Annotated in this window: 53 protein-coding genes and 1 pseudogene; 24 read left to right on the top strand and 30 right to left on the bottom strand. The window is 64.7% G+C overall.

The window, feature by feature from the left end:
- Positions 1-436 precede the first annotated feature (436 nt).
- On the top strand, positions 437-682 hold the full coding sequence (locus tag WN73_RS44720) for a DUF7662 domain-containing protein (RefSeq protein WP_442870117.1): 246 nt from the start codon (positions 437-439) through the stop codon (positions 680-682).
- A gap of 14 nt (positions 683-696) precedes the next feature.
- Here WN73_RS44720 and WN73_RS20080 read toward each other — a convergent pair whose 3' ends face one another.
- Entirely contained in the window at positions 697-876 is a 180-nt protein-coding gene (locus WN73_RS20080) for a hypothetical protein (RefSeq protein ID WP_143279317.1), read from the bottom strand.
- Between the two features lie 177 nt (positions 877-1,053).
- On the bottom strand, positions 1,054-1,266 hold the full coding sequence (locus WN73_RS44715) for a helix-turn-helix domain-containing protein (protein ID WP_371740485.1): 213 nt from the start codon (positions 1,264-1,266) through the stop codon (positions 1,054-1,056).
- Between the two features lie 552 nt (positions 1,267-1,818).
- Between WN73_RS44715 and WN73_RS20075 the strand changes: the two genes are divergently transcribed.
- From WN73_RS20075 to WN73_RS20065, 3 genes are all read left to right on the top strand, one after another.
- A complete protein-coding gene (locus tag WN73_RS20075; protein WP_271554525.1) occupies positions 1,819-1,959 on the top strand; it encodes a hypothetical protein in 141 nt (46 codons plus the stop codon).
- 255 nt (positions 1,960-2,214) lie between these two features.
- Positions 2,215-2,436: a hypothetical protein gene (locus WN73_RS20070; protein ID WP_097668980.1), complete on the top strand. Its 222-nt coding sequence runs from the start codon at positions 2,215-2,217 to the stop codon at positions 2,434-2,436.
- A gap of 219 nt (positions 2,437-2,655) precedes the next feature.
- The gene (locus tag WN73_RS20065; protein WP_097668979.1) at positions 2,656-2,901 is read left to right on the top strand and encodes a hypothetical protein; all 246 of its coding nucleotides are present in this window, start codon (positions 2,656-2,658) and stop codon (positions 2,899-2,901) included.
- Between the two features lie 1,058 nt (positions 2,902-3,959).
- Here the strand turns inward: WN73_RS20065 and WN73_RS20060 are convergent.
- Entirely contained in the window at positions 3,960-4,424 is a 465-nt protein-coding gene (locus WN73_RS20060; RefSeq protein WP_271554524.1) for a hypothetical protein, read from the bottom strand.
- A gap of 211 nt (positions 4,425-4,635) precedes the next feature.
- On the opposite strand from WN73_RS20060, the gene WN73_RS20055 reads away from it, so the two are divergent.
- From WN73_RS20055 to WN73_RS20035, 5 genes are all read left to right on the top strand, one after another.
- Positions 4,636-4,938 carry a hypothetical protein gene (locus WN73_RS20055; RefSeq protein ID WP_271554523.1) on the top strand — a complete coding sequence of 101 codons (303 nt, stop codon included), beginning with the start codon at positions 4,636-4,638 and terminating at the stop codon, positions 4,936-4,938.
- Positions 4,939-5,096: 158 nt separating this feature from the next.
- Positions 5,097-5,330: a hypothetical protein gene (locus tag WN73_RS20050; RefSeq protein ID WP_161533203.1), complete on the top strand. Its 234-nt coding sequence runs from the start codon at positions 5,097-5,099 to the stop codon at positions 5,328-5,330.
- Positions 5,331-5,656: 326 nt separating this feature from the next.
- A complete protein-coding gene (locus tag WN73_RS20045; protein WP_039186634.1) occupies positions 5,657-8,383 on the top strand; it encodes a DUF2235 domain-containing protein in 2,727 nt (908 codons plus the stop codon).
- A 112-nt stretch (positions 8,384-8,495) separates the two neighbouring features.
- Entirely contained in the window at positions 8,496-9,167 is a 672-nt protein-coding gene (locus WN73_RS20040) for a response regulator (RefSeq protein ID WP_028173578.1), read from the top strand.
- Positions 9,164-11,089, top strand: coding sequence for a sensor histidine kinase (locus WN73_RS20035; RefSeq protein WP_271554519.1), 1,926 nt, complete (start codon positions 9,164-9,166; stop codon positions 11,087-11,089). Before WN73_RS20040 ends, WN73_RS20035 begins: the two co-directional genes overlap by 4 nt.
- 140 nt (positions 11,090-11,229) lie before the next feature.
- Here the strand turns inward: WN73_RS20035 and WN73_RS20030 are convergent, their stop codons facing one another.
- Positions 11,230-11,520 carry a hypothetical protein gene (locus WN73_RS20030; protein ID WP_028173580.1) on the bottom strand — a complete coding sequence of 97 codons (291 nt, stop codon included), beginning with the start codon at positions 11,518-11,520 and terminating at the stop codon, positions 11,230-11,232.
- A gap of 233 nt (positions 11,521-11,753) precedes the next feature.
- Here WN73_RS20030 and WN73_RS20025 point away from each other — a divergent pair, with 233 nt between their 5' ends.
- Positions 11,754-11,978, top strand: coding sequence for a cysteine rich repeat-containing protein (locus WN73_RS20025; RefSeq protein ID WP_028173581.1), 225 nt, complete (start codon positions 11,754-11,756; stop codon positions 11,976-11,978).
- A gap of 112 nt (positions 11,979-12,090) precedes the next feature.
- Positions 12,091-12,273 (top strand): annotated as a pseudogene (locus tag WN73_RS20020) (GMC oxidoreductase); the annotation flags it as partial.
- Between the two features lie 3 nt (positions 12,274-12,276).
- Here the strand turns inward: WN73_RS20020 and WN73_RS20015 are convergent.
- From WN73_RS20015 to WN73_RS20000, 4 genes are all read right to left on the bottom strand, one after another.
- Positions 12,277-12,966 (bottom strand): hypothetical protein, encoded by a 690-nt coding sequence (locus WN73_RS20015; RefSeq protein ID WP_028173582.1) that lies wholly within the window; start codon positions 12,964-12,966, stop codon positions 12,277-12,279.
- Positions 12,967-13,104: 138 nt separating this feature from the next.
- A complete protein-coding gene (locus WN73_RS20010) occupies positions 13,105-13,824 on the bottom strand; it encodes a hypothetical protein (protein ID WP_038965342.1) in 720 nt (239 codons plus the stop codon).
- 137 nt (positions 13,825-13,961) lie between these two features.
- Entirely contained in the window at positions 13,962-14,210 is a 249-nt protein-coding gene (locus tag WN73_RS20005) for a hypothetical protein (RefSeq protein ID WP_028173584.1), read from the bottom strand.
- A gap of 168 nt (positions 14,211-14,378) precedes the next feature.
- Entirely contained in the window at positions 14,379-15,344 is a 966-nt protein-coding gene (locus WN73_RS20000; RefSeq protein WP_271554517.1) for an NAD(P)H-dependent flavin oxidoreductase, read from the bottom strand.
- Between the two features lie 108 nt (positions 15,345-15,452).
- Here WN73_RS20000 and WN73_RS19995 point away from each other — a divergent pair, with 108 nt between their 5' ends.
- Complete coding sequence (locus WN73_RS19995) at positions 15,453-17,015, top strand: AMP-binding protein (protein WP_271554515.1); 1,563 nt, start codon at positions 15,453-15,455, stop codon at positions 17,013-17,015.
- Positions 17,016-17,438: 423 nt separating this feature from the next.
- Here WN73_RS19995 and WN73_RS19990 read toward each other — a convergent pair whose 3' ends face one another.
- From WN73_RS19990 to WN73_RS19960, 7 genes are all read right to left on the bottom strand, one after another.
- Positions 17,439-18,212, bottom strand: coding sequence for a thioesterase family protein (locus WN73_RS19990; RefSeq protein ID WP_271554514.1), 774 nt, complete (start codon positions 18,210-18,212; stop codon positions 17,439-17,441).
- Between the two features lie 230 nt (positions 18,213-18,442).
- Positions 18,443-19,411, bottom strand: coding sequence for an NAD(P)H-dependent flavin oxidoreductase (locus WN73_RS19985; RefSeq protein ID WP_011084145.1), 969 nt, complete (start codon positions 19,409-19,411; stop codon positions 18,443-18,445).
- Positions 19,412-19,661: 250 nt separating this feature from the next.
- Positions 19,662-21,062: an aspartate ammonia-lyase gene (locus WN73_RS19980; protein WP_271554512.1), complete on the bottom strand. Its 1,401-nt coding sequence runs from the start codon at positions 21,060-21,062 to the stop codon at positions 19,662-19,664.
- A gap of 36 nt (positions 21,063-21,098) precedes the next feature.
- On the bottom strand, positions 21,099-21,629 hold the full coding sequence (locus tag WN73_RS19975; protein ID WP_028173589.1) for a hypothetical protein: 531 nt from the start codon (positions 21,627-21,629) through the stop codon (positions 21,099-21,101).
- Positions 21,630-21,757: 128 nt separating this feature from the next.
- Positions 21,758-22,360, bottom strand: coding sequence for a YqaA family protein (locus tag WN73_RS19970; protein WP_161533195.1), 603 nt, complete (start codon positions 22,358-22,360; stop codon positions 21,758-21,760).
- 45 nt (positions 22,361-22,405) lie between these two features.
- Positions 22,406-22,810, bottom strand: coding sequence for a phosphoribosyl-ATP diphosphatase (gene hisE, locus WN73_RS19965; RefSeq protein ID WP_011084141.1), 405 nt, complete (start codon positions 22,808-22,810; stop codon positions 22,406-22,408).
- 158 nt (positions 22,811-22,968) lie between these two features.
- Complete coding sequence (locus WN73_RS19960) at positions 22,969-23,337, bottom strand: hypothetical protein (protein ID WP_271554510.1); 369 nt, start codon at positions 23,335-23,337, stop codon at positions 22,969-22,971.
- 229 nt (positions 23,338-23,566) lie between these two features.
- Between WN73_RS19960 and WN73_RS19955 the strand changes: the two genes are divergently transcribed.
- The 6 genes from WN73_RS19955 (at position 23,567) to WN73_RS19930 (ending at position 31,207) form a co-directional block, all read left to right on the top strand.
- Positions 23,567-24,616, top strand: coding sequence for an ABC transporter substrate-binding protein (locus WN73_RS19955; protein WP_271554509.1), 1,050 nt, complete (start codon positions 23,567-23,569; stop codon positions 24,614-24,616).
- Between the two features lie 85 nt (positions 24,617-24,701).
- A complete protein-coding gene (locus WN73_RS19950; protein WP_028173592.1) occupies positions 24,702-26,510 on the top strand; it encodes a glucan ABC transporter ATP-binding protein/ permease in 1,809 nt (602 codons plus the stop codon).
- 190 nt (positions 26,511-26,700) lie between these two features.
- Positions 26,701-28,164, top strand: a complete 1,464-nt coding sequence (locus WN73_RS19945; RefSeq protein ID WP_028173593.1) for a D-alanyl-D-alanine carboxypeptidase family protein — start codon at positions 26,701-26,703, stop codon at positions 28,162-28,164.
- A 193-nt stretch (positions 28,165-28,357) separates the two neighbouring features.
- A complete protein-coding gene (locus tag WN73_RS19940) occupies positions 28,358-30,043 on the top strand; it encodes a long-chain fatty acid--CoA ligase (protein ID WP_011084137.1) in 1,686 nt (561 codons plus the stop codon).
- A gap of 15 nt (positions 30,044-30,058) precedes the next feature.
- Positions 30,059-30,613: a DUF924 family protein gene (locus WN73_RS19935; RefSeq protein ID WP_011084136.1), complete on the top strand. Its 555-nt coding sequence runs from the start codon at positions 30,059-30,061 to the stop codon at positions 30,611-30,613.
- Positions 30,614-30,721: 108 nt separating this feature from the next.
- Positions 30,722-31,207 carry a peroxiredoxin gene (locus WN73_RS19930; RefSeq protein ID WP_011084135.1) on the top strand — a complete coding sequence of 162 codons (486 nt, stop codon included), beginning with the start codon at positions 30,722-30,724 and terminating at the stop codon, positions 31,205-31,207.
- A 119-nt stretch (positions 31,208-31,326) separates the two neighbouring features.
- Here WN73_RS19930 and rnhA read toward each other — a convergent pair whose 3' ends face one another.
- Genes rnhA through ispH form a run of 3 tightly spaced genes read right to left on the bottom strand, consistent with a single transcriptional unit; the run spans position 31,327 to position 33,746 of the window.
- Positions 31,327-31,791: a ribonuclease HI gene (rnhA, locus tag WN73_RS19925; protein ID WP_028173594.1), complete on the bottom strand. Its 465-nt coding sequence runs from the start codon at positions 31,789-31,791 to the stop codon at positions 31,327-31,329.
- On the bottom strand, positions 31,788-32,771 hold the full coding sequence (locus WN73_RS19920; RefSeq protein ID WP_011084133.1) for a homoserine kinase: 984 nt from the start codon (positions 32,769-32,771) through the stop codon (positions 31,788-31,790). Before WN73_RS19920 ends, rnhA begins: the two co-directional genes overlap by 4 nt.
- 6 nt (positions 32,772-32,777) lie before the next feature.
- Positions 32,778-33,746 (bottom strand): 4-hydroxy-3-methylbut-2-enyl diphosphate reductase, encoded by a 969-nt coding sequence (gene ispH / locus WN73_RS19915; RefSeq protein WP_011084132.1) that lies wholly within the window; start codon positions 33,744-33,746, stop codon positions 32,778-32,780.
- 255 nt (positions 33,747-34,001) lie between these two features.
- Between ispH and WN73_RS19910 the strand changes: the two genes are divergently transcribed.
- Positions 34,002-34,694: a DUF1013 domain-containing protein gene (locus WN73_RS19910; RefSeq protein WP_028173595.1), complete on the top strand. Its 693-nt coding sequence runs from the start codon at positions 34,002-34,004 to the stop codon at positions 34,692-34,694.
- A gap of 219 nt (positions 34,695-34,913) precedes the next feature.
- Positions 34,914-35,099, top strand: a complete 186-nt coding sequence (locus WN73_RS19905) for a hypothetical protein (RefSeq protein ID WP_027546983.1) — start codon at positions 34,914-34,916, stop codon at positions 35,097-35,099.
- Between the two features lie 69 nt (positions 35,100-35,168).
- On the opposite strand, the gene WN73_RS19900 is transcribed toward WN73_RS19905, so the two are convergent.
- The 5 genes from WN73_RS19900 to WN73_RS19880 all read right to left on the bottom strand — a co-directional run bounded on the left by WN73_RS19900 (position 35,169) and on the right by WN73_RS19880 (position 41,139).
- The gene (locus tag WN73_RS19900; RefSeq protein WP_028173596.1) at positions 35,169-35,915 is read right to left on the bottom strand and encodes an OmpW/AlkL family protein; all 747 of its coding nucleotides are present in this window, start codon (positions 35,913-35,915) and stop codon (positions 35,169-35,171) included.
- A 192-nt stretch (positions 35,916-36,107) separates the two neighbouring features.
- On the bottom strand, positions 36,108-36,377 hold the full coding sequence (locus WN73_RS19895; protein ID WP_028173597.1) for a hypothetical protein: 270 nt from the start codon (positions 36,375-36,377) through the stop codon (positions 36,108-36,110).
- A gap of 176 nt (positions 36,378-36,553) precedes the next feature.
- Complete coding sequence (locus WN73_RS19890; RefSeq protein WP_271554501.1) at positions 36,554-38,464, bottom strand: propionyl-CoA synthetase; 1,911 nt, start codon at positions 38,462-38,464, stop codon at positions 36,554-36,556.
- Between the two features lie 303 nt (positions 38,465-38,767).
- Positions 38,768-40,144, bottom strand: a complete 1,377-nt coding sequence (locus WN73_RS19885) for a tetratricopeptide repeat protein (protein ID WP_028173599.1) — start codon at positions 40,142-40,144, stop codon at positions 38,768-38,770.
- A gap of 230 nt (positions 40,145-40,374) precedes the next feature.
- Positions 40,375-41,139, bottom strand: coding sequence for a tetratricopeptide repeat protein (locus WN73_RS19880; RefSeq protein ID WP_028173600.1), 765 nt, complete (start codon positions 41,137-41,139; stop codon positions 40,375-40,377).
- Positions 41,140-41,209: 70 nt separating this feature from the next.
- Between WN73_RS19880 and WN73_RS19875 the strand changes: the two genes are divergently transcribed.
- Both WN73_RS19875 and WN73_RS19870 read left to right on the top strand, forming a co-directional pair.
- Positions 41,210-42,787, top strand: coding sequence for a cation:proton antiporter (locus tag WN73_RS19875; protein WP_011084124.1), 1,578 nt, complete (start codon positions 41,210-41,212; stop codon positions 42,785-42,787).
- Positions 42,788-42,927: 140 nt separating this feature from the next.
- Positions 42,928-43,698, top strand: a complete 771-nt coding sequence (locus tag WN73_RS19870; protein ID WP_060909281.1) for a hypothetical protein — start codon at positions 42,928-42,930, stop codon at positions 43,696-43,698.
- A 169-nt stretch (positions 43,699-43,867) separates the two neighbouring features.
- Here the strand turns inward: WN73_RS19870 and WN73_RS19865 are convergent, their stop codons facing one another.
- The 5 genes from WN73_RS19865 to WN73_RS19845 all read right to left on the bottom strand — a co-directional run bounded on the left by WN73_RS19865 (position 43,868) and on the right by WN73_RS19845 (position 49,051).
- Positions 43,868-44,674 (bottom strand): SDR family NAD(P)-dependent oxidoreductase, encoded by an 807-nt coding sequence (locus tag WN73_RS19865; RefSeq protein ID WP_028173603.1) that lies wholly within the window; start codon positions 44,672-44,674, stop codon positions 43,868-43,870.
- A gap of 57 nt (positions 44,675-44,731) precedes the next feature.
- Positions 44,732-45,109, bottom strand: a complete 378-nt coding sequence (locus tag WN73_RS19860; RefSeq protein ID WP_028173604.1) for a DUF1850 domain-containing protein — start codon at positions 45,107-45,109, stop codon at positions 44,732-44,734.
- On the bottom strand, positions 45,106-47,214 hold the full coding sequence (locus WN73_RS19855) for a TRAP transporter permease (protein WP_028173605.1): 2,109 nt from the start codon (positions 47,212-47,214) through the stop codon (positions 45,106-45,108). Before WN73_RS19855 ends, WN73_RS19860 begins: the two co-directional genes overlap by 4 nt.
- Before the next feature lie 216 nt (positions 47,215-47,430).
- Positions 47,431-48,378, bottom strand: a complete 948-nt coding sequence (locus WN73_RS19850) for a TAXI family TRAP transporter solute-binding subunit (protein WP_028173606.1) — start codon at positions 48,376-48,378, stop codon at positions 47,431-47,433.
- Between the two features lie 193 nt (positions 48,379-48,571).
- Entirely contained in the window at positions 48,572-49,051 is a 480-nt protein-coding gene (locus WN73_RS19845) for a hypothetical protein (protein WP_028173607.1), read from the bottom strand.
- 195 nt (positions 49,052-49,246) lie between these two features.
- Between WN73_RS19845 and WN73_RS19840 the strand changes: the two genes are divergently transcribed.
- Positions 49,247-49,549, top strand: coding sequence for a hypothetical protein (locus WN73_RS19840; protein ID WP_028173608.1), 303 nt, complete (start codon positions 49,247-49,249; stop codon positions 49,547-49,549).
- A gap of 113 nt (positions 49,550-49,662) precedes the next feature.
- Here WN73_RS19840 and WN73_RS19835 read toward each other — a convergent pair whose 3' ends face one another.
- Positions 49,663-50,877 carry a hypothetical protein gene (locus WN73_RS19835; protein WP_271554498.1) on the bottom strand — a complete coding sequence of 405 codons (1,215 nt, stop codon included), beginning with the start codon at positions 50,875-50,877 and terminating at the stop codon, positions 49,663-49,665.
- A 56-nt stretch (positions 50,878-50,933) separates the two neighbouring features.
- Complete coding sequence (locus WN73_RS19830) at positions 50,934-51,563, bottom strand: NUDIX hydrolase (protein WP_271554496.1); 630 nt, start codon at positions 51,561-51,563, stop codon at positions 50,934-50,936.
- 68 nt (positions 51,564-51,631) lie between these two features.
- Here WN73_RS19830 and WN73_RS19825 point away from each other — a divergent pair, with 68 nt between their 5' ends.
- A complete protein-coding gene (locus WN73_RS19825) occupies positions 51,632-52,057 on the top strand; it encodes a PaaI family thioesterase (RefSeq protein ID WP_038965339.1) in 426 nt (141 codons plus the stop codon).
- Positions 52,058-52,155: the final 98 nt, after the last annotated feature.

Here is a 52,155-nt window from a genome sequence, read left to right as displayed (position 1 = left end):
AAAAATTCGTCGCTGCGGCGCACTAGTTCGCCTCGCCGCGACGCAGTGCCAAAGGCAGAAGCTGCGAGGTCGGTCCGAAACGAGTTAACCGAAAATTGCGGCTTCTCGTCAATGCTGAGATGGTTGTAATCGCCGCACCGCGGCTCCCTTGGAAGTACCTGTTCCATTTCGATTTTACACTCGGTTGGCAGTCTCCTCGCTGGAGAAGTCCGCTATGTGCAAGGGAATTCTGATTGCGCTCTTGGCGCTCCTCTTCTTAACGACGTACGATCACTATTTGTCAGATGGTCGCTATACCGCAGCCGCGATCGCGATGACGAAACAGATTGGTCGCGCCTACGGCGTCTGAGCCCCCGGCTCGGATTGGCGGTCGCCGAATTTTGAAAGCGAGCCCGTGTACGATGAGCGAATTTCTGCCTTGCCGGCCACTGAGACCATGACCTTCCGAAAATCGATCTACGAACCATTGCATCAACGGCTGTTGAGCGAGCGCAGACAAATCGTTCGGCTAACCTTCTCCGAAATGGAAGAGATACTTAGAAGAAAGCTTCCAGCATCGGCTCACAAATTCACGGCGTGGTGGAGCAACGAAAGCTCCATGAAGGTTGGACATACCCAAGCAAGGGCTTGGATGAACGCGGGCTTTCGCGCGCATGCTTCGATTAAAGATCGCGTCGTTTGATCAAGCTATACGGCTTAGCGCTTGTCGAAGGCCTTCGCACGCTGGAACAGCACGGTTTGAAGTCCGGTAATGATCAGCTTGTTCAACGTCTCACAATCGTTTGGCGACAGGTGGGGAAGCTGGCGCGAAGTCTTCCACTGCTCAATGGCGGCGGTCACAGCGGCGCGCAATTCACTATCAGTCGGGCTGGTCATCGGTTGCCCTCAATGCGACCGCCTATAGCTTGGGCCTTTTTGCAGTGAAGGCAATTGAACCTTCGATGTACCGGCTGAGAGTTAGTCAGCGGATTAACGGGCGATGCGGTCAGATCGCGGCCCCATGTCCGCAGCAGATGTGATCTTGCGACCTTAAAGATTGATCGCCGTTCTAGATCACTCCGGCAACTGAGCGAATAACCTCCCACTCGTCCTACTCGCTCGTCCCCGCTGTTTTTGAAAGCGCTGCAAGCGAGCGTAAACCGCTTGTCGGGTGCGGCCTAGCCGCTCGCCGACCTCTTCAGCTGTGGCACCTGCGCTAAAGAGCGAGAGCAATTCCGCCTCTTCGTCTGGCGACCACGGACGCGTTGATGTGCGACTGTTCGTCATTCGCAGTGCCTAAATGCGCGGCGGCGCTGGCCGTCTCGGTGGATCAGGAAAGCGAGCTGGCCGCTCTGAGCGCGGCGGCGCCGGCAAGCGGCTGGGCTCAGGCGCGCGATTACCGCGCGTCATCCACGCTGCTAGACGAGCGTAGCTTCGCCTGAGAGCCGGAACGAACCAAGCCGCCGATGCGCCCTCGTGATCCATGTTCGAAGCATAATTTCGAGCCATTTAGAAAAGATTGCCGACTCCACCCGGTTGGTAACTGATCCTCAAGAATGCAAATGCAAAATTAGTTGCAATGCAAACAGAGCGCTCGCTTGAGACGAAATTGACCAAAAGGCATTTCTCAACTTTCTGCGGGATGTCGATTGGATCGCCTCCACGAAGTTGCCCGACACCCCCGGAACCAAGCTTGCGCTTCTGCGAAATGGCTGGATCGAACGACGCTCAACGAAAACGGGTATCGAATGCCGCATGACAGAAGCTGGTCTGAGGGTGCTTTACCAACCGCGATGACTGCAAGGCGCGGATTAGGAAACGACGAACGTGTCAAAGGCCATGGAACTGATCGTCGCTGGCTACGTGAAGGTGCGGGACCGTCGCGCGCTGACGGACTTACTCGCGCATCGCCGCAAGGTTCTCGCTGAGCTGCAAGCCGTGTCGGGCATCAACCCACAAAGTGCTGTCAAAGCAATATAAGACGAACTCGCGGTGATCGAAGCCGGCCTAGAAGAACTCAAACCCCCGCCGGGATCATTGCCCGAGAACGAGCGGAGCTAGCACAACAAACGTCCTATCACCGCGGCCCTCGTTCGCTTGACTGCGAATAGTAACCGGGCGGAAACCAATCCGAACTACGCTAGTTGAGCGCTTAACGGACAGGGCGCGATACGCATGGGCAGGAGAAGCCCGCTCCCCGAAAGTGGAGCGGGTTTCTTTTTCGATTGAGCAAGAATGCGCGTTAATAAGATCACGTGGGACAAAGTCGGCCGGGTAACCGAGCCGGGTCGCTACAAGTGCTCTTTCGGATATCTAACCGTCACTTCAGAGGACATTGAGGTGTGGACGCGCTATCCCGACGCGACCTTCACTTTGATCGCGCGGCCGACGACTGAGCAATCGGTGGGGGAAGATTACCGTCTAGGCGCGTTCGACATCGGCGATCGTCAACAGTAGGCCTGAGGAAAGGGAACATCGAACAACGACGTTTCGACATTCGTTGGAGGCTTTCATTACTGCCAACGCCACGAAGCGGTTTTACCTTCAATTGACGCTTCCGCTCCGCGGCGGGGCTAAAGATCGAAGCATCGCAGCCCCCATAGGAACTTAGCCGCGCAGGTTCGGTTGGCTACGGTGTGCCGCTCGGCGTCCCTTTGCCAACATCAGGAGATGTAGGTGGCAAAAGCTTTAATTTCGAAGGCTGACCTCGAACGCATTGCGCTTCAGGACATTCGTAGTTTCCCCGGCTCCGAACATGTCGTCTCAGTAGAAGTCGAATACGCGGCCTATCAACCACAGGGCATCAACTGGCAATTGTGTGTCATAGCGAACGACGGAGGCGATCTCGACCGCATTCAATATGCTGCCAAGGTCACAAGCGATCGGTTGAAGCGCCGATACGATCTTCGGCTGGCCTCCTAGGCAGCACGATCAGCCCGTGGTGTCGAGCTGATGCGCAATGAGGATCTATATCAATCGCCTCGCCGGGACGTCGCTGGACAAGGGCGTCGAACTGAACGCGCGGGCATGCTGCCAGGGACAGCAGCCTTGTTCCAGATTTAACGTTCCGCGGCGACATCAAGCTTAATCCGCGTCTTCGATTGCACCGGGGCTAAGGAGAGTTAGCCTCTCTTGCACCGGACATAGTCCCATTCGGGTTCACCATGGCGCAGCCGTCGCGCCAATATACTCGGCGCGGCGGCTTCGTTTGATTTGATTGGACATCTCGCGCGAGTTGCATTTGAAAAGGCGGTCAGACAGCGCCCCCCTCGATCTTATTGAGATGCGTCGGCAACTCACGGCCATGCGCTCGCAACACTCGGACAACCTCGCCATAGCATCGCTACTGAACCGCTTCCTCGTGAAAGTTGCGTTTTTGTCAGAGCCAAAGGATGCGGCGCACGCGCAGCATCTACGGTCTGAGTTCGCACGGACGTTGCGAAGTGTTGAAGGCATCGCCTCGCGGAGCGTCGTTAAGCAGCCCAAGTAACACTAACGCACGGACGTTCTTGCGCTCGCCGGGGCCGGCGACGATGCTAGATGCAGTCGCGAAGTCGTCCTCGTCTCGCGTACCGGCGACTTCCCGGCTAGGGGTCGCCGTCCCATTGGTCGGCGACCCCGCCCTGTGATGCTGCTAACCTTGAGGGGACTGAAAGTGTCTCTCGAATGGACGGGTGTTGAGCGGCGACGCGTCACACGCAAGACGGTGGACCAGATGGTTATGCTCTCGCTGCCAGGCGACGTGATCATCACGCCCTGCAAGATGTTAAACCTTTCCGTTCTTGGCGCCGGCGTACTGCTAAAAGATATTCCAATCCGGTCGACTGGCTTCGACCTATCCTTCGACGAATTTCGGACGAGCTTCCCGTGCCGCCTCGTATGGCGTCGCGGTGTTTTCGCCGGGGTGGAGTTTGTCCATTAGCTTCCCACTCCCCCGGCCTGGTTCCAGCGTGCCGCTCCCGCGGGCGATATGACCTGGGTTAGCGGCGTTCGCGGCTTCGACCATGCTTGCCATCCTTGCCGACGCGCTTCGCAACTGGGTCTTGTGTCCCAGTTGAATGGCGAGCGCGATTTACGCTCCGATTGCTGCCCCCGATTTCCTCGGCAATAGCGCGGTCGGACTTCCGCGGGTTCTCGGCAATGGCCGCTTCAGCACGCTTGCCGGCGATCAGGCCGCGACGTGTGCCATGTTCGCCAGCCTTCAACAATGTTGATAGCAGCGTTGGTAGGATCAGAAGTGGGATAAAATATTTCTGCATAAAATCAATTGCTTGAAGGTTTATTGGGGTGCCGGCCAGGGCGATTGTGGAGACCGGAACGGCATGGGGTGTGCCTGCTGCCGGGGAGCCTGCTATTTTTTTTTGCCAGCTAATACCGCGCGTCGGTTTGTTGGTATTTCTGTTGGTATCGGCCGCCATTGACGACGAAAAATAATTCAAATTCAAATAGTTATGGCATTAGGCGGTTACCGGCCAGGGGCACCACGCTTCGCCCTTCGGGCTTCGCGTGGCGCAGCCATGCGAGACCGAAGGGCGAAGCGTGTCCGGCGAAGCCTCTTGGCGAAGACGGACTGGCTCAACGTAGCTCAATCCCTTCCCATCCTCCCGTCCCCACTTTATAAACCGGTAGCTTCTTCCGTCATTCGAAGAGGCTCACATGAACGACCTGCACACGTGGCTTTCGCAGCAGCACCACGGTTTGCGCACCTTCCGGATCTTTCAGCAGAAACTCGAGGTGCTCGGCCGGGACCATCCATCCCAGCGCGGCCTGTGCCGCCTGTTGAGCAGTCTCGTCGGCAGCTATGTCGAGGCCTTTGACGAGGCCCCGCTGCCGGTCGAAATTGCCGACGGCGCCTATCGCCGCCTGCTGGCGCTGGTCGCAAGCATCGACCTGAATGCCGACGCCGACCGGCGGCTCGCCGACATCAACCGGGTTGCGGAGAGTCGGCTCTGGCAGTGACGAGAAAGTGCCGCCTGCAACCAGCGTCGGCCCTCCCCAACGCGCTGTGCCGGCAGAAGGCCGCGCGCGTGCCGGAACGAACGATCGGCGGCGCGTTCGACTTCGCCAAGTCGATACCTATATCCTGCAGCAACGTGGTGTTGCAGCGAGCAGCTTTGATGGCCAGGAGACGCACGACGGAAGCCGACTCCGACGACCTCCCCCGCTATTTCGTCTGGGTCCGGGGCCTCGAAGGCCCCGAGCCGCAGAAATGGACGGCGATGGATTTCGGCATCGGCGACTGGAAGCGGCCACTCGTGCTGGCCTTTCTGGAGCTGCCGGAAGGCGAGCGGCACCTGCCGCTGTCGGCACTGGCGCGGCGCTATCCGCCGCCGCGGGTGGAGACATTGTAGGCTTGTAGAGTGGGTTGGGCGAAGCCGTAACCCACCACTTCCCTATCCGCCGAAGCAGAAGAGGTGGGTTACGCTGACGCTACCCCACCCTACGAAGAGCGACATCGCTTCCCCTCGCCGTCCGGCACGCCGACCAGCAAAACCAAATGCTTTTCGCGACCGTCATTCCGCGACGTCCGACCGCGGCGAGACCGCGCGTTCCTGCTTGCTACCTCAGCGGGACTATGCGCAGAATACATCCCATTTTATAACGCAATCGTTGATTGAGTCCGAGGAGTGCCGGCTCGGGCCTGAAGCGCTTCCTCGTGAAATTGCCGGAGGAGCCCATGCCAGATCAGGATGGCGCGCGGACCGCTGATACTGCCGGACCGGAACACCCGCATAGCAGGATGAATGCCGGCGGGACGGCCGACGCCGCCCGGTCGAAACGCAAGCTGGTGCTGTTCGCCGACGGCACGGGCAATGCGTTCACAGCCCAGGAATCCAGCGTCTGGCGTCTCTACGAGGCGCTCGACCACACCCAGCCGGACCAGATCACCCACTACATCAAGGGTGTCGGCACCGCCGGCTGGGCGCCGCTCGCCGCGCTCGACGGCGCAACCGGTTTCGGCGTGCCCTCCAACGTCCGCAAGCTCTACCGCTTCCTGTGCTGGAACTGGCGCGAGGGCGACGAGATCTACATCTTCGGCTTCAGCCGCGGCGCCTTCACCGCGCGCACGCTGGCGTCCATGATCGCGAGCCAGGGCCTGGTGCCGGCGGAGATCGAAGGCACGCCGGTGTCGCATGAGGAGATGGGGCGCAACGCCATGGCCGCGTGGCGGGAATACCGCCGCGACACCGTGCCATGGAAGAAGAGCCTGCCGACGATCTGGATCGCGCGCTTCATCCGCGATTTCCTGCTCTATCTCTATCATTCGATCTGCGGTCACCGTTCCTACGCCGATGTCCGGGCGGCGATGAACGGTCGCAAGGACGTCGACATCGAATTCATGGGGCTGTTCGACACGGTCGAGGCCTTCGGCGTCCCGATCGAGGAGCTGCGCGTCGCGATCGACTGGGCGATCTGGCCGATCTCGTTCCGCAATCACCGGCCCTCGCGCAAGGTGAAGCACATCTGTCATGCGCTGGCGCTGGACGACGAGCGCACCACCTTCCATCCGCTGCGGATCGACCAGAGCCATTTGGCGGCCGACCAGACGGTCAAGGAGGTGTGGTTCACCGGCGTCCATTCCGACGTCGGCGGCGGCTATCCGGATTCCACGCTGTCCTTCGTGCCGCTGGTCTGGATGACCGATCAGCTCGAAGGCCGGCTCCGTTTCCAGGACGGCGAGATCGAGCACTTCAGGGACTACCAATCGGCGATCGGACCGAAGCACGATTCGCGCAGCGGCGCCGCCGTGCTCTATCGTTACGGACCACGCCCGGTCCTCGCCGGTGAGGTCAATGGCGGGCTGCCGGTGGTGCACTTCGCCGTCATCGAACGCATGCTGTTCGGCTGCGACGACTACGCGCCGATCATGCTGCCGGCGGACGCGCTGGTGCTGATGCCGGACGGCAGCAAGCTGAACCTCATCGCGGACAGTACCCGCGGGGTGATGAAGCAGGCCTATCTGGCGAAAGCCAAGGGCCCGCGGCGCGAAAGCGAGGCCGAAGCGTTCACGCGCATGAGCACGCCCAGCGCCGAAATGGCCAGGCTCACGCGCGACACCGTGTGGTGGCGGCGCGTCGCCTATTTCTCGCTGCTGTTCATGGTCGGCGTGATCGCGGTCTGGCCGTGGATCGCCCGCAGCCTGATCGGGGTGTCGAAGGATAACGGTCTGCAAGGCACGGTGGTGCTGCACGTCATCGCCACCATCGATTGGCTCGTTGGCGCCGTGCTGGGTCCGCTCGCCAATCTCGTCAGGAACGTTCTGCCATCCTATGCGGCGCCGTGGCTCGACATCACGCTGTATTACCCGTTCGCCACCTCGACCGTCCTGGCCATCACCTACCTGATCTGGCGCAGGAACACGGTGCTGCGCGACACCATCCAGGAACGCGCGCGGCTGGCCTGGAGCAGGCCGCACCGCATGGCAAGCCGGCGGCATGTCGACGAGCCCGGCATGCTGCTCCGCTTCGCCCGATGGATGCGGCTGAATGCGGGGCCGGCCCGCTGGTTCTTCGTCAGGCTCGTGCTGCCGGGCATCTTCCTGTTCATCATCTTCTACGCCGCACTGCTAATCGGAGCGACCAGCGTCTTCACGGCCCGCACCGCGACCGGAAATATCTGCGCGACGCCCGGGCCGGAGGCCGGGACGCCGGTGCCCGACGAGCCGGTCGATGCGCCCGGCCGCTTCGCGACGAGGGAGTTTTGCTGGTGGAGCGGCCTTGCGGTCGAGAAGGGCCGCAAATACCGCGTCTGGGTCGAGATCGAGGATCCCTGGTTCGACCGCACCATCATGAGCGGCACGAACGGCTTCATGACCTATTTCACGCCTCACTACCTCGCCCTGCCGACGCTCCGTCAGTTCGGCGCCGCCTGGTTCCAGCCCGTGGTGCGCATCGGCACGAAGGGAATGAGCGACATTCCGCTGCAGGCCGTCAACGTCATGCCGGCCGAGGAATTGCCGCGCCGGATGAATCCGACCATTCCGGCCGAGGACGATGCGGACAAGCGCAAGGGCAGGTATCCGACCCAGCTGGACAAGACGAAGGAGTTCGAGGCACTCCCCGACAACAATCCGCTCAAGCTCGCTGTCAGCAAGCTCGGACCTTTCGACCCGGTGCCGAAGGATCCCACGGCGCGCACGATCTGGGAGGACCAGAAACTGTCGGGACGGCTGGTGGCCGAATTCGTCGCGCCCGACGCCGGCGATCTGTTCTTCTACGTCAACGACGCCGTGCAGATTTACCCAGCACTGCTGCCGGCAGCGTTGCGGCCGGCGATGCTCGACGCGGTCCAGGGGCCCTATGAGCAGTTCTACAAGAACAATGCCGGCACCGCGCGCATCATCGTGCAGCGACTGCCGAGCCTGCCGATGCCGACGGACAAACCGGCCGCGACGAAGCAGTAGGCGTCCGGGACGCCGCCTCATTGCGGCCCCCATGATTATGGGTGTCGCGGCGTGCCTGCTGCGGGTAAACTTGCCGTGCGCCGCGGGGGACACGCGGTGCGGGACGATGGACATGAGCGAACAGGGCGAGACGGGTGACGCCATCACCATCCTCCTCGTCGAGGATGACGCGCCGACCTGCTGGCGGCTGCAGGATGCGCTGGTCAAGGCCGGCTACGAGGTGCGCAGCGCCGGCACGCTGGGAGAGGCCCGGTCAGCGCTGGGCGAGGCGGCACCGCGCGTGCTGCTCACCGATCTCAAGCTTCCCGACGGCCATGGCGTCGAGCTGATCCGCGAGGTCCGGCAGCGCTTTCCCGACACCGAGATCATGGTGATCTCGGCGCTCGGCGACGAGGAGAGTGTGATCTCCGCGATCACGGTCGGCGCCACCGGCTACCTGCTCAAGGACGCTTTCCCCACCGATATCGCCACCACCGTGCGCGATCTGGTCGCCGGCCATTCCCCGATCTCGGCCTCGATCGCACGTTTCATCGTGCGGCGAACGCAAAATTCGGCGGAGCCGCCCCCGGGCCCCGCACTCAACACCGCAAGACTGACCCCGCGCGAGATCGACATCCTCTGGGGCATCGCCAAAGGTTTCAGCTATGCCGAGATCGCAAGCCATCTCGGCCTGTCCAGGCAGACCGTGCCCGGGCACATCAAGAACATCTATCGCAAGCTCGAGGTCCACACGCGCAGCGAAGCGGTGTTCGAGGCCGTCCAGCAGGGCCTGATCAAGCTGTGAGCGAGATCGCGGCGAAGGCACCGGCCAAACCCGCGCGGCGCCGGCTGCTGGCCGCGCGCCTCGTGCCTTACCTGCTGCTCCAGGCGATGATCGTGATCGCCACCATCCTCGGGCTGCGGCTGCTCCAGCCGAGCGACCCCGACGATTTTGCCTTGAGCGGATTTTCGCTGCGGGAGGACGGCGCGAGCCGTCCCGTGACGCTGCCGCACTTCACCTCGTCGCGTTACTCTCTGGCCGATCCGCCGCTCTACACCGGCGCCTTCACGGTTGGGCGCGGCGATGCGGCGACGGGATGGTCGGTGTTCCTGCCGCGCTTCAGCAATGCGGTGGAGGTCGCCGTCAACGGTGTCGTCGTGCTCGACTCCCGCCGCGATTTCAACGCCAACCGGCCGGACCGTAACACGCCGCTCATCGCGCTCATTCCCGCATCGTTGCTGCGTGACGGCGGCAACGAGATCACGGTACGGCTGTTCGTATGGGGACCCTTGAAGGGTTTTCTCGACACCGTCTATGTCGGCCCCGATGCAGCCTTGCGTCCCGCCTATGAGACACGCACGCTGCTGTTCGTCACGTTGCCGGTGGTGTTCTCCGCCTGGCAGTCCATCCTCGCCGTCATCCTTGCGATCATGTGGCTGATGCGGCGCCGCGAGCCGGTTTACGGCGTGCTGGCGGCGGCGATGGTGCTCGGCGTGGTGCAGGCGTTCGTACCGCCGCCGGTGCCGCCGGCCACCACGTCGCGGCTTGCCGCGGTGCTGCTGGCATCGGCACCGACCGAGAGCGCGCTGATCGTCGTGTTCGGCGTGCTGTTCTTCGGCTGGCGCTGGCCGCGTTACGGCGCGCTGCTGTTCGCGCCGGGCATCGTCGTGTTCGTGGTCGGGCTGATCGCCGGGCCGCCACTGCCGCGCATTCTGTTTCTCCTGCTTGGCATCCCCACGGTCGGGGTCTGCCTGTTCCTGATGGCCTGCGTCACCGCGGCCGCGGTTGTGCGGCGGCAGGATGCCGCGAGCTTCACGCTCGGCTGCGCGGTGAGCATCGTGCTGACCTGCTGGGTCCACGACATGCTGTCGGTGTCCGAGATCGTCACCAACGAACGCATCTTCGTCTCGCGCCTGTCCTATTCGGCGATGCTGGTCGCGATCGGCGCCGGCCTGACCTGGCGCTTCGCCCGCGCGCTGAACCAGGTCGACAGCTTTGCCGGCCAGCTCGTGACGCGCGTGCGCGAGGCCGAGGAGCGGCTGAAGGCGAGCTTTGCCCGCGAGGAGGCGCGCGCCCGGGCCGCCGCGCTCGCCAACGAGCGCACGCGGCTGATGCGCGACCTGCATGACGGCCTCGGCGGCCAGCTCGTCAGCATCGTCGCGCTGTCCGAGCGCGGCCATGAGGGTGCGACCATCACAGACGCCGCCCGCGCGGCGCTGAAGGATCTCCGTCTCGTTATCGACTCCATGGACGACATCGGCGGCGACCTCATGCTCGCGCTCGGCTCCTGGCGCGAGCGCGCGGCGATGCAATTGCGCCCGCACGACATCGCGCTCGACTGGCGCGTGGCGACGCCGCAGGGCCTGCCGCTGCATCCCGAGCTCAGGCCATGGCACGTCATCCAGATCGTGCGCATCCTCGACGAGGCCGTGACCAATGCGGTCAAGCACGCGCACGCCGGCAATATCGCGGTCACGATCGAGACGCTCGACGCGGACCAGGGGCCGTACGGCGTGATCAGCGTGACCGACGACGGCCGCGGTTTTGCGCTGGCCGGCAATTGCGAGGCCGCTAGCGCGAGCCAGACCGCGCGGGGCTTGCGCAACATGAGAAGCCGCGCCGCGCGCTGCGGCGCGGTGCTCGATCTGAGCTCGGATGCCTCGGGCACGCGGGTGCGGCTGCAATTGCCGCAAATCTTTCCCGACAGCGACGCCGCTGCCGGCTGAAAAAGCCCCCTCCCCGAACGTGTGGGACGCACGGAGAGAGGGAACGGGCCGGATGATCTTCATGCGGAGGACGGGGGGTTCGTCCGCAGGGTCATCACGTCGCCCGAAGCGATGCAATCAACTCAATTCGAACGAGATCGTCAGCGAACACCGACGCGATTGACCGGGCCGCCGCGATTCATCGGCGTGCCGGCACGTACGCCGACACCGGGCGCACCGACGCCGGGCGTCGCGACCGCAGCCGCCGCGACCGGGGCTCCCGGCGCGACCACCACCGCCGCCGTCGGCCGCACCACGCAGCCCTTGGGCACGCCGACCGTCTTGCAATAGACCACCGCCTGCGCCGGGCTCGTGCCCAGCGACACCATCGCCGCACCCGCCAGCGCCATGATCGTCAGCCCGGCGCTCAGCACTCCCGCTCTTTTCGACATCTTGCTCTCCTGCTTCCCGTTCGGCGTCCCGGTGCAATCACCGGGTTCGCAGCCGACGTGCAGTCTGAATGGCAAAAGACGGCGTACGGATACATGCCATGAAGATGGGGGTACGCAGGCCAGAAGCGCGATCCGATGCCATGAACATGGCATGGACCGGCACCAGGCCTTCGCGAGATGGTCCGCCCGCTTGATCCCGAATGGGACCACCGACAAGCCCAAAGAGGTGTTTTATGAAGATTTCGATTCTTGCCGCGCTGCTGCTTGCCGCCACCGCCCTGCCCGCCGCGGCACAATCCGGTCCGACGCTGCAGGAGCAGATGGCCTGCCGCGGCGACGCCAGCAAATTCTGCGCCGAGCATGTCGGCAAGCCGCCGCAGATGAACGCCTGCCTGCGCGAGAACAAGTCGAAGCTTTCGGACGGCTGCCGCAAGGTGGTGGAGTCGCACGGGGGGTGAGCTAGCGGTCATTCCGGGGCGCGCCGACGGCGCGAGCCCGGAATCCATCGCGCTGCGGTCATCGCGGATAAATGGATTCCGGGCCTGCGTGCTGCGCACGCATCCCGGAATGACGAGGCGCTGCCGGATGGGCACGGACGATCTCGCCGTCGTCGATCCGCAGCGGTTGCAGGTGCGAGGCATTGACGGCTTGCATATCGCGGACGCCTCGTTGATCCCGATCATGATCTCCGGCAACATCCAGACGCCGACGATCCTGATTGCCGAGCGCGCAGCGACCGCGATCCTGGGTTAGGTGCTAGTCGTCGTCGGGGCCGAACAGCCTGATCTGCGGGAAGCTACCGCGCGGCCGGCCCGCGTAATCGCGCGCGTCTGAATCTTGGCGGATGTTGCGGGCCACGTCGTCCCAATCGGTCCGGTCGCGCATGCCGCGGGGATCGCGGGACTCATAGCGGTGACGCTCGGACCAACGCTCGCGCCGATCCATCCGGCGCCGTTCGGACGCGGCATGCTTCACGTCAAAATCCCTCGCCTTGGCATAGGCGTTGTCAGGTGAGGAGGACGGCTCTGTCGAAGCCTGCTGTTCGACGGGCTTTGCGGCCTGCGGAGGCGATGGCGATGCCGGTTTCGGCGGCTCGACCGCGGCCGCTTGCGACGGCTGTGGCGCAGGCAGCTCGGCGTTCGCCGGAGTGACCTGCGTGTCGGGCCTTGTCTCAGGCTTGGCGTCGTCCCGCGCCTGCGCGGGCGCGGCGATCATCGCGCCGAAGGCTTGCGAGCCGGTGAGATATTGCACGCGCTCCGACGGCGCATTGCTCTGGACCGGCGCGATAGCCGCTTCCGTGCGCTGCGCCAGCTTGCCGGCATCCGGCCCCTGCTTGGGCGCGATCGGATTCATGATGTTGCCGGCGACGATGCCGCCACCGAGACCAATGGCGATGGCCGCGACGATGGTTCCGGCACCGACGAAATAGGCTGTCGAGGCGCGCATTGGTCCACTCCCTCTTTTGGAGCGGGCAACGCCTGGAGATTGCCGGATGTTCCTGATATCGACGGTTCCCTCGGCGCGATGGCTTGCCACCGCGCCTCAGCTCATTGTTTGAGCATGATCTCTTCGGGAAACCGCGCGTCAGATCTGCTGCGCGACCTTCTCGAGCCCAATGATGCGGGCGAGCTTGCGCACTTCCTCTTTCTGGTCGTCACGCAGTTGGAACAGGAGCGGCATCGCGGCCGACTTCAACTGCTGGACCTCGTCGCAGTTCGGATCGATCTGCGCGCCGGGCGGCGCGTTCGGATTCGACAGCTTGTTCGCCTGGATCCTGCGGACGACGTTGCGCAGCGCCGTCTCGACCGAAGGCCAGTAATATTCCTGCGACGACGACAGCTTCAGACGATCCTTGATGCCCGAAATCTGAACGTCGGAGAGCAGCGAATAGGACTTCTGCGGCTGCGGCTTGGCGACGACTTTCGGCTTGGCCGGGACTTCGACGGCGGGAGCTTCCGCCGTGGGCGCCTCGTTCACGCTCGCCGATGAACCCGTCTTGGACATCGGAAAATCGGACGGAGTGGCGGCGGCAAAGGCCTGGCGCAGCGGCTCGGTCAGCACCGGCGCCTGCGCAAGCTTGTCGGCGGGCACCTGGACCGGCTCGATCGCGGCCGAGGCAAGCGCCAGGGTCGGAACCAGACGGTCGGCCTTGGCGGCGCGGTTGGTCGCGAGCGGTTTCGGCGGGGCCTGGGTGATCATCTCGGCGCTAACGCTGGGCACGCTGTCGCGTCCGAGAATGGCGGTGGTGGCGGCACCGAGGACGAGGAAACAGGTCAGAACGACGATGGTGATGGCTTTGGACAAACGTCTCTCCGAGGGGGAGGGGCGGTTCACGATGTTGTCAACGGTGCCCGGGAAAAAGGAACGAATTAAGGCTTGAGTGTGCCTTTGCGGCGACAATCACCATGCCTATGGCGACACGACTAAAAAGCCGAGTAAAATCAAGCAGCTGAGGCCAGATCGTAGGCATCCTGGATGTCCGCGACGATTTCGGAGGCCTCCCAGACCGCGCGCGGCTCGACCGATTGCAGCGTCACCGTCCAGTTGCCGCCCCGGCGGGTGCGGGGGACGCTGACGATATCGAAGCGCACATTGCGGCACAGCGGGTGGCGGGCCAGCGCATGGGCCACGCGGACGCGGATTTCGTCCAGCGAAGCCGCCGTCTTGGAGTTGAGAAAATCGAAATCCATCGCCTGTCCCTCTCGGTCCTGATTGGCGGCCTTGAGGGGGATTCTGGGCGGGCGATGGTTAATCTGCCGTTAAGTGAGGGGGAAATGCAGCCGTGCTGGATTAACTGTGATCGATGCGACGGCGCCTGGTCTTCCTCGCCCCGTTCATACGGGGAGAGGGAAAGGAACCTATCGCCCACCCGCCGCGCGATATTCTGCGACCGTCCGCGCGACGAGATCGTCAACCGCAAGCACATCGGTCACGCCGGATGTCGAGTGCCCGCCGCTCCAGATATCGCGCCAGCGCTTTGGCCGGTTCTCGCGCGCGTTGACGTCGATGTCCTTGGCGATGTCGATCGCCCCGCGCGCCGGCAGGTCGTCGGGATCAAGCCCCGCAGCGACGATCGACGGCTTCAGCATGCTGGTCTGAAGCCCCGTGAACGCGGTGGTCAGCAGGATGTCGTCGGCGCTGCTCTCGACCAGCATCCGTTTGTGACGATCATCCGCCATGCTCTCGCGCGTCGCGATAAACTTCGTGCCCATGTAGCCGAGATCGCAGCCGAGCACTTCCGCGGCATGCAGCGCGCGGCCATCGCTGATGCCGCCCGCGACCACGATGATGCCATCGTAGAATGCGCGCACCGCGCGGACGAAGGCGAACGGATTGAGCCAGCCGGTCTGCCCGCCCGCGCCCGCCGTGAGCAGCACGAGTCCATCGGCACCTGCTTCCGCCGCACGTTCGGCGTGGCGGATCGAGGCGACATCCGCCAACACCAGCGCACCGGCGTCATGCAGCGGCTTGAGCACTGGCGCGGGCGAGCCGACCGAGGTGATGACGATCTCCGGCCTGTGCCGCAGCAGCACGGCGAGATCCTGCTCCAGCCGCGCATTGGAGCGGTGCACGATCAGGTTTGGGCAGAGCGGCGCCGCCTTGCGGCCGGCTTGATCTTCATGCCGGCGCAGGCCCGTTTCGATCTCGCGGAGCCATTCGTCGAGCTGTTCCGCGCTACGGCAATTCGCGCTGGGAAAGCTGCCGATCACGCCGCTCTGGCAGGCCGCGACCATGAGCTCGACGCCCGACACCAGAAACATCGGCGCGGCGATCAGCGGCAGCGCCAGGCGATCGCGGAAACGTTGCAGCCGATCAGACGTCACGCATGCCTCCCTCGCGCGGGCTGTGTCGTTCCATCCCGCATTCCCTGTGCTAGCGTTACGGCAAACATTGGCACGCCAGAAGCCGATGACAAAGCAGCGAGGAAACATATGTCCGATCCGCTCCACGCATCGTCCCCGACTTGCGCACAGGCGCTGCGGGCGCTGGCGCGCTATCCCGGCCGCACCGCGTTCGCCTGGCCTGGCGGATCGCTGAGTTATCAGGGCACCATCGACCTGATCGGGCGCATCCAGGGCGTGTTCATGCGGCTTGGAGTGCAGCCCGGCGCGCGCGTCGCCTTCCTCACTGCGAACCGCGCCGACACCTGGTGCGCGGGTGTCGCAGCGCAATTGTCGAGGTTTTGCGTCACCTGGCTGCATCCACTGGGATCGGGGGGAGACCAGCTGTTCCAACTCGAGGATTCCGAGGCCGAGGTGCTGGTGGTCGATGCGGCCGCGTTCCGCGATCGCGGCGGCGAGCTTGCCGCGAGTGCGAGCCGACTCAAGGCGGTCTTCACCACGGGACCGGCCGGGTATGGCGTCGACCTGTTGCAGGCGATCGAGATCGAAGGCCATGCCAGCGCTCATTGCCTCGCCGGCCCTGACGATCTCTCCACGCTGAATTACACCGGCGGCACGACCGGCAAATCCAAGGGCGCGCTGCGCTACCACCGCGAAAATGCCGGAGCCGCCGCCGCGATCCTCGCCGACTTCGAAATCCCGGAAGGTGCGCGCTATCTCACGGTCGCCCCGATCAGCCATGTCGCCGGCACCAAGGTGCTGCCGACCCTGATGCGCGGCGGCACCGTGCACATGCTGAAGGGTTTCGATCCCGAGGCCGTGCTGGCGACGATCGCGCGCGAGCGCATCAACTTCACGCTGTTCGTGCCGACCATGATTTATGTGCTGCTCGACCATCCCGCGCTGAGCAGGACCGACCTCTCCTCGCTCGAGCTCGTGCTCTACGGCGCGTCCGCGATGTCGCCGAGCCGACTGATCGAGGGCATCGAACGGATCGGGCCGGTGTTCTCGCAGCTCTACGGCCAGACCGAATGCTATCCGATCTCGGTACTGCGCAAGAAGGACCATGATCCCCGGACGCCCGAACTGTTCCTGTCCTGCGGCTTCCCGATCGCGGCCTGCGAGGTCAGGATCCTCGACGACAATGACCAGGAGGTGAAGACGGGCGAGGCCGGCGAGATCTGCGTGCGCGCCCCGCATGTCATGGCGGAATACTGGAAGCGGCCTGACATCACCGCCGAGACGCTGAAGAACGGCTGGGTCCACACCGGCGACATCGCGCGCAAGGACGAGCGCGGCTACATGTTCATCCTCGACCGCAAGAAGGACATGATCGTCTCCGGCGGCTTCAACATCTTTCCGCGCGAGGTCGAGGACGTGCTGTCGCAGCACGCCGATGTCGCGATGGTCGCGGTCGTCGGCATCCCCGACGAGAAATGGGGCGAAGCCGTCACCGCCATCGTGGTGCCGCGCGAAGGCGCAAAGCCCGATCCGGACGAGCTGATCAATTTCGTGAAGACGCGGAAAGGTTCGGCGCATGCGCCAAAGCAGATCCAGTTCGTCAAGCAATTGCCGATGACCGGCGTCGGCAAGGTCGACAAGAAGGTGCTGCGCGCGGGATTCTGGAGCGGGCGGGACCGGATGGTGGGGTAGTCGTCTCGATCTGCAACTTGTGGCAGGCGGCACCGTGCAGGCCCCCGCGCCCGACCCCGGGATTTTACGGTGTCGCTGTGACCGGCGAACAACAGCGCGGAAGGGACTTTTCAGGCACGCCGTCCGCGCGATTGCGGGCGAATCAACGAATCAACTAGACCGCTGATGGGGCTGGGAAGCGGAGTATCAAATGAGAGTCGCTTCCTTGGAAAGTGCGTTGGCCGCGATCACGTTGATCACGGCTATTGTTGTCCTGCTGTGGGAGATCAAGATCGTCTACGGCAGTTGAACAGGCAGGACGCTGGCGTCGAACAGAGACCTCCGGACAAGAGAAGAGGCTCGCGACCAGGGCATCCCTTCCGCGGCGGCGGAAGTCTGCCGTTCCTTCGGCTCAAGCAGCGATCACGGCGCTTGCCGTCACGCTCACCGCTTCTCGATCACCAAACTCTGCACCGCGCGACCGAAATAGCCCTGCCGATCCGCCAGCCGCGACATGGCGAGTCCTGCGCCATCAGGGCCGATCCAGGAGTCGCCGTCGAGCAGGATCCATTCGCCGACCGGCTGGCGCGCAAGGCTCACGGTGAGGTCCGCGTTGATGTAGGTCCAGGCGCGGAAGTCGAGCGTCGAGGCGGTGCCGTTGGAAAAGTCGGCGGCGACCACGGCGCGCATGGCCTGCGAGATCGCTTCGCCCTCGATCAGGGGATGGTCGACGCGAAACCAGATCGCGCCCGCACCGGCCTGGCCGAAGCGGCCGCGCGCGGCGCGCATCGAGACCGAGCGCACGAACGGGCTGCTGGCGGCATGACCGTCCTCGACCAGCGAATCCTCCGGTGACGGCAGCGTGAGCGGGACTTCCTTGACGTCATCCGGCAGCGCCTGCGCCTGACGCCTGATCTTCAGCACTGTGGCACCCACGACCTGCACGCCGTCGGCGAGCAGCTTGATTTCGCAGAGCTGAATCTTGCGGCCCTCGCGCAAGACCTCGGTCTCGATCGTGAGCGGCGCCACCGGCACCGGGCGCATCAGATCGATGGTGACGCGCGCGATGTCCATCGTAACAGGCGTCGGAATACGCTCCGCCGCCCACGTCACCAGCGATGCCGGCGCCGAGCCATGCTGCATGCGCCGGTCCCACGGACCCGCAGCGTCAGGGCTGGTGACGACACTGTTGCCGTCGACACGGTAGATCGGGGGCATGGTGCAGATCTCTGTTGGCTGAGACGCTCGGAGTTCCAATGACAGTGTCGTCCTGGCGAAAGCCAGGACCCATTACCCCAGGGAGAAGTTGTGGCGCGCAACTCTCAACTCCGAGTCTTCGCCAAACTACTCCCTGGGGTAATGGGTCCTGGATCTGCGCTCCGCTCCGCTGCGCTTGTCCAGCACGACGGAGGAAAGATACGCGCGCTGCAATACGCAATAGCCGCCGTTCACAACGGCGGATCGATCGCCTCGTCGTATTCCTTCTTGAAGCGCGCGATCAGCTCGGCGGCAGGCAGAACCTGGTCGACGCTGCCGATGCCCTGGCCCGAGCCCCAGATCTCCTTCCAGGCCTTTGGCTTGGCGCGCTCGCCGGAGGCGTCGGTGCCGAAGTTCATCTTGGACGGATCGGACGTCGGCAGGTTCTCCGGATCCATGCCGGCGGCGAGGATCGAGGGCTTCAGATAATTGCCGTGCACGCCGGTGAAGAGGTTGGAATAGACGATGTCGTCGGCCGTCGACCCCGCGATCATCTCCTTGTACTTCTCGACAGCGTTGGCTTCCTTGGTCGCAATGAAGGCCGAGCCGATATAGGCGAAGTCGGCGCCGAGGATGCGCGCGGCGCGGATCGCCTTGCCGTTGCCGATTGCGCCCGACAGCGCGATCGGGCCGTCGAACCACTTTCGCGTTTCCGCCACGAAGGCAAGCGGCGAGATCACGCCGGCGTGGCCGCCGGCGCCGGCCGCGACCAGGATCAGGCCGTCGGCGCCCTTCTCGATCGCCTTGTGCGCGAATTTCTGGTTGATCACGTCGTGGAAGACGATGCCGCCCCAGCCGTGCACGGCCTGGTTCAGTTCCTCGCGCGCGCCGAGCGAGGAGATGATCATCGGCACCTTGTACTTGGCGCAGAGCTGCATGTCGTGATCGAGCCGGTTGTTCGACTTGTGCACGATCTGGTTGACCGCGAACGGCGCCGACGGCCTGTCGGGATGCGCGCGATCATAGGCCGCGAGCTCTTCGGTGATCCGCGCCAGCCATTCGTCGAGCAGCTCGGGCGGCCGCGCGTTCAGCGCCGGAAACGAGCCGACGACACCCGCCTTGCACTGCGCGATCACGAGATCGGGCACCGAGATGATGAAGAGCGGCGAGCCGATCACGGGGATCGACAGGCGCCCTTTGAACAAGGCAGGCATGGACATCGCGAAACGATCCTCTATTGGCGGTCAAATCGAAGCTGGGAGCCATACCAACAAGGCAATCTTTCCACTGTCAAGTATTGCGTTTTGCCGCCGCGGAAGATGCCGTTACCGCAATTCCAAGCCGCGGAATTCCTCTTCCGTCATTCCGGGGCGCCGAAAGGCGCGAGCCCGGAATCCATCTGACCTCCGCACGCGTGGCGAAATGGATTCCGGGTTCGCGCTTCGCGCGCCCCGGAATGACCATGAGACATCACGCAATCAGGTCCGGATTGATCAGCCGCTCGAACGAGAACATCTCGTCCCACTTCTCCTGCGTCAGCAGCTTGCGCTCGACCACCACGATCTGGTGCAGCGACTTGCCGCTCTTGTAACCTTCGCGCGCGATCTCGGCGCATTGCTTGTAGCCGAGCAGCGGCTTCAGCACCGTGACGATACCGAGCGAGTTCAGCACCATGTTGCGGGTGTGCTCCGCGTTGGCGGTGATGCCGACGACGCAGTTCTCGCGCAGGCTGTTGACCGCGCGCTCCATGGTGCGGATCGAGAAGAACAGCGCGAACGAGATCACCGGCTCCATCACGTTGAGTTGGAGCTGGCCGGCGGACGCGGCAAGCGTCACCGTGGTGTCGAGGCCGATGACGAGGAAGCTGGTCTGGTTGACGACCTCGGGGATCACGGGATTGACCTTGCCCGGCATGATCGAGGAGCCCGGCTGGAGCTGCGGCAGGTTGATCTCGTTGAAGCCGGCGCGCGGGCCCGAAGCCAGCAACCGGATGTCGTTGCAGATTTTTGTCAGCTTGCTCGCCGTGCGCTTGAGCACGCCGGAGAGCTGCACATAGGCGCCGGTGTCCGAGGTCGCCTCGACGAGGTCGCCGGCGAGAATGAAGTCGATGCCGGTCAGCGCGCTCAGATGCCGGACGGCGAGCTTGGGATAGCCGTGCGCCGCGGTGACGGAGGTGCCGATCGCGGTCGCGCCGAGATTGATCTCGCGCAGCAGCGCCCGTGCCTCGGAGATACGATCGACCTCCTCGCCCATGGTGGTACCCCAGCCGCGGAATTCGGCGCCGAGCGACATCGGCACGGCGTCCTGAAGATGCGTACGGCCCATCTTCAGCACGCGGTCGAACTCACGGCCCTTGGCGAAGAACGCCTCCTGGAGCTGGCGCAGCGCCGTCATGTAGCTCTCGAGCCGCAGGATCAGCGCGAGGCGGAAGGCGGTCGGATAGGTGTCGTTGGTCGACTGGCCGTAGTTCACATGATCGTTCGGGCTGACGTGCTGATAGTCGCCCTTCTTGAAGCCCAGCGATTCCAGCGCGAGGTTGGCGATCACCTCGTTGGCGTTCATGTTGGTCGAGGTGCCGGCGCCGCCCTGGATGAAGTCGGTGACGAATTGATCCATCATGTCGCCGGCAATCACGCGGTCGCAGCCGAGGATGATCGCATCGGCCACCTTGGTGTCGATCACGCCGAGATCGCGATTGGCCATCGCCGCGGCCTTCTTCACGTAACCCAGCGCCTTCACGAAGTAAGGCTCCTGGTTCATCGGAATGCCGGTGATGTGGAAGTTCTCCTTCCCGCGGATGGTCTGGACGCCGTAGTAAATATCGTCGGCGATCTCACGCTGTCCGAGGAAATCCTGCTCCGTACGGCTCATGGGCGCTCCTGGTTGCTCGCGCGCGGCGTCGTCACGTCAGTTCTGGCACAGCGCGCTGGTCACGAAAGTATCGGTGCGGCAGTCGTCCGGTTTGCGTTGCCTGCCCGGGATGAGAACCTTGGCCGAGCATTTCTCGGCGGAGTCGGCGTTGAGGCTCTTGCCTTGCTTGTAGCCCTTGCCCTGGCAGAGCTGGTCGGCGGCCTGCTTGCAATCCGGCGCGCCGTTCGACGAGACCGGACAGGCCACGCGCCCCGAGACCATGGTCGAGGGCGTGGCCAGCCGCGACAGGTCGTTCATGGTCTCGCTCGGACTTTTGATCGGCGGCAGGATCGAGGGCAGCTTGTCGAACAGCTTGCCCATTTCGTTGATCAGCCCAGGATTTTCCCCGCCCGCCGGCGGGGCAGGCGCCGATGGCGGCGGCGCAGCCTGCGGCCCCTGCTCCTGCAAGCCGAGCGCCGGCGGCGCGGATTGCGGCCATCCAGTCCCGCCCGCACCCAGCAGGAGCAGCAGCACTGCTGACGTCAGCGTCCCAAGCCGCACGGCCGGATTGCCGGATCGAACCATCATGACGGCAACCGTAGCCGAAGCCGGCGCAGCGGCAAAGCGCTGCGGATGCGTTATCCGTCGAGCATGATCTATCCGCAAAACCGCTTCACGCTTTGCGCTGACGCGGCCCTTCGGGTCCGGATCATTCTCTAGATCAGCTTGACCGCCACCACGAAGCCGAGCACCAGCACGGCGGCACCGAGCGCGACCCACAGACCGAGATGCTTCTCGATCCGAACCCGGATCCAGTCGCCATAGCGGTTGAGCAGGATCGCGGCGATGAAGAAGCGTCCGCCGCGCGCGACGATCGAGCACAGGACGAACAGGCCGATGTTGTAGCCGGCAAAGCCCGAGGTGATGGTGACGAGCTTGTAGGGGATCGGCGTCAACCCCTTGAGCAGGATGATCACCGCACCCCACTCCGCATAGGAGGCGCGGAAGGCATCGACCTTGTCGCCGAGGCCATAGACCTGGATCAGCCAGTGGCCGACCGAGTCGAACAGCAGCGCACCGATGGCGTAGCCCAGCAGGCCGCCGAGCACCGAGGTCGCGGTGCAGACCGCCGCGTAGACCCAGGCGCGCTGCGGGCGCGCCAGCGACATCGGGATCAGCATCACATCCGGCGGAACCGGAAAGAAGGAGCTTTCGGCGAAAGCCACGGCTCCCATGATCCAGAGCGCGTAGGGCTTGTGGGCGGCGTCGATGCACCAGTCGTAGATACGTTTCAGCATGGCGCCGCGATGAAGCACCATGGGACGGATTTGTCCATGCTGAGATTGAGGCGAATTATGACGGTTCTAGTGGCGCTTGCGCGCCGTACGGCCCTCGAGCGCGACAATTGGCCGCCTCGCGGCGACGCGCGGTGACGCAACTTTGGGCAGCTTCATCGCCGACTTCGGCAGCTTCTCGGCGATGCCGAGCATGTCTTCCCGCCGCGTCATCTCGCGCCAGACGTCCTCGGGGCGCACGCCGGCCGAGGCCCAGAGCACGGTGAGGTTGTAGAGCAGGTCGGCGCTTTCCCGGACCACGGCATCGGTGTCGCCATTGACGGCATCGATGACGACCTCAATGGCCTCTTCGGCCAGTTTCTTCGCCATTTTGGAGGGGCCACGCTGAAACAGCCGGGCGGTGCGCGATGTTGCCGGATCAAGGTCTCTGGCCGCGAGCACAGCCAGATATAGCCGCTCAAGCGAATCACTCATGGTACTCAAAACTACTCTAAACCAATGGCGAACGCGTTAACGCCCGGCAATTAAAGCAAAAAACAGGCCGGCGCGGCAAGTGCGACGGCCTGTTTTGGTCAACCCTTGGTAGCCAAGGTCTGGTCGCCAGGGCTGGTCTTCAAGGCTCGTCGTCAAGGCTAGTAGCAGTTGGTGTAATAGCCTTGGCCGCAGAGCTCGGAGGGGGCGGTGCCGCCGTAGCGCTGATACTGGTAGTTCGGGCCCGGACCGTAATAGGGGCCGTCGCCGTAATAGGCAGGGCCGCTGTAATAGGCCGGACCGCCATAATAGGGCCCGTTGTCGTAGGCATAGGCATTACGGGTCGCGGCGATGGCAATGCCGGTGCCGACGATGCCGGCAAAGGCTGCGGCAGCCGCTGCGCCACCACCACCACGCCAGTGACGGCCGCCGGCGTATGAGGCGGTCGGAGCGACCGCAGTCAGCGCCAGCACCGCAGCGGTGGCGAGAACGGCCTTGCGGCCGGCCAGTCTCGAAAATCGGTCGAACATGTCCTGGACCCTCCTTGGGACCTCGAATGGTGCCTGCGCAGACAGGCTCATGTCTTTCAAACACCCACGTCCCATGTTGGGTTCCCGAACCCCAACACAAGCTGAACGGGGTTGCGTAATCGTGACGCAACCACCGCTCATCCGCCGTTCATATTGGCGCGCGCAGGCTCGTCGCCGGCCGGCGCTGCGAGCGTCACGAAACCACAACAATGCGGGACCGGCGCAACTGATGTCAGAATTCAAGACGATCATTTCTCGTTGCCTGCTGGCGCTCTCGATCTCGCTTGCGACACTGACCGCACGCGACGTCACCGCGGCCGAGACCGCCGTGCCCTCCGTCGCGATCCACTTCACCTTCGACCGCCCGATCGATGCGAGCATGGCGCCGTTCTTCCTTGCCGCGAAGGACGGCAAATTCGGCGCCGAGCGCCTCAACGTCTCCTTCAACACCGCGCCCGGGTCCCCGGAGACGCTCGCGCGCGTCGTCAAGGGCGACAGCGAGCTCGCGCTCGTCGACATCAACGAGCTGATCCGCTTTCGCGACAAGGACGAGGCGGCGCCGCTCAAGGCGGTGTTCGTGCTGTTCAACCGCGCGCCCTACGCAATCGTCGCGCGCAGGAGCCGCGGCATCCACCTGTTGCCCGATCTCGACGGCAAGACCGTCGGCGTCGCCGACAGCGATCTGTCGATGCGGCTGTGGCCGGCACTGGCGCAGCAGAACGGCATCAACGTGTCGCGCATCAAATTCCACAAGATGAGCGCGGCGGTGCGCGAGCCGATCCTGTCCGCGGGGCAAGTCGATGCCGTCGCCGGCTTCAGCTATCTCTCGGCGGTGAACCTGCGCGACCGCGGCGTGCCCGGCGACGATCTCGTGGTGCTGCGCTACGCCGACTATGGCTGCGAAGCCTATGGCTTTGCCGTGGTGGCCAACCCCGCTTTCGCCGCGGCGAAGCCGGACGCGCTTAAGGGATTTGTCCGCGCCTTGATCGCCGGGATCAACGCGACCGTCAAAGAGCCCGCCCGTGCGGCGGACGAGGCCGCGAGCCGTATCGACGACGGCGACCGCGACCTCGAACTGGAGCGCCTGCGCACCGTGCTCGTCGACAACATCCTGACCGACGAGGTCAAGCGCAACGGCCTCGGCGGCATCGACCCGGCGCGGCTGGACCGCTCGATCGACCAGATCGCCCAGGACTTCAAATTCCGCAAGCGGCCGGCCGCGGGCGACATCTTCGACGACCGGTTCCTGCCGCCGGTCGCAGGGCGGCTGATCAATTGAGCAAAACCGCTAGCTTCCGCTGTATCTCGCGGACGATCCCTGCTTAGAATACGGGCCCCGTTATCCGCCCGAGTTGCCGGTCCGCATGTCCATTTTCAGCCTCTACACCCGCGTTCTCGAGCTGCTCGGCAAGGAGGCGCGGCTGGGCTGGCTGCTGGCGTTTGCCAATCTCCTGCTCGCCGCCTCGCAATTCGCCGAGCCCGTCCTGTTCGGCCGCATCGTCGACGTGCTCTCCGGCAAGTCAGTCGCCGGTTCGAGCTCGGCATGGCCCTTCCTGGCTGCCTGGGTCGCGTTCGGGCTGTTCACCATCGCATGCAGCGCGCTCGTTGCGCTGCAAGCCGACCGGCTGTCCCACCGCCAGCGCCAGGCGGTGCTGACCGACTATTTCGAGCACATTCTGCAACTGCCGCTGACCTTCCACTCCGGCACCCATTCGGGCCGGCTGATGAAGGTGATGCTCAACGGCACCGACGCGTTGTGGCGGCTGTGGCTCGGCTTCTTCCGCGAGCACTTTGCCGCAATCCTCTCGGTCGTGGTGCTGCTGCCGCTGTCGCTCTATCTGAACTGGCGGCTCGCGATCCTGCTGTTCGTGCTCTGCATCGTCTTCACGGCGCTGACGACTTTCGTCGTGCGCCGGACCTTCGGCATGCAGATGGCGGTCGAGGAGCACTACAGCGAGCTCTCCGCGCGGGCCTCCGACGCGCTCGGCAACGTCGCGCTGGTGCAGAGCTTCGTGCGCGTCGAATCCGAGGTGCAGGGGCTGCGCTCGGTCGCCAATCAATTGCTCGAAGCCCAGATGCCGGTGTTGTCCTGGTGGGCGCTCGTCACCGTCATCACGCGCGCCTCCACCACCATCACTGTGCTCGCGATCTTCACGCTCGGCATCGCCCTGCACGACCAGGGGCTGACCTCGGTCGGCGAGATCGTGATGTTCGTGAGTTTTGCGACGCTGCTGATCCAGAAGCTCGAGCAGGTCGTGAGCTTCATCAACAACGTGTTCATGGAAGCGCCGCGCCTGCGCGAATTCTTCAACGTGCTCGATGCCGTGCCGGCGGTCCACGACCGTCCCGACGCGATCGATGCCGGACGCCTGTCCGGCCTCGTCGAGTTCAACGACGTCACCTTCTCCTATGACGGCAAGCGGCCGGCGGTCGAGGACCTCTCCTTCACCGCGCTGCCCGGGCAGACCGTCGCGCTGGTCGGCCCGACCGGCGCCGGCAAGTCCACCGCGATTGCGCTGTTGCATCGCGCCTTCGATCCGCAATCCGGCTTCATCAGGATCGACGGCATGGACGTGCGCGGCGTCACGCTGACCTCGCTGCGGCGGAACATCGGCGTCGTATTCCAGGAAGCGCTCTTGTTCAACCGCTCGATCGCGGAGAATTTGCGCGTCGGCAAGCCGGATGCGACCGAAGCCGAGATGCGCAAGGCGGCCGAGCGCGCACAGGCGCTCGAATTCATCGAGCGCAGCGGCGGGTTCGAGACCAATGCCGGCGAGCGCGGCCGCATGCTCTCCGGCGGCGAGCGGCAGCGGCTGTCGATCGCGCGTGCGCTGCTGAAGGACCCGCCGATCCTGATCCTGGACGAGGCGACCAGTGCGCTCGACGCCGTTACCGAGGTCAAGGTGAACGCCGCTCTCGACGAAGTGATGAGGGGCCGCACCACCTTCGTGATCGCCCACCGCCTCGCCACCATCCGCAACGCCACGCGGATCCTGGTATTCGAGAACGGGCGCGTGACCGAAAGCGGAACTTTCGATGAACTCGTGGCCAAAGGCGGCCATTTTGCCGAGCTCGCCAGGGCCCAGTTCATGGTGCAGGAACAGTCACAAGCCAACACACGGGCCAGCGTGACGGCGGCCGAGACTATCGCGACTGCAGCCAAATCCCCCTAGCAAGTCCCCGCAGGACCGCCGAAATTCGGCCTATTTCATTGCGGAATACCGCGCCGAAACCCCTATTCTCGACGCAGGAGCCGGTATAGGTTTGCGACGCCGCAAGCGGCGGCGCCGGAATTCAAAACCCGAAACTCAGATCACGAGAACCGTCCGGAACCGGCGGATCTCCAAGGACCGGAATCGGATAGTGCACGCCTTTCGCCCGCTGCTTCGCAAATCCCTGTTCAACCTGTTCGCCGCGGCCGTCGCATGCGCCGCGCTGCTCGCGCCGCGCGCGGCGAGCGCCGAAGCGCTGCTGCTGATCGAAGCCGACAGCGGCAAGGTGTTGCAGGCGGATAACGCGACCATTCCCTGGTATCCGGCATCCGTCACCAAGATCATGACCGCCTATGTCACGTTGAAGGCGGTGAAGGACGGCAGGCTCACGCTCGACACGCTGCTCACGGTGTCGCCGACCGCGGCCTCGCAGTCGCCGTCGAAAATGGGGTTCCGCCCCGGAACACAGCTCACCGTCGACAACGCGCTGAAGATGATGATGGTCAAGTCGGCGAACGACATGGCCGTGGTGCTCGCCGAAGGCGTCGGCGGATCGATCGACGGCTTCTCCGTCATGATGAACGATACCGCCAAGAAGCTCGGCATGACGCAGACGAGCTACGTCAATCCGAACGGCCTGCCCGCCGATGGTCAGATCACGTCCGCGCGGGATCTCGGCATTCTCGCACGCTCGTTCCTGCGCGACCTGCCGGAATACGAATACTTCGTGCACATTCCGGCGATCCGTTTCGGCAAGCGCGTCACCGGGAATTTCAACAAGCTGATCGGCCGCTATCCCGGCGCCGATGGTTTCAAGACCGGCTTCATCTGCGCTTCCGGTTACAACCTCGTCGCCTCGGCCACACGCAACGGCCGCCGGCTGATCGCCGTTGTGCTCGGCGCCAATTCCGGAACGGCGCGCGCGGTGAAGGCGGCGCAGCTCCTGGAGCGCGGCTTCAGCCAGGACAATCTGTCGTGGCTGCGTCCCTCGCTCGGCACCGTCGAAAACCTCGTGCCGGTCGACGCCTCGCCGCCGAACCTGCGCGACGACATGTGCGGCGGCCATCGCAAGCGGCCGGCGAGCGACGACGACGATGCCCTGATCGCGGCCAATGGCGGCACGACCGGATCGGCCTCCGCCACCGGCGGCGAAGCCCAGGTGACCTTCTTCACCGCCGGGCTTCAGCCGCCCCTGATGAAGGCCTCCGAGCTGATGGCCTCGGCGCCGGCGGCAGCCGAGCCCGTGCTGGTCTATACCGGCCCGACCCGCACCGGCACTGCCCTGATCGCCGCGGTCGCAGCCGATGCCGACCAGCAGGCCACGCCGAAGGCGCGTGGCAAGAAGTCGCGTGTCGCCAAGAAACCGGACGCAGCCGACAAGGCGGCTGATAAGCCGAAGGACACCAAGACGGCAGCAGCGAAGCCAGGCGCCAAGGGTGATGTGAAGAGTGACGCAAAGGCTGACACCAAGACCGCGGCCAAACCCGCGGGGACCAAGCATGCCGCGGCGAAGCCCGATGCGGCGAAACCCGCCGCAAATAGCGATCAGCCGGCAAAACCCGCCAAGCCCAAGGCCGCGACCAAGCCTCCCGCCAAGCCGGCCAACAACAGTTAACGCCCCTGCGAATTAAACCGAAGCCGGCGCTTCGCACCTGCGGCAGCGCGGTTTTGCGACGATTCCAGTAGCCACTCTCCGGCCTTTGCCCTAAGCCTCGACGGCTTGCCACCCGTTCCGGCAGGCTCGATACTGGCGGTAATGAGGCAAGCCCGAGATACAACGGGCTCTGGTGTAGGAGAGGGGAGTTTCCATGGAGCGCATCTGGCTTAAGCAATATCCGCCCGGCGTGCCCGCCGATATCGAGCCGACGCAATACGCATCGCTGGTCGACCTTCTGGAGGAGAGCTTCGCCAAGTTCGCCGACCGCAAGGCGTTCATCTGCATGGACAAGTCGATCAGCTACCGCGACCTCGACCAGATGTCGGTTGCGCTGGCCGCCTATCTGCAAGGCCGCGGACTCCAGCGCGGCGCTCGCGTCGCCATCATGATGCCGAACGTGCTGCAATACCCGATCGCCACCGCCGCGGTGCTGCGGGCCGGCTTTGCGGTGGTCAACGTCAATCCGCTCTACACGCCGCGCGAGCTCGAGCATCAGCTCAAGGATTCCGGCGCCGAAGCCATCATCGTGCTGGAGAACTTTGCCCACACCGTCGAGCAGGTGATCACTAAGACATCGGTAAAGCACGTCATCGTCGCCAGCATGGGCGACCTGCTCGGCTTCAAGGGCGTGATCGTCAACCTCGTCGTCCGCCGCGTCAAGAAAATGGTACCGGCCTGGTCGCTGCCGGGCGCGGTGTCCTTTAACGACGCGCTGTCGGCCGGCCGCGGCTTGACATTCAACAAGCCGAAACTGTCGCCGGGCGACGTCGCCTTCCTGCAATATACCGGCGGCACCACCGGCGTCTCCAAGGGCGCGACCCTGCTCCACCGCAACATCGTCGCCAACGTCTTGCAGAACGATGCCTGGCTCCAGCCGGCGCTCGCCGCGCCTCCGCATGTCGACCAGTTGATGATCGTCTGCGCGCTGCCGCTCTATCACATCTTCGCGCTGACGGCCTGCTACCTGCTCGCGGTGCGCGCCGGCGGCTGCAATCTCCTGATCCCCAACCCGCGCGACATCGCGGGCTTCGTCAAGGAGCTGGCGAAGTACCAGGTCAACAGCTTCCCGGCCGTCAACACACTGTACAACGGCCTGATGCACCATCCGGACTTCAAGAAGCTCGACTTCTCCAAGCTGAAGATCTCCAACGGCGGCGGCATGGCCGTGCAGCGCCCCGTCGCCGAGCAGTGGAAGGCGGTGACCGGCTGCTTCATCGCCGAAGGCTATGGTCTGTCGGAGACCTCACCGACGCTGACCTGCAATCCGGCAACCACGAACGATTTCTCCGGCTCGATCGGCATCCCCGTGCCCTCGACCTATATTTCCATCCGCGACGACGACGGCAATGAAGTGCCGCTCGGCCAGGCGGGCGAGATCTGCGCCAAGGGCCCGCAGGTGATGTCGGGTTACTGGAACAGGCCGGAAGAGACCGCCAAGGTGATGACCGCGGACGGCTATTTCCGCACCGGCGACATCGGCGTGATGGACGAGAAGGGCTACACCAAGATCGTGGACCGCAAGAAGGACATGATCCTGGTCTCCGGCTTCAACGTCTATCCGAACGAGATCGAGGAAGTGATCGCGAGCCATCCGGGCGTGCTCGAATGCGCCGTGATCGGCATCCCCGATTCCAAATCGGGCGAAGCGGTGAAGGCCTTCGTGGTGAAGAAGGACCAAAACCTCACCGCCGAAGCCGTGATCAAGTTCTGTCACGAGCAGCTCACCGGCTACAAGGTGCCCAAGCACATCGAATTCCGCACCGACCTGCCGAAGACCAACGTCGGCAAGATCCTGCGCCGGCAGCTCCGCGACGAGAAGAAGGCGGAGGCGGCGTAAGGCTGCCTTTGAGTCATGACTGAGGTCGGCGACATCAAGCCGGCCGGCATTCTCGCCTTCTGGCGCGAGGCCGGCCGCGAACGCTGGTACAAGCGCAGCGAGGCTTTCGACGCGGAGGTCAGGCGCCGCTTTCTCGCCCTCTGGCAGCAGGCGGCCGCCGGCGAGCTCGCGTCATGGGAGGCAAGCGACGACGGCGCACTCGCGCTCGTCATCGTGCTCGATCAGTTCCCCCGCAACATGTTTCGCGGCGATCCCAGGACCTTCTCCAGCGATGCGCTGGCGCGCGAAATTGCCCGCCGCGCCATCGATCGGGGCGCGGATCGCCGGATCGATCCTGCCCTGCTCGAATTCCTCTACATGCCCTTCATGCATTCCGAGCACCTGCCCGACCAGCTGCACTGCATTGCGCTGTTTCAGGACGCCGACAATGCCGAGAACCTGAAATACGCGCGGGAGCACGCCGACATTATCCGCCGGTTCGGCCGCTTCCCCCACCGCAACCGCGTCCTCGGACGCCCGACCACCGAGGAAGAACAGGCCTTCCTCGACAATGGCGGCTTTTCCGGCTGATGACATCAAGGTGAAGGGCCGCAACCTTCGCCGCTTTCCCTGCCGGCAATATTGTGCAGGCCCGCCGCACAGTCTAAAAAGCGGGATCGATTTTCAGGGAGACTGACGATGGCGATCCAGACTGGCGACAAGCTGCCCGAGGCGAAATTCCGCGTGATGACGGCGGAAGGCCCGCAGGTGAAGACCACCGACGATATCTTCAAGGGCAAGAAGGTGGCGCTGTTCGCGGTGCCCGGCGCCTACACCGGCACCTGCCACAAAATGCATCTGCCGAGCATCTTCCTCAACGCCTACGCCATCAAGGACAAGGGCGTCGACACCATCGCCATCATCTCCGTCAACGACGCCTTCGTCATGAACGCCTGGAAGCGCGACACCGACCAGCGCGACGAGGCCGTCTTCCTCGCCGACGGCAATGCCGACTTCACCAAGGCGATCGGCATGGAGCTCGACGCCTCCGCCAACGGCCTCGGCATCCGCTCCAAGCGCTATTCGATGCTGGTCGAGGACGGCGTGGTGAAGAAGCTGAACCTCGAGGCGATGCCCGGCAAGGTCGAGGTGTCAGGCGGCGATACGCTGCTCGGGCAGCTCTGAGATAGATGTCATTCCGGGGCGCCTCGCAGAGGCGAACCCGGAATCACGAGATTCTCGGGTGCGCAATTGCGCACCTGAGTTCGGTGCCTTGCACTGCCCCGGAATGACGGAACAAACTGCTACTCCGCCACCCTCTGCTGCAACCTCGCCTTCACGATCCCGTCCCGCGCCAGCTGATCCGCGCGCTCGTTCTCGGGGTGGCCGGCGTGACCCTTGACCCAGTGCCAGCGGACCTGATGCGCCTTCAGCGCGGCGTCGAGGCGCTGCCAAAGCTCGACATTCTTGACCGGCTTCTTGTCGGCGGTGCGCCAGCCGTTGCGCTTCCAGCCGTGGATCCAGCCCGTGATCCCCTGCCGGACATACTGGCTGTCGGTGTAGAGATCGACGGTGCACGGCTTCTTCAGCGCTTCGAGCGCCGAGATCGCCGCCATCAGCTCCATCTGGTTGTTGGTGGTGTGACGCTCGCCGCCGTTCAGCTCCTTCTCCTTGTTGCCGAACTTCAGGATCGCGCCCCAGCCGCCGGGCCCGGGATTTCCCGAGCACGCGCCGTCGGTATAGATCGTGACAACGGGAAGCTCGCTCACGCGACCAGTCCTGACGGCATCAGCCCGTAGTCGCGCACGCTCGAAACGCTCTGGTGGAAGCGCAGCTTGCGGACATATTCCAGCGGATCCTTCGGCCTCACCAGCGCACCGGGCGGCACGTTGAGCCAGTCGACCAGCCGCGTCAGCAGGAAACGGATCGCGGCACCGCGTGCCAGCAGCGGCAGCGCGGCCTCTTCCGCCTCCGAGAGCTTGCGCACGCGGCCATAGGCGTTGAGGAAAGCGCGCGCCTTGGTGACGTTGAAGGAGTGATCCGGCTCGAAGCACCACGCGTTGAGGCAGATCGCGACGTCATAGGCCAGCATGTCATTGCAGGCGAAGGTGAAGTCGATGATCCCCGAGAGCTTGTCGCCGAGGAAGAAGACGTTGTCGTTGAAGAGGTCGGCGTGGATCACGCCCTCGGGCAGATTGGTCGGCCAGACCCCGCTCGCGAGATAGTCGAGCTCGGCTGCGAGAAACGCGCGCAGGCCCGGCTGCACCTCGTCGGCGCGGCTTGCGGCCGCATCGAACAACGGTCGCCAGCCCGCGACCGAGAGCGCGTTCGCGCGCCTGATCGCGAAATTGGCGCCGGCCAGATGCATCCTGGCCAGGCCCTCGCCGACGCCGGCGCAATGGGCCGCGTTCGGCTTGCGCGGCCAGACGCCTTCGAGAAAGGTGATGATCGCGGCGGGGCGGCCCGACAGCTCGCGCAGCGCCTCGCCGTCTCTTCCCTTCACCGGCAGCGGACAATTGACGCCGTGCTCGGCGAGATGCGTCATCAGCGCGAGGAAGAACGGCAGATCGTTCTTCGCCACGCGCTTCTCGTAGAGCGTGAGGATGAACGATCCCTTGGTGGTGTGCAGCAGGAAGTTGGAGTTCTCGACGCCCTCGGCGATGCCCTTGTAGGAGAGCAGTTCGCCGAGATCGTATTGGCTCAGGAAATCCGCAAGCTCGTCGGCGGCGACGTCGGTGTAGACCGCCATAGAGGTCTACTCGGCGGCGGCTTCGGGGCGCACCTGGCGCGGCAGCGGAAAGAACTCGTTCTCTTCCGCGGCCGAGACCGTCTCCACATGCAGCGTGAAGCGCTCGGCGAACGCGTCCATGATCTCCTCGACGATCACTTCCGGCGCCGAGGCGCCCGCGGTGATGCCGAGGCTGGTGATGTTTTCGAACCGCTTCCAGTCGAGATCGGCGGCGCGTTGCGCCAGCACCGCGATCGGGCAGCCCTCACGCTCGGCGACCTCGCGCAGGCGCTGCGAGTTCGACGAATTCGGCGCGCCGACCACGATCAGGGCGTCCACCACCGGCGCCACCTTCTTCACCGCGAGCTGGCGGTTGGTGGTGGCGTAGCAGATGTCTTCCTTGTGCGGCCCGTTGATGTTCGGGAAACGCTCCTTGAGCAGCGCGACGATCTCTGCGGTGTCGTCGATCGACAGCGTGGTCTGGGTCACGAAGGCGAGGTTGTTGGGGTCCTTCGGGGTGATGGTCTTGGCGTCCTCGGCGGTCTCGATCAGGGTGACGGCGCCGACGGGGAGCTGGCCGAGCGTGCCGACCACCTCGGGGTGATGGGAATGGCCGATCAGGAAGATCTCGCGGCCGCGCTTGAAGTGGATCGCCGCCTCGCGGTGGACCTTGGTCACCAGCGGGCAGGTCGCGTCCAGCGAGAACAAATTGCGGGACTGGGCGTCGGCGGGAACCGATTTCGGCACGCCATGGGCCGAGAATACGACCGGCGCGGTGGTACTTTCCGGGATTTCGGCCAGCTCCTCGACGAAGATGGCGCCCTTCTTCTTCAACCCATCGACGACGTATTTATTGTGCACAATCTCATGGCGAACATAGACGGGGGCGCCGTATTTATCGAGCGCCCGTTCCACGGTGTCGATCGCCCGGACCACCCCGGCGCAGAAGCCGCGGGGAGAACAAAGCACGATCTTCAGGTCTGGTTTGGCTGACATTGAGCGATCTCGGGACCGAATCACCTCGCCGAATGGGGCGGGAAGCGGTCGATGGATGAATAGGGCTTAGGGTACGGGCTTACAGCGACTTCAGAGGGAATTGGGCCCCCTTTCGGGCGCTGTCAAGGCACTATCTATAGCAGAACCATTGCGTGGCTAGCCCCTCCGGGCTTATATAGCGCGAATTCCCAGTCATCGCTGATGACCACCGGCTTCGCCTCCAAAGGGGTGGGCGAAGCACAAAGGAGATTTGCCATGAGCAACGCACCTCTGATGCCCAAGGCGACCGCCGTCTGGCTGCTCGACAACACCGCGCTGACCTTCGACCAGGTCGCCGATTTCACCAAGATGCATCCCCTCGAGGTGCGCGCGATCGCCGACGGCGACGCCGCCCAGGGCATCAAGGGCATGGATCCCCTCTCCAACGGCCAGCTCACCCGCGAGGAGATCGAGAAGGGTGAGAAGAACCCGGATTACCGCCTCCGCCTCCAGGAGAGCAAGGTCGTGCTGCCGCCGCAGCCCAAGCGCAAGGGCCCGCGCTACACCCCGGTCTCGCGCCGCCACGAGCGCCCGAGCGCAATCCTCTGGCTGCTGCGCAACCATGCGGAGCTCAAGGACGCCCAGATCATGCGCCTGGTCGGCACCACCAAGAGCACGATCGCCAGCGTGCGCGACCGCACCCACTGGAACACGTCCTCGCTGACCCCGATCGATCCGGTCACCCTCGGCCTCTGCTCGCAGATCGAGCTCGATTTCGAGGTGGCCCGCGCGGCCAAGGAAAAGCCGATCGACGCGGCCTATGGCGGCGCGACCCTGCTGCCGGCCTCGGAGACCACCAAGAAGGACGAGTTCGAGCCGGCCGAGCGATCGAGCGACGACCTCAACGTGGACGCCGTGTTCGCCAAGCTGAAGACCCTCGGCGGCAAGAAGCAGGACGAGGAGGAGTAATTCCCCCTCCTCCGATTTACCGTCAAGCTGGATTTGAACGCGGCGGCCCCCCGCCGCGTTTTTATTTGGGCGCGCGGGCGTGTGTCGATGCCTGCCTGGCAGATTCGCGGAGGCCAGGGCGAGACTGCATGATCTCGGCAGCAAGCCGGCGAGGCGCACGTGGCCGCAATCTGGAACGATGCGTATGATGTCGCATTGTTCCCGCGCGGAGGATCAGAGATGCAAGTCAACGAAGAACGCTTTGCCTTGATGCTTGGTCACGCGGCGCTGTCGGTCTGGGGTGAGATGCCCCGGGACATTCAGGAATCGCTGTTCGAGATCGCCGTACAAGGGCACCCCGAGGATCGCGACCCGCTCGCGAAGCTCCTGCATGATCGGCATCCCCGCACCGTGCATTCGGACTGACAGGATACAGGATTGGTCGAGCAGATCGACGCGGCGCCGGGCCCCCCGCCCGGCGCCGCGAAGACGTCATCAGAACTTGTAGGTGACGCCGCCGCCGACCAGCCACGGGTCGATATGCGCGTTGCCGGTGACAGGCAGGCCGCTGACGGTCGCGCTGTAGTCCGGCCGCAGCCAGAGCTTCTTGACGTCGACGTTGAGACCCCAATGCCGGTCGAGCATGTAGTCGAAGCCGAACTGCACGGCGCCGCCCCACGCATTGCTGACGTGCAGGCTCGTGGTGGTGGCGACGATCGCGGGCGGGCCGACGATGGCGGCCGGCGCATTGGCGGCGGAATTGTTGAAGAACACGGTGTAGTTCACGCCCGCACCGATATACGGCTTGAACGCGCCGAAATTGTCGAAGTGATATTGCAGCGTCAGCGTCGGCGGCAGCAGCGTGGTCTTGCCGATCGGCAAATTCGCGAGCGAGCCGGTGCCGCTGATCGAATGCCTGGTCACGCCGAGGATCAGCTCGGCCGCGATGTTCCTGGTGAAGAAATAGCTGATGTCGAGCTCGGGCACGACCTGGTCGCTGATCGAGAGGCCGGAATTCGGCGACGACAGCGACGGCACGCCCGCGACGTTGACGGTCGAGCCGCCGGCATCGGGCAACACACCGAGCACGCGCAGGCGCACCATCCAGGGATTGAACGCCTCCACGGGCGGCGGCGCCTTCTTGTAGACCGGCAGGTCCGCGGCCTGCGCCGAGGCAAAAGTCCCCGCGAGCATCGCACCGACCATCGCGATCCGCGCCAAGTGTCTTGTCGTTCTCTGCATTTCAATCCCCTTCAGCCGTCTCTCGCGCATCGTTGCGCGACACCAGCGTCAGAGCAGAAAGGGGATGGTGAAGGATTTGACGCCGATCAAATCCGGCGAAACGCGGCACGATTTGTGCCGCGGCGTTGCAGATGTGTCACGAGGAACGCGAATGCGAGCAAGTGGCCAGGCAGGATTATACCGCACCCGATATCACGGCCGCTCGGGATGGTTCAGCATGTACTCGCCGAGATCGCGCTGGCGGCGGTCGGCGCGGGCGGTGGCGGCGCTGCGCTGGACGTCACGGTCCTTGCGGCAGGCCACATATTCCGGCGAGCCCGCCGCATAACCGCGGCTCTGGCACACCGCGTCGTCATCGTCGCCGCCCACAGCCACGGGCGTCTGGTAGCGCGCCGAGCAGGCGGAGAGCACAATGGCGAGAGCTAAGGCTGCAAGCAGGCGCGGCGCGGTGGCGAGTGGCATACGAGGTCCCCTGTTGGCGGGCCCTGTTTAGCCCGGAATGAGGAGATTGTAAGTCGGCAACACCGTCATTCCGGAGCGGTCCGTAGGACCGAACCCGGAATCTCGAGATTCTCAGGTGCGCAATCGCGCACCATAGTTCGATGCTTCGCATCGCCCCGGAACGACGGTTCGAAACCTCACACCCGCCCCTTCAGTGCCGCCCCGATCTCGTCCAGCACCTTGGGGTCCTCGATCGTCGCGGGCATGGTCCAGGATTCGCCGTCGGCAATCTTCTTGATGGTGCCGCGCAAGATCTTGCCGGAGCGCGTCTTGGGCAGGCGGCCGACGGTGATGGCGAGCTTGAAGGCGGCGACGGGGCCGAGCTTGTCGCGCACCAGCGCGATGATCTCCTTCTCGATCTCGGCGGGTGCGCGCTGCACGCCGGCCTTAAGCACCAGGAAGCCGCAGGGCACCTCGCCCTTGATCGCGTCCTTGACGCCGAGCACGGCGCATTCGGCGACGTCGGGATGCGAGGCCAGGATTTCCTCCATGCCGCCGGTGGACAGGCGATGCCCGGCGACGTTGATGATGTCGTCGGTACGGCCCATCACCCAGACATAGCCGTCCTCATCCTTGTAGCCGGCGTCCGAGGTTTTGTAATAGCCGGGGAATTCGCTGAGGTAAGCCTCCTTGAAGCGCTCGTCCTGCTTCCACAGCGTCGGCAGGCAGCCCGGCGGCATCGGCAGCTTGATGACGATCGAGCCCATGGTGTTGGGACCGACAGGCTTGGCCGCTTCATCGACCACGTCGACCTGGTAGCCCGGCATCGGCACCGTCGGCGAGCCGTGCTTCACCGGCAGCATGCCGAGGCCGACCGGATTACCGGCGATGCACCAGCCGGTCTCGGTCTGCCACCAATGGTCGATCACAGGCACCTTCAGCTGCTGCTCCGCCCATTCCACCGTGGGCGGATCGGCGCGCTCGCCGGCGAGGAACAGCGTGCGGAATGTCGACAGGTCGTATTGCCGGATGAACTTTCCTTCCGGATCCTCTTTCCGAATCGCGCGGAACGCGGTCGGCGCGGTGAACAGCGCCACCGCCTTGTGCTCGGAGATGACGCGCCAGAATGCGCCGGCATCGGGCGTGCCGATCGGCTTGCCCTCATACATGATCGAGGTCGCGCCGTGCAGCAGCGGGCCGTAGACGATGTAGCTGTGGCCAACCACCCAGCCGATGTCGGAGCCGCACCACCAGACCTCGCCCGGCTTGACGCCATAGAGGTTGAACATCGACCACTTCACCGCGACCAGATGGCCGCCATTGTCGCGCACCACGCCCTTGGGAATGCCCGTGGTGCCCGAAGTATAAAGGATGTAGAGCGGATCGGTGGCGGCGACCGGCGCGCAAGGCGCCTTCTTGCCGTCGTTCATCGCCTTGCGGCGCAGGCTCGCCCAATCGTAATCGCGGCCCGGCGCCAGGTCACAGGTGAGCTGCGGACGTTGCAGCACGATGCAGGCCTTCGGCTTGCTGCCGGCAAGCCTGATCGCCTCGTCGAGCAGCGGCTTGTACTGCACGATGCGGCCGGGCTCGATGCCGCAGCTCGCCGACAGGATCAGCTTCGGCTGTGCATCGTCGATGCGGGTGGCAAGCTCCTTCGCGGCAAAGCCGCCGAACACGACCGAATGCACCGCGCCGATGCGCGCGCAGGCGAGCATCGCGACCACCGCCTCCGGCACCATCGGCATGTAAAGGATGACGCGATCGCCCTTGGCGACGCCGAAATCCTGCATGACGGCGCCGAGCGCCTGCACCTCGTTCAGCAGCTCGGCATAGGTGAGCTTGGTGATCGAGTTCGTCAGCGGCGAATCATGGATCAGCGCGACCTGGTCGGCGCGGCCGCGTTCGACATGGCGGTCGAGCGCGTTATAGCAGGTGTTGACCACGCCGCCGGTGAACCAGCGGCCGTAGGTTCCTTGCGACGCGTCGAAGATCGTCTTGGGCGGCTCGATCCAGTCGATTTCCCTGGCCGCCTCGGCCCAGAAGCCCTGGGGATCAGCCAGCGAGCGTGCATGGACCTCGTGATAGCTGCTCTTGCCCTGGATGTTCATGTCCCGCGCTCCCGTTTCCCTTATTTGCCTAGCCTTGACCTGACGACAGGACAGCCGTCCCGCCATGACCAGGATCAATCGCCGGCCTTGTTTGAGAGGTATTTTCCCGGGATCGGGCCGCGGTTCAAGCTGAAAAGGATGATGTCCTTCCCCCTCTCCCCGCTTGCGGGGAGAGGGTCGGGGTGAGGGGGAGTCTCCCCGGGGACGGTGAGAGCTGGACTCGCGGAGAGTCCCCCTCACCCGGAATTTGCTGTCGCAAATTCCGGCCTCTCCCCGCACGCGGGGAGAGGAGAAGAATCCCGCCTACCCCTCCATCGCGTTCAGCCGCTGCAACCGCTCCTGCATGACCTTCCTCAGATCATAGCCGGGCCGGCCAAAGCTTGAGTTGCGGGTGGCGAGGAAATCGCGCTGGGTACGGCGCAGGTCGCCGGCCGAGCGCTTGTTCGCGGATTTCAGCACGCGCTCGTAGGTCTCGGCGATCTGGCGGTCGAGCACGCCCAGCTCCGGATCGGCGCAGATCACCTTCTCGACCTCGCGCTTCGCGGTCGCGCAATCGAACGAGGGGCCGTTGCCGGAATTCGCCGCGAGCGGACGCCGCGGCTCATCGCCGAATTTCGCGATCTCCGCGATCATGGTGCGGCGGCCGTTGGCCGCGTTGTCGTTGCCGGGGTCGAGCTTCAGCGCGGTCTCGTAATCGGCCAGCGCCTTCCTGCGCTCGCCCATCTTCTTGTAGAGCACGGCGCGATTGTTGTAGGTCTGCGCGAAATTCGGATCGAGCTTCAGCGCGGACTCGTAGTCGCTCAGCGCCGCCCCGAACTCGCCCTTGAACTGGTAGGAATCGCCGCGGTTGGTGAAGAAGTTCGGCTTCGGTGCCAGCCGCAGTGCCTGGTCGTAGTCGGCGATCGCCTTGTCGTAATCGCCCATCGCGGCCAGCGACAGGCCGCGATTGTCGTAATATTCCGGCACCTTCGGATCGAGCCTGATCGCCTCGCCGGCGTCGGCGACGGACTTGTCGAGCTGGCCGAGCTTCTTGTAGGCCGCGCCGCGATTGGTGTAGGTGCGCGGCCGGTTCGGATCGAGCCGGAGCGCCTCGCTGAGATCGCGGATCGCCTTTTCGTTGTCGCCGCCGAGATAGTAGGTCACGCCGCGGTCGGACCAGGCCTGCGCGTCATCCGGCTTCAGCTTGATCGCCTGGTCGTAATCGGCCAGCGCGCGGTCGAGCCGGCGCTGACTGGTGTAGACGACGCCGCGCAGCTCGTAGGACTCCGCATCCTGCGGATCGAGCTCGATCGCCTTGCTGAGGTCCGCCGCGGCGCGGTTGAGATCGCCGCCGGCCTCGCGCAGGAGATCGCCGCGCAGGCGCCAGGCTTTTGCGTTCTTGCCGTCGAGTGCGATCGCGCGATCGATGTCCCGCAGGGCCTGGGTGAGACCACCCGAGGTGCGCGCATTGGCGTCAGCACGGACCAGCAGCGCCGCAGCGCGATCGGAGCTCGAATTGGCCGCCTGGTCGATGATGGCGCTGCACGACGTGATCAGCTCGGCGGGAGCAGCCTTGCTGCCGGCGATACAATCGGCGGCGGCCGAGGCAGGCGCGGCGAGGACAAGGCTCATGGCGGCGCTGAGCAGGAGGGCGCACAGCGAGGTTTTGGATGCTTGCGCGGAAGAGCGCGTGCCGCACATGAGGAAGGCTCCGTGACGTCAGGTTTTCACCATTGTCGCGGTGGATTGGCGATGGGTTCAAGCGCGCCCAGCAAGCGACGCACCGGCACCTGCACTCCCTCGCCCCGCTTGCGGGGAGAGGGGGAGCCTCAGCGGGGACGGCAGCAGTGAGACTCGCGGAAAGTCCCCCTCACCCGGAATTTGCTCCGCAAATTCCGGCCTCTCCCCGCACGCGGGGAGAGGCGAAGAACTCAATACCCGTCCACCCCGTTGATCTGTTGCAGCCTGTCCTGCATCGCCTTCTTCAGATCATACCCCGGTCGGCCAAACCCGCTATTCCTGCGCGCGATGAAATCGTCCTGTTCGCGCTGGATCTTGCGCGCCTCCGCCGGGCTCTGGGCTTCGCGGATGACGCGCAAATGCGATCCGTAGATCTCGCGGTCGAGATCGGCGAGCTCGCGATTCCCGCAGATCGCCTTCTCCACGGCGCGGGCCGCGCGGGCGCAATTGAAGCTGGGCTTGCCCGCGACCGCCATCTGCGCGCCGATCCGCTCGAGCTCGCGCGCCATAGCCTTGTGATTGGCCTTGGCCTTCTCGTGGTTCGGATCGAGCTTCAACGCGGCGCCGAAATCCTGCACCGCCTTGGGCTTGTCGCCTTTCTTCAACCAGAGCTCGCCCCGCGCGTTGAAGACATCCGCGAGGGTGGGATCGAGCAAGAGAGCACGGCTGTCGTCGGCGATCGCGCGGTCGACCTGATCGTGCCGCGCGTAAAGCGCGCCGCGCGCGACGAGCGCCTTGATCAGGTCCCCCTTCGCCGTCTTCTCATTGTCGATCACGTCAGCGCAGGCGGAATTGGCCTTGTCCATGTCGTCGCCAGCGGCAGCCGCAAGGCACGGCGCGATGTCGACCTGCGTGACGGCGGCCGGCTCGCCACCGGTCGCGGCCAGGGCCACGCCGAGCGGGAGCGCGCAGAGCAGTACGGCACCGGACCATTGAATGAGATTTTGAAAACGCATGCTTGCTGCAGTCAGGAGGTCTTGCCTTGAGGCCGTACTATCCATCATACGGCCGGATTGGTGCTAGCTTGTGGCGCCGCTCAAATCGGTTTCGGGGATTATCGTGTCGACATTCGAATGGATCATCGCGCTGCTGCTCGGCGCCGTTGCCTTATCGGCGCTGGCGCGGCGGATCAAGGTCCCCTACCCGACCTTTCTCGCCATCGGCGGCGCCCTGATCGCTTTCGTTCCGAATAGTCCGACCTGGACGCTGGAGCCGGACCTGGCACTGGCGCTTTTTGTCGCACCGGTCCTGCTCGATGCGGCCTTCGACACCTCGCTGCGGGACCTGCGCAACAACTGGGTTCCGGTCTCGACCCTCGTCGTGGCCGCGGTCGGCCTGACCACGGTAGGAGTTGCCTACGTCGCGCACCGGCTGATGCCTGACATGCCCTGGGCCGCCGCGATCGCGCTCGGCGCCATCGTGGCGCCGCCGGATGCCGCGGCGGCGGTCGCGATCCTGAGCCAGGTCAAGCTGCCCCATCGCATGGTGAAGGTGCTGGAGGGTGAGAGCCTGCTCAACGACGCGACCTCGCTGCTGATCTATCGCATCGCGGTCGGCGCGGTCGTCATGCAGCATCTGAAATGGAGCGAGGTCGCGCCGACGATCGCGCTGGCGCTGGTCGGCAGCGTCCTCGCCGGTCTGCTGGCGGGGCGCATCATACCGCTGTTCCTCCAACGCGTGAAGGAAGCGCCCAGCGCGATCATCCTGCAATTCGCCACCACCTTCATGGTGTGGATCGCCGCCGAGCATCTCGGCCTCTCCGGCATCCTCACCATCGTCGTCTACGCCATCACCATGGCGCGCACGGCGGGGGCGCACATGCCGGCGCGGCTGCGGGTGCCGTCCTATGCGGTGTGGGAGACGATGGTGTTCGTGCTCAACGTGCTCGCCTTCATGCTGATCGGCATGCAGATGCGGCCGATCTGGACGCGATTGGACGCGGACGTGCGCTGGGAGTATTGCGTGGCGGCAGCCTGGATCCTGCTCACGGTGGTCCTGGTGCGGCTGCTCTGGGTGACGTTCTACCGCACGACATTGCGCGCGCTGATTGCCCACGGACTTTATCATCCCAAGGATCCGAAACAGGTGGCCTCGCCGAAGGGCGGCCTCATCATCTCCTGGTGTGGCATGCGCGGCCTCGTCACGCTCGCGACCGCCTTCGCCCTGCCGGAGAACTTTCCCTATCGCGACTTCATCGTCTTCATCGCCTTTGCCGTCGTGCTGGGATCGCTCGTCATCCAGGGCCTGACGCTGCGGCCGCTGATCCTGGCCTTCGGGCTCAAGGACGACGATCCCGTCGGCATCGAGGTCGCGCGCGGACGCGCGGTCGCCTATCGCGCGGCGCTCGATGCGATCGAGAGCGACCCGTCGGAGGAGGCGGAAATCCTGCGGCTCGAATATCGCGCTATCCTGATGCAGGCGGACGACGATCCGAACGGCGGCATTGCCAGTGGCGAATTACCGGCCGATCCGCTGCGCCGCCGCGCCATCGAGGCTGCGCGCAAATCGATCTTCGACCTGCGCGCCACCGAGGTGATCGGCGACGACGCCTTTCACCGCCTCGAGGAGGAGCTCGATCGCGCAGAATTGAGCGCGGGGGGATAAGCCTCAAGAGCAGCACACTCCGCTGTCGTCCCGAACGAGCGAAGCTCCAGACAACGCGCAGCGTTGACTGGAGCGGAGCGCCGATCCGGGGACGACAGCGGGGCATTGAACCAAACGCCGTCTCTTCAGACACACTCCAGATGACGACCCTGATCGACGACCGTCGTGTTCGCGCGCGTGATGCGTCGCCTGCACGATATTTTTACCTCCACATGGCCCTGGCCTGCGCGGCGACCGCTTTTCTCGGCTTCGCGCCGACCTATTGGGTGCCGCTCGCCCACCGGACGTTCTCCGCAAGCCCCGTGATTCACTTTCACGGCCTCCTGTTCTTCACCTGGTCTCTCTATTTTGTGATCCAGACCTGGCTGGCGGCTTCAGGCCGCGTGGTCAATCACCGCGCGATCGGCATCGTCGGCGTTTCGCTCGCGACCGCGATGACGATCTTCGGCTTCCTCGCCTCCGTGCACGTGATGCAGCACTCCGCCGCGCTCGGGCAGAAAGAAGCCGGCATCGCCTTCTCGATCGTGCCGATGAGCGGCATCGCGTTCTTCGCGGTGGTGTTTGTGCTCGGCATCGCGAACACCCGCAGGCCCGAGATCCACAAGCGCCTGATGCTGCTCGCCGCGGTCTCGATCCTCGACGCCGCGATCGCACGCTGGTTTCTGACCTTCCTCGCCCCTCCCGGACCGCCCGGCCCGCCGCCGGTGCCGGTGACCATCGCGCCGGCCGTGGTCGCCTCGCTGTTGCTCGTCGTCGCCATGGTGCGCGACTGGCGCACCGAGCGCCGCGTGCATCCGGTCTACATCACCGGCACGCTCGCGATGCTGGCGGTGAAGGTGCTGAACTGGCCGATCAGCGAAAGCGCGGCATGGCATGCGTTCGCCGGCGGGATTCTGGCGCTGGCGCAGTAGTTCTCCGATGTCGTCCTGGCGCAAGCCAGGACCCATTACCCCGAATGTCGATTGTTGAAGAAGGCTGGAGCTACCAGCCTTCGCCAAACCTGTCCCTATGGTAATGGGTCCTGGATCAGCGCTCGCTACGCTCGCTTGTCCAGGACGACGGCGGAGTGTGAGGCAGCGCTTACGCCCCCGCCTTGCACGTGATCCCGCCGTCCACCACCAGCTCGATCCCCGTCACATATTTCGACTCGTCCGACGCCAGGAACAGCGCGGCATTCGCGACGTCAAAGGCATCGCCCATGTGACCCATCGGCACCTGGGCATCGCGCGCGCGCCACATCGCCTCGACGTCGCCCTTGGCGTAGCTGGCGGCAAGGCCGGCGGAATGCTCGACCATCGGGGTCTTCATCAGGCCGGGCAGGATCGCATTCACGCGCACATGATGCCGCGCGAACTCGATCGCGGTGGTGCGCGTCATCTGGTTCATCGCCGCCTTCGAGGTGCCATAGGTGACGTAGGAGATGCCCATGTGGCGGATCGAGGCGATCGAAGAGATGTTGATGATTGAGCCGCCGCCCTGCTTCACCATCACGGGGATGACGTGCTTCATGGCGAAATAGGCGCTCTTGAGGTTGACGCTGAAGACGCGGTCCCAGCTCTCCTCGGTTACCTCGACCACGCTGCCCATCTCGGCGATGCCGACATTGTTGTCGAGCACGTCGATGCGGCCATAGGCCTTCAGGCACGCCGCGACCATCGCCTCGATCTCGGCTGACCGCGAGACGTCGGCGGTAAACGCGGTCGCCTTGCCGCCTTCGTCATTGATGATCTTCGCGGTCTCCTCCGCAGCAGTGCCGTTGCGGTCGACGCAGAACACCTGCGCACCCTCGCGCGCGAAGGTCACCGCGGTCGCCTTGCCGTTGCCCCAGCCCGGCCCGATCGAGCCCGCGCCCACCACCATCGCAACCTTGCCCTTGAGCCGATCCATCGCGTGTCTCCCTTGTTGTTGTTCTTGTAGCCCGGATGGAGCGAAGTGCAATCCGGGCTACGGATCGTTGCAGACCTTCATCGTCGTGACGTTAGCACCTATGGGATGCCCGACAATCTCCGACAATGTCCGGCACGCGCCGTCATGGCAGAGCCGCCATTCCCCGGCCGCGCCGGAATTGCCGAGCACGACCTCCTGCATCGGCGCACGCTGCGGCTGCCATTGAAACCAGCCATCGACGAGCCGCGCTTCGGGCGGCGGCTCCATGCCGGCACCGCTGCCCTTGACCCGCGCCTGCACCAGTTCGAGCCCCGCCGGCGTGACGCGCCAGTCCTCCTGCCAGTCGACCTTTTCGATCGAATGCGTCCACACCAGCGTGAAGGCGGACAGCGCCAGCGCCTTCACGCCCGATGCTGTGGCGAAGCAGAGGCTCACACCGCCTCGACCACTGCCGGCGGGCGCTGCCGCCACTGCCACAGCACGAGCGCGGCGGACAGCACGAAGCCCGCGGTGTCGCTGAACGGGAAGTCGCCGAGCAGGCAGAACGCGGCACCGAGCGCGACCAGGCGTTCGACGAGCGTCAGCCGCGTGAACAGGAAGCCGATCGCCACCATGCCGAACAGGCCGATCGCGACCAGCGCCTTGAAGGTCGCCAGCGCGACCGCGCCGTAGAAGCCGAGCTTGGCCGCCATGGGATCGCCGGCCTGGAGCATCAGCGCCGGCGAATAGACGAAGACGAAGGGGATGACATAGCCGGCGAGCGCGATGCGCATCGCCTCCCAGCCGATCTTGTCCGGATTTTCCTTCGCGATCGGCGCGGCCGCGAGCGCGGCGAGCGCGACCGGCGGCGAGAGGTCGGCCATGATGCCGTAGTAGAACGCGAACATGTGGCTCGCGATCAGGGGCACGCCGAGTTTCGCCAGCGCGGGCGCCGCGAGCGCGGCGGTGATGATGTAGGTCGGGATGGTCGGAATGCCGGTGCCGAGCAGGATCGACAGCAGCATGGTCATGATCAGCGCCAGGAACAGGCTCTTCTCGCCGAGACCGATCACCCAGCCGCCGAAGATGGTGCCGACGCCGGTCTGCGACATCATGCCGATGATGACGCCGACGATGGCGCAAGCCATGCCGACGGTGATGGCGGACTTGGCGCTCTCGGCCAGCGCGTCGCGGCACTCGCGCAGGGCCTTGAACCCGCCGCGGATGAAAGCGGTGATCACGATCAGCCCGGCCACGACGCTCGCGACCGGCACGATCTGAAGGCCGTCGCGCGACAATGCGGCGACGACGAGCGCGAGCCCGACCCAGAAGATGGTGCGGATCACCATCGAGGACGCACCGGCCGTGATGCTGGCGCCCAGGATCAGCGTCACCGTGAGCGCGAGGCCCATGCTGCCGGCATAGAGCGGCGTAAAGCCTTCGAACAGCATGTAGACCAGCGCGGCGAGCGGCAGCACGAGGTACCAGCGCGTCACCAGCGCCTTCCAGGCGCTCGGGATCTCCGAGCGCTTCATGCCGACGAGACCGTGCTTGCCGGCTTCCAGATGCACCATCCAGAACGCGGATGCGAAATAGAGGATCGCGGGGATCGCCGCTGCCTTCACGATCTCGGAATACTGGACGCCGAGCGTCTCCGCCATGATGAAGGCGACCGCGCCCATCACCGGCGGCATGATCTGCCCGCCCATCGACGCCGTGGCCTCGACACCGGCTGCAAAGGCGCGGCGATAGCCGAACTTGATCATCAAGGGAATCGTGAACTGGCCGACGGTGACGACGTTGGCGACGCCCGAGCCCGAGATCGTGCCCATCATGCCCGAGGCGAACACCGCGACCTTGGCAGGTCCGCCGCGGGTGCGGCCGAACAGGCCGAGCGAGACGTCGGTGAAGAGCTGGATCATGCCGGCGCGCTCGAGGAACGAGCCGAACAGGATGAACAGGAAGATGTAGGTCGCCGACACGTAGATCGGCACGCCGTAAAAGCCTTCGGTGCCGAACGACAGATGCGTGACGATCTGGTCGAAATCATAGCCGCGATGGTTGAGCGGCGATGGCAGATACTGGCCGAAGAACCAGTAGAGCAGGCACGCGCCGCACATCAGCGGCAGCGCCGCGCCCATCAGGCGCCGCGTGCCCTCGAAGATCAGCACCGCAAGCAGCGTGCCGACGGCGAGATCGAGCCTGGTCGGATCGCCGTCGCGCGCGATCAAATCGGCGTAGAAAATCCACTGGTAGAGGCCGCAGAAGAAGCCGGCGCCGCCGATCACCCAGCCGAGCGCGCGGCCGACATCGCTCCTTGCAGTGAAGTTCGCGATCAGGCCGAAGGTGAGGAGAACGAGAAAGCCGACATGGACGCCGCGCACCACCTGGCTCGGCAGATAGTTGAAGGCGGCGACATAGAGCTGGAAGGTCGCAAAGGCGATGCCGATCCAGTAGGCGAGCCGGCCCCACCAGCCCGGGCCAAACCCTTCGGGGAAGCCGTGCTCGAAATTGTCGAATTCGACCTTGATGGGCGCCTCAGAGCCCTCTGCCTGCAACATCGATGTTTCCCCGCGCCCTGATTAGGTGCGTTCTTACAGCATTCGCGCTGCGCCCTGAATACGTCATACCCGGGCAGAAGCGCGAAGCGTCTTCGCGCAGATGACCCGGGCATCCACGCTCACTCCGTCATTCCGGGGCGATGCGACGCATCGAACCCGGAATCTCGAGATTCCGGGTTCGGCTCTTGCGAGCCGCCCCGGAATGACAGCGGAGAATTACTTGATCAGCCCCTTTTCCTTGTAATAGCGGATCGCGCCGGGGTGCAGCGGAACCGGGCTGCCGGTGGCGGCCGTCTCGAGCTTGATCTCCTTGCCGGCCGCGTGGGCATTCTGCAACTCCGGCAGCGACTCGTAGACCAGCTTGGTCATCTGGTAGGCGAGATCGTCGGACACCGCCGAGCTGGTCACGAGATAGTTGACCACGGCCGCGGTCGGCACGTCCTTGTCCTGGCCCGTATAGGTGTTGGCGGGAATGGTCGCCGCGATGAAGGGCGGGCCGATCTTGTCGACGGTCTCCTTCGGCACCGACACCACCGTGATCGGGCTCGAGGTGGAGAGATCCTTCAGCGAGGCCACGCCGAGCCCGGCCGATTGCAGCGTCGCACCCAACTGGCGGTTCTTCATGAGGTCGACGGATTCGGCGAACGGCAGATACTCCACCTTGCCGAGGTCCTTGTAGCTCATGCCGGCCGCGCTGAGGATCGCGCGGGAGTTCAGCTCGGTGCCCGACTTCGGCGCGCCGACCGACAGGCTCTTGGCCTTGAGGTCGGCCAGCGTCTTGATGCCGCTCTCGGTGGTCGCGACGATCTGGATGTAGTTCGGATAGATCGCGCCGATGGTCCTGAGCTTGTCGAGCTTGGTCTTGAAGCCGGCTTCCTCGTCGCCGTCCCAGGCCGCCTTGAGCGAGTCGCCCAGCGTGAACGCGAGCTCGCCGCGGCCCTGCTGGAGCAGGATCAGGTTCTCGACCGACGCCTTGGTGGCCTGCACCTGCGTCTTCACGTTCGGGATCTTGTCGCCGTAGATCTTCCCGATCGCGACCCCGAGCGGGTAGTAGACGCCGGAGGTGCCTCCGGTCAGCACGTTGATGAAGGATTGCGCATGCGCGCAAGGCGCCGACGCCGCCAGAGCAAGAGCCGCGGCCACGCCGAAAATCGTCCGTTTCATGATTTCTGTACTCCCCAAACCGGCGGGGAAATTGGCCGGATGAGGGGGGCGGGTCAACCCATCCAATAGGCAAAACAGGACTGCGGTAAACAGCCGTTCCGGCTCGACTTTTGGGGAACCCGACGGGTGCGGCGACGTGGCGCAGCCGGATCGCGGCGCGCCCGAACGCATCGTGTTCGAGCGCGCTATCTGCTCACTGGAACGTCATGTCCAGGCACTTGGAGATGTCGGAGCCGAGGCCGGAGGAGATGATGATGCAGCCGCGCACCTTCTGCGCGGTGACGTCAGCCGCCCAGACCGAGTAGCCGCCGGGGCCGAAGAACGAATTGGTGTTCGGCGGCTCGGTCTCGGTGGCGTCGAAGTCGTAATGTCCATCGGTCTCGAAGATGCGCGGCTTCTTGGTGCAGCCGCCGTCGGTCTGGACGTTGATGACTTCCTTGTTGTCCCGGGTCAGCGCCAGCGAGACCTGGCAGCGGAAATATTCCGAGGTCCTGGTGTTGAAGAGATAGGTGTAGGACTTGCAGGTCGCCGTGTTCAGCTTGCCCGGGGCAAGGCCGCGGCTGCACGAGATCCGCTGGTTGTGGCTGAGCTGGTAATCATCGGCCCGGGCGGCCGGTGCCAGCGCCGTAAGCAACAGCGCGGCAGCCGAGCAGGCTTTAATGACATGGTTCATTCGAATCATCCCCACCAATATTTTTGTCGAATTGCGTTCTAGACGGAAAGCGGAACATAGTCGCGAGGGGACGAAGGGAAAATCACAAACTGCTGGACAAGACGTGATGCGCCGCGGCGCTTTCGCGAATTGACCCGAAAATGCCGTTCGTGATTTGTTCAAGCCGGGCACCCCGACGATGGGGAGGATAGGATCATGGCATTTTCAACGAAGGCATTTGCAATCGCAGCCGCGCTCGGCGCATTCACAGCACCCGCATTGGCGCAGACCGAGGCGACGCCCTGGGAGCTCAAGCCCGACATGGGCTACGCCTATGACAGGGACGGCAAGACTTATTCCTACAAGATGGGCACCAGCAACGCCGGCGAGCTGCTGAAGGGCGCCAAGAAGGTGCCGAAGGGCACGCTGTTCTTCATCGGCCACAACGGCCAGCTCTACATGCGCAGCGGCCCGTATCTGGAAGGCGACGGCAAGTTCAAGTTCGGGCCGGATCAGTAGGCACGGCACCGTAGGGTGGGCAAAGGCGCGTTAGCGCCGTGCCCACCACCTGTCAGCACACTCTGGTCGAAAGCGGTGGGCACGCTTCGCTTTGCCCACCCTACGGCAGCGTCCTAAAACGCCCCCGCCAGCTCCCGCGCGCCGGCATTGTTGCTGTTGCTGTCCATCCGCGTATCCGTCACCGCGAGCAGCTTCGCCACCGTGTTGTGGCGGATCGCGACCGGGTTGCGCTCGTAGCCGCCGCGCTGGAAGAAGTTCGAGGTCGGCACCTGGTCGCGCATCGCCTGCGGCATCGTCACCATGTCGAGGCCGGTGCCGTCGCCGGTGAGGTTCATCATCTCGAGCTCGGCCGCCGTGAGCGGACGCGCGTAGCCCTTTGCGCGCGCGAACAGCACCGACGTCAGCAGCTTGTGGGTCTGCAGCATCGGTCCGATATCGACGTCGAGCACCATGGCATGCATCGCCCAGCCCTGCGCGGTGTTGCCGATCTTCTCGTGCTCCGACCAGGTGTCCGGCACCGACTTCGCATGCGCCACCATTTTCTTCAGCACGGTGAGCTTGTGCTCGAGCGACTGCCGCGCCGGGCCCGAGGTCCGCGCCACCTTGTCGGAGAGCGCGCGAATGAATTCATGGCCCTGCTCGGCCAGCAGCTCGACGCTGTTGGTGGTCAGGAGCTGGTTGTAGCCCATCGCGGTCGAGATCGCGCGCTTGCCGCCATGCTCGATGCCCGCCTGCACGTCGTAACTGCCGGTGCCGCCGGTCTCGAACGAATAGACCCGCACGGCCTGCTCGCGCGTCAGCCCGGAGGCGAGCGCGTAGCGCGCATAGGCGCGCTTGAACTCGACCTCGCTGGACGGGCGCTGCGGCGTGAACTGGTAGAGCTCCTGCGCCGCACGCAGCAGATCGGCGACGACGGGGATCGGCTTTTTGGTCGGGCGCTCCGGCGTTTCCTCCGGCTCCGGATTCACCGGCCGCTTCGGCCCGTTATACAGCGGCGGATGCTCCAGCACGTAATCGTCGAGCGTGATCTGCTGCCCGCCGCGCCGCTTGGCATTGCGGGTCTTTCGCTTCTCGGAGATCTGGCCCCAATAGGCACCGGCTTCCTCGTCGAAGGCCGCGCGCGCGGCCTGATATTCCTGCAGCTTGCGGCGATATTCGAGCACGGCGGGCGACGCCCCGCCTTGCGCAAAAAACTGCGACAGGAGCTGGGCCTTGGCATCGCGGACGGCGGGCGGCAGCGCGTCGGACGCGCCGCCACGCGCGGCGGGCGCGAGCAGGACGAGCGCGAATGGAACCAGCGCAAGGCTCTTTCGAATCGAATGATGCATGCCGCTCTCTTAACAGGCATCCGGTAACCGTCACGTTAACGCGCCGTTTACCATCGTCACTTCCAGGCGAACACCGGCTGTTCCAGCTCGGTCACGCGGGTCTGCCGCCCCGCCAGCACCTCGCGGAACTGGTAGATCAACGCCGCCGTCGGCGCGTGGATCAGGCTCATCTGGTGGTGAAAGCGGATCACTCGGCGGCTGCTTTCGGGGATCGCGGTGAAATCAAAGGCGTCGTCGCGCTCGATCGTCGCGAGCGCGATGCGATGAACGGAGGCGACCTCGTCCGGGTTCGGACGGATGGCGGCGGCGGCCGTGGCCCAGACCACCACCGGCGTGATCAGATAGCCGGAGCGGGTCGGATAATCGTCGAGCGTGCCGAGCACCTCCGCGCTGGTGAGGCGAAGGCCGAGCTCCTCGTCGAGCTCGCGCAGCGCCGCCTCGACCGGCGTCTCGCCGGCATCGCAGCGTCCGCCCGGCAAGGCCCATTGGCCGCGATGAGCGCGCAGGTGCGATGCGCGCAGCGTGAGCAGGAACGCGGTGTCGTCCCCCTCGCCCGCCGCGGTCAGCGCGACCGCCACCGCGGCGCGCTTCAGCGAAGGCGCTGCGCCGTCTTCCGGCAGCCGCGTGAAGGCCGCGCAGGCGACCGCGATATTCCGCCGTGTGGCATCGTCGAACGGTCTCATCATGCTTGACTACACCACGTCCGCCCCCGATGAAATGAGATCGCAAGGCCCGCAGAGGAATGGACGACGAGATGACCAACAAGGCCGCCGCAAGGCTCAAATCGGAGGGCTGGACCATCCTCGAGACCACGGGCTTCTTGCACCTGATCGGCCCCTTGTGGCAGCGCAAGGTCGACGGCCGCTACGAATTCGCACTCGCCACCGAGGACAAGCATCACAACCGCCGCGGCATGGTCCAGGGCGGCGTGATGATGACGTTCGCCGACCGCACCTGCGGCATGACCGCCCGCTACGTCTCCGGCAAGGAGTTCATGGCGACAGTGCAGCTCGACACCCATTTCGTCGAGGCCGGCCAGATCGGCGACATCTTGATCTCCCGCCCGCGCGTGGTGCGCGCGACGCGCAGTCTGATTTTCATGAGCACCGAAGTCAGCGTGGACAACCGCTGTGTGGTGATGGCCAACGGCGTGTTCAAGATCTTGAAGGGGCCGGCGTAACGGCGCGTTCCGCCGTCGTCCTGGCGAAAGCCAGGACCCATTACCCCTGAGAGAAATTGCAGCGCGAACCGGTAACCGCGAATCTTCGCAAAACCAAT

It is taken from the genome of Bradyrhizobium sp. CCBAU 45394 (assembly GCF_028128655.1).
Taxonomy (GTDB): Bacteria; Pseudomonadota; Alphaproteobacteria; order Rhizobiales; family Xanthobacteraceae; genus Bradyrhizobium; species Bradyrhizobium diazoefficiens.
Note: the sequence above shows the minus strand (reverse complement) of the source record. Positions and strands in the feature narration are given on the sequence as shown.

Bases quoted from the DNA above. Each gene is read 5' to 3' on its own strand.
- WN73_RS44720 (WP_442870117.1), top strand. From the start codon at position 437: ATGACCTTCCGAAAATCGATCTACGAACCATTGCATCAACGGCTGTTG.
- WN73_RS20080 (WP_143279317.1), bottom strand. From the start codon at position 876: ATGACCAGCCCGACTGATAGTGAATTGCGCGCCGCTGTGACCGCCGCC.
- WN73_RS44715 (WP_371740485.1), bottom strand. From the start codon at position 1,266: ATGACGAACAGTCGCACATCAACGCGTCCGTGGTCGCCAGACGAAGAG.
- WN73_RS20075 (WP_271554525.1), top strand. From the start codon at position 1,819: ATGGAACTGATCGTCGCTGGCTACGTGAAGGTGCGGGACCGTCGCGCG.
- WN73_RS20070 (WP_097668980.1), top strand. From the start codon at position 2,215: ATGCGCGTTAATAAGATCACGTGGGACAAAGTCGGCCGGGTAACCGAG.
- WN73_RS20055 (WP_271554523.1), top strand. From the start codon at position 4,636: ATGAACGACCTGCACACGTGGCTTTCGCAGCAGCACCACGGTTTGCGC.
- WN73_RS20050 (WP_161533203.1), top strand. From the start codon at position 5,097: ATGGCCAGGAGACGCACGACGGAAGCCGACTCCGACGACCTCCCCCGC.
- WN73_RS20045 (WP_039186634.1), top strand. From the start codon at position 5,657: ATGCCAGATCAGGATGGCGCGCGGACCGCTGATACTGCCGGACCGGAA.
- WN73_RS20040 (WP_028173578.1), top strand. From the start codon at position 8,496: ATGAGCGAACAGGGCGAGACGGGTGACGCCATCACCATCCTCCTCGTC.
- WN73_RS20030 (WP_028173580.1), bottom strand. From the start codon at position 11,520: ATGTCGAAAAGAGCGGGAGTGCTGAGCGCCGGGCTGACGATCATGGCG.
- WN73_RS20025 (WP_028173581.1), top strand. From the start codon at position 11,754: ATGAAGATTTCGATTCTTGCCGCGCTGCTGCTTGCCGCCACCGCCCTG.
- WN73_RS20015 (WP_028173582.1), bottom strand. From the start codon at position 12,966: ATGCGCGCCTCGACAGCCTATTTCGTCGGTGCCGGAACCATCGTCGCG.
- WN73_RS20005 (WP_028173584.1), bottom strand. From the start codon at position 14,210: ATGGATTTCGATTTTCTCAACTCCAAGACGGCGGCTTCGCTGGACGAA.
- WN73_RS19995 (WP_271554515.1), top strand. From the start codon at position 15,453: ATGTCCGATCCGCTCCACGCATCGTCCCCGACTTGCGCACAGGCGCTG.
- WN73_RS19990 (WP_271554514.1), bottom strand. From the start codon at position 18,212: ATGCCCCCGATCTACCGTGTCGACGGCAACAGTGTCGTCACCAGCCCT.
- WN73_RS19985 (WP_011084145.1), bottom strand. From the start codon at position 19,411: ATGTCCATGCCTGCCTTGTTCAAAGGGCGCCTGTCGATCCCCGTGATC.
- WN73_RS19980 (WP_271554512.1), bottom strand. From the start codon at position 21,062: ATGAGCCGTACGGAGCAGGATTTCCTCGGACAGCGTGAGATCGCCGAC.
- WN73_RS19975 (WP_028173589.1), bottom strand. From the start codon at position 21,629: ATGATGGTTCGATCCGGCAATCCGGCCGTGCGGCTTGGGACGCTGACG.
- WN73_RS19970 (WP_161533195.1), bottom strand. From the start codon at position 22,360: ATGGTGCTTCATCGCGGCGCCATGCTGAAACGTATCTACGACTGGTGC.
- hisE (WP_011084141.1), bottom strand. From the start codon at position 22,810: ATGAGTGATTCGCTTGAGCGGCTATATCTGGCTGTGCTCGCGGCCAGA.
- WN73_RS19960 (WP_271554510.1), bottom strand. From the start codon at position 23,337: ATGTTCGACCGATTTTCGAGACTGGCCGGCCGCAAGGCCGTTCTCGCC.
- WN73_RS19955 (WP_271554509.1), top strand. From the start codon at position 23,567: ATGTCAGAATTCAAGACGATCATTTCTCGTTGCCTGCTGGCGCTCTCG.
- WN73_RS19950 (WP_028173592.1), top strand. From the start codon at position 24,702: ATGTCCATTTTCAGCCTCTACACCCGCGTTCTCGAGCTGCTCGGCAAG.
- WN73_RS19940 (WP_011084137.1), top strand. From the start codon at position 28,358: ATGGAGCGCATCTGGCTTAAGCAATATCCGCCCGGCGTGCCCGCCGAT.
- WN73_RS19935 (WP_011084136.1), top strand. From the start codon at position 30,059: ATGACTGAGGTCGGCGACATCAAGCCGGCCGGCATTCTCGCCTTCTGG.
- WN73_RS19930 (WP_011084135.1), top strand. From the start codon at position 30,722: ATGGCGATCCAGACTGGCGACAAGCTGCCCGAGGCGAAATTCCGCGTG.
- WN73_RS19920 (WP_011084133.1), bottom strand. From the start codon at position 32,771: ATGGCGGTCTACACCGACGTCGCCGCCGACGAGCTTGCGGATTTCCTG.
- ispH (WP_011084132.1), bottom strand. From the start codon at position 33,746: ATGTCAGCCAAACCAGACCTGAAGATCGTGCTTTGTTCTCCCCGCGGC.
- WN73_RS19910 (WP_028173595.1), top strand. From the start codon at position 34,002: ATGAGCAACGCACCTCTGATGCCCAAGGCGACCGCCGTCTGGCTGCTC.
- WN73_RS19905 (WP_027546983.1), top strand. From the start codon at position 34,914: ATGCAAGTCAACGAAGAACGCTTTGCCTTGATGCTTGGTCACGCGGCG.
- WN73_RS19900 (WP_028173596.1), bottom strand. From the start codon at position 35,915: ATGCAGAGAACGACAAGACACTTGGCGCGGATCGCGATGGTCGGTGCG.
- WN73_RS19895 (WP_028173597.1), bottom strand. From the start codon at position 36,377: ATGCCACTCGCCACCGCGCCGCGCCTGCTTGCAGCCTTAGCTCTCGCC.
- WN73_RS19890 (WP_271554501.1), bottom strand. From the start codon at position 38,464: ATGAACATCCAGGGCAAGAGCAGCTATCACGAGGTCCATGCACGCTCG.
- WN73_RS19885 (WP_028173599.1), bottom strand. From the start codon at position 40,144: ATGTGCGGCACGCGCTCTTCCGCGCAAGCATCCAAAACCTCGCTGTGC.
- WN73_RS19880 (WP_028173600.1), bottom strand. From the start codon at position 41,139: ATGCGTTTTCAAAATCTCATTCAATGGTCCGGTGCCGTACTGCTCTGC.
- WN73_RS19870 (WP_060909281.1), top strand. From the start codon at position 42,928: ATGACGACCCTGATCGACGACCGTCGTGTTCGCGCGCGTGATGCGTCG.
- WN73_RS19865 (WP_028173603.1), bottom strand. From the start codon at position 44,674: ATGGATCGGCTCAAGGGCAAGGTTGCGATGGTGGTGGGCGCGGGCTCG.
- WN73_RS19855 (WP_028173605.1), bottom strand. From the start codon at position 47,214: ATGTTGCAGGCAGAGGGCTCTGAGGCGCCCATCAAGGTCGAATTCGAC.
- WN73_RS19850 (WP_028173606.1), bottom strand. From the start codon at position 48,378: ATGAAACGGACGATTTTCGGCGTGGCCGCGGCTCTTGCTCTGGCGGCG.
- WN73_RS19845 (WP_028173607.1), bottom strand. From the start codon at position 49,051: ATGAACCATGTCATTAAAGCCTGCTCGGCTGCCGCGCTGTTGCTTACG.
- WN73_RS19840 (WP_028173608.1), top strand. From the start codon at position 49,247: ATGGCATTTTCAACGAAGGCATTTGCAATCGCAGCCGCGCTCGGCGCA.
- WN73_RS19835 (WP_271554498.1), bottom strand. From the start codon at position 50,877: ATGCATCATTCGATTCGAAAGAGCCTTGCGCTGGTTCCATTCGCGCTC.
- WN73_RS19830 (WP_271554496.1), bottom strand. From the start codon at position 51,563: ATGATGAGACCGTTCGACGATGCCACACGGCGGAATATCGCGGTCGCC.
- WN73_RS19825 (WP_038965339.1), top strand. From the start codon at position 51,632: ATGACCAACAAGGCCGCCGCAAGGCTCAAATCGGAGGGCTGGACCATC.